This window comes from Halomonas huangheensis (genome assembly GCF_001431725.1).
GTDB classification, from domain to species: Bacteria; Pseudomonadota; Gammaproteobacteria; order Pseudomonadales; family Halomonadaceae; genus Halomonas; species Halomonas huangheensis.
Window position 1 is genome coordinate 1,840,306 of the sequence record NZ_CP013106.1, and the last position, 57,671, is coordinate 1,897,976.

The window sequence follows — 57,671 nt, forward strand, 5'->3', positions numbered from 1 at the left end:
AAGAATGTGCTACTGGTGGACGATTCCATCGTGCGTGGTACCACCTGCAAGCAGATCATTCAGATGGCACGTGATGCCGGTGCCAACAATGTCTATTTTGCCTCTGCAGCGCCCCCCGTGCGCTATCCCAACGTCTACGGTATCGATATGCCGGCTGCCAGCGAGTTGATCGCTCATGGCCGCAGCGAGGCCGAAGTGGGAGAGCTGATCGGTGCCGACCGCATCGTCTATCAGGACCTCGAGGACCTCAAGGCGGCCTGTCGTGAAGTCAATCCGGCGCTTGATGATTTTGACTGTTCGGTGTTCGATGGTCGATATATCACCGGCGATATCGACGACAACTACCTTGCCGATCTTGAAGCATCGCGCAACGATAGTGCCAAGCAGGAGCAGAATGTCGGCGATCACGCGCTGGTGGGGATGCACAATCAGGACGATGACATCGATTGAGGAGAGGCGGCATGCAGGACGACGCATTTGGTAACAGCCAGGGCGACAACAACTGGGCAATCGATACACTGGCTATTCGCGCTGGGCAGATGCGTACCCATGAGCAGGAGCACTCCGAGCCGATCTTTCCTACCTCGAGCTTTGTCTATGGCAGTGCTGCCGAAGCGGCACGCAAGTTTGCGGGTGACGAGCCAGGCAATATCTACTCGCGCTTTACCAACCCCACAGTGCGCACCTTCGAGCGCCGCCTTGCCGCGTTGGAAGGTGGTGAACGTTGTGTCGCGACCAGCTCCGGCATGGCTGCGATACTGTCCACGGCTCTGGCGTTGTTGAAGGCGGGGGACGAGATCGTTGCCTCGCGTTCGCTGTTCGGCTCCACCGTCAGCCTGTTCGACAAGTACCTCGGCAAGTTGGGCATCAAGACACACTATGTCGAGTTGTCCGACCTCAAGGCTTGGGAGGCGGCGATCACCCCCGAGACTCGGCTGCTGTTCGCCGAGACGCCATCCAACCCGCTTTCGGAAGTGGTCGATATTCAAGCGCTGGCCGATATTGCCCATCGCCATGATGCCTTGCTGGCTATCGACAACTGTTTCCTGACCCCGGCATTGCAGCGACCGTTGGAGTGGGGAGCGGATCTGGTGATCCACTCGGCGACCAAGTATCTCGATGGCCAGGGACGCGCTATCGGTGGTGCGGTCGTAGGTCCTGACGCGTTGATCGAGGAAGTGTTCGGCGTGGTGCGTACCTGTGGTCCTTGTCTCAGTCCGTTCAATGCCTGGATATTCACCAAGGGGCTCGAAACCCTCGGGCTGCGGATGAAGGCACATTGCGCCGCGGCGTTGGAATTGGCGCAGTGGCTGGAAGCGCATCCCGCCGTTGAGCGAGTGCACTATAGTGGTCTGGAAAGTCATGCCCAGCATAGCTTGGCCAGCCGCCAACAGCGCGCTTTCGGCGCGGTATTGGGGCTGGAAGTGAAGGGCGGCCGTGAAGCGGCCTGGTCAGTGATCGATGCCACTCGACTGTTGTCGATCACCGGCAATCTGGGCGATACCAAGACCACCATCACCCATCCCGCCACCACCACCCATGGTCGGCTTTCCGATGAGCAGAAGGCGGTCGCCGGGATCAGCGAGAACCTGATCCGGATTGCCGTGGGTCTCGAAGACCTCGACGATATCAAGGCCGATCTGGCACGTGGCCTGGATGCGTTGAGCGTCTGATTGGCTTCCCCTGCGCGGTGTCCTTTGCTGCCCGACTTCGGTCGGGCAGTTTGCGTTTACGAGCAGCGCGAGCGGTAAGCTGTAAGTTTCAGGCTGTAAGTAACCCCGGACCCCAGCCCTTGTCTGTGCGCCATGGAGCAGTGCTCGAAGCTGAACACTGGAAATTACGAACAATTTATTCGATTTTTTCCACGAGAAGGGCTAAGTAAGTTACGTTAAGATCGATTTCATCGACAGGTTGGCTAGTGTCACCACAGCCCGCTCGTTGCAGACTGGTCATCACGAACAGGTCATCACGAACAGGTCATCACTGCTATGTGGCGTAATACGCAAAATGGATGGGGACTGGTCAGCATTGCCCTGCACTGGCTGAGTGCGCTGGCGATCATTGGCCTGTTTGCCCTTGGCTGGTGGATGACCGGGCTCGACTACTACAGTAGCTGGTACCACACTGCGCCATGGTGGCACCGTGGTATTGGCATGCTGGTGTTGCTGGCGACGCTGCTACGCCTGGTATGGCGTTTTTTCCAGCCACATCCGGAGGCTCATGGTTCTGCGTTGGAAAGGCATGCGGCATCATTTGGCCATGTGGCGATCTACCTACTATTGCTGGCGGTGTTGATCAGTGGATATCTGATTTCCACGGCCGATGGCAAGGGAATCTCGGTACTGGACTGGTTCACTGTACCAGCGGTAATCAACGGGTTACCCGAGCAGGCAACCCGTGCTGGTGTAGTGCATTGGTACAGTGCCGTGGCACTGATGGTGCTTTCGGCTGGCCATGCGCTGGCGGCACTGAAACATCATCTGGTGGATCGTCAGGACACGTTGGCAAGAATGGTAAACCCGCGCCTTTCACGACGAGACTGATGGTAAAGCCGCTTCAAAGAGAAAGAGGTCTCTTTGCAGGATCTGTTGCGACAGTCCACAAGAGACATTCCACAAGAGACATTGCAGTTATTCATGACAGCAGCAACAGGGAGTAATGCATGATGTTCAAGAAGACAACCATTGCCGCGTTTGGCGCGCTAGCCATGCTGCCACTGGCCCAGGCTCAGGCGGCGGACTACACCATCGATACCGAAGGCCAGCACGCCTTTGTCCAGTTCCGTATCAATCACGTCGGCTTCTCGTACATCCTCGGCAGCTTCGAGTCTTTCGATGGTACCTTCTCCTACGACGCGGAAGAGCCCGCAGCCTCCAGCGCGGAGCTGGAAGTTGATGTGACCAGTCTCAATACCAACCATGCCGAGCGTGACAAACATATACTCAGCGGGGATTTCCTCAACGCCGATGAATATCCGACGGCCACCTTCACGTCCACCGGGTTCGAATCCACCGGTGAGGGCGAGGGGGTTCTGACGGGGGATCTGACTCTGCACGGCACCACCCAGGCCATCGAGATGCCGGTGGAGCTGATCGGTGAGGGCGAAGATCCCTGGGGTGGCTATCGTGCTGGTTTCGAAGGCAGCACTGACCTGACGCTTGCTGATTATGGTATCGACATGAGCAAGTTCCCGGAAGCCATGCAGACTGTCGAGCTGTATGTCACTTTCGAGGGCGTCCGCCAGTAGGCAATAACCGCCACTGCAGGGTTCGCTCAGCCCCGGGGTCGCCCTCGGGGCTTTTTGTCGCTGGTATGTGGGTTGTTCGTCGCGCCTGTTGGCGTTCCAGTCTCATTACCCAAGGGGTGCTCTTGAAGAGCCACCGAGCAGGATGAAGCATCACACGACGTTGTGATTCGCCTGTGAAGGCAGCTTGTTTGAGGGGCCTTGACCGTTGAGTATCAAACTTCGGAGTAGCTGTGCACTTATCTACCGATTCCCACTCCATGGGGCGTACCCTCTGGCGGCAGACCTGGCCGATGGCCATCGGGGTACTGTCATTGCTCGGGTTCCAGTTGGTGGATTCCGCTTTCGTTGCCCGCCTCGGGACCGAGCCACTGGCTGCACAGTCGTTCACCTTTCCGCTGAGCTTTCTGATCATCGGTGTGCAGGTCGGCATGGGGATTGCGATCGCCGCCTTGATCTCGCGTGCCCTGGGGGCGGGAGAGGAGCAGCGAGCCCGGCGCCTGGGCAGCCTGGTGCTGCTGTTGGGAGCCGGTGTTATCGCCGTGTTGTCGTTGCTGTTGTGGCTGTTCCAGACACCGATCTTTCGTCTGCTGGGAGCCGATGGCGGGGCGTTGGCACAGATCGCCGACTATTGGGGACCGCAATTGCTGGCCGCCTGGTTGGGGGCATTGGTGTATTTCGGCTATAGCCTGTTCCGTGCTCATGGTGATACCGGCTTTCCCGGCAGCATGATGGTGCTGACCAGCCTGGTGAACCTGTGCCTCGATCCTCTGCTGATCTTCGGCATTGGCTCCTGGCCGGGTCTTGGACTGCCGGGAGCCGCCTGGGCAACAGTGCTGGCGTTCGCGACGGGGCTGGTGCTGCTCGGTAGGCGTCTGGTCGCACGCCAGTGGCTGGAGAAGGCAGGGCTCTTGAAGGAGCTTCGTTCGTCGACGGGTGCCTTTGTCGGTGTCGCCGGACCGGCGATGATCAGCCAATTGATGCCGCCGCTGGCGGCGATGCTGGCGATATCCGTGGTTGCCCAGCTTGGCCAGAGCGCAGTGGCGACCTGGGGTCTGGCCAGCCGCCTGGAAACCGTCTCGTTGATGGTGGTGCTGGCGATGACCATGTCGTTGCCTCCCTGGCTGGGGCGTTGTTATGGCGCTGGAGACTGGCGGCAGATTCATCGCCTGATGCGTCTGGCGCTCAAGGTTGTGGTGATCTGGCAGTTGGGCCTGGGGTTGATCCTGGCATTGTTGTCGCCCTGGGTGGCAAGTCTGCTGGCCGGTAACCCCGAGATTCGCGGCGAGCTGGCCACCCTGATGCGCTTTCTGCTGCCAAGTTATGCGGCACTCGGCGTATGCATGCTGGTGGTGTCGGCGGGCAATGCGTTGGGCTGGCCGCTGCGTGCGATGCTGATGTCAGCGGCGCGGTTGTTCATCTGTTACCTGCCGTGCCTGTGGCTCGGCGTGCATCTGATCGGCGGCATGCAAGGATTGGCAATGGGCGCGGCACTGGGCAATGTGCTGGCAGGCCTGGCCGCCTGGTGGCTGTTGCGTAGGGTGCTGGCACGCCCGAAACGCCAACCCGAGCAGGTGTTGGCGGATAGCGAAAAACATAGCTAGTTAAATTCTCTGCATAATGGCTTTATTATTATATTTATTATTGTGTTTATGCAGATAAAAAACATATAAGGCCAGTAAATGCTTTAAATACAGGCTAATTTTCTTCTCTGTATCGATATACTCGCCCCCTCAGCGTCAAGATCGTGACAATCGGCAGCGCAACGACACGCAGCGCAACGACACGCAGCGCAACGACACGCAGCGCAACAACATGCAGCGCAACAACAAGAGGTGGGCGAGATGAAGGTACTGGTTCTGGGGTCAGGGGTTGTCGGGGTGACGTCAGCGTATTATCTGGCGCGCCAGGGGCACGAGGTCACCGTGGTTGATCGTCAGCCGTCTCCGGCAATGGAGACCAGTTACGGCAATGCGGGACAGGTCTCATTCGGTTTCTCCTCGCCCTGGGCGGCCCCCGGTATCCCGCAGAAGGCGGTCAAGTGGATGTTCCAGGAACATGCGCCGCTGAAGATCCAGCCGCGTCTTGATCCGGTCATGGGCCGCTTCATGATGCAGATGCTCGGCAACTGCAACCCCGAGAGCTACGCGGTCAACAAGGAGCGCATGGTCCGGGTGGCCGAGTACAGCCGTGCCTGTATCAATGCCCTGCGTGATGACACCGGGATTCGTTACGAGGACCGCCAGCGCGGTTTGCTGCAGTTGTTCCGTAATGAACAGCAGGTCGAAGCCGTCGCCAAGGACATGAAAGTGCTGGAGCAGTGCAATGTACGCCATCGCCTGTTGAATGCCGAGGAAATCACTGCGGTCGAGCCGGCGCTGTCGCGTGTGCCCGGCAAGTTCGTCGCCGGCCTGCATCTGCCGGATGACCAGACCGGTGACTGCTTCCTGTTCACCAATCGCCTCGCCGACTATTGCCGTGAGCAGCTCGGGGTGACGTTCCTGTTCAACACCAGTATCGAGCGTATCACTCGCGTTTCCGGGCGAATCGAAAACGTCGTGACCAGTGCCGGAGCGCTGACCGCCGATGCCTACGTCATGGCGCTTGGTAGCTACTCGCCGTTCCTCGCCCGTGATCTCGATATTCGTCTGCCGATCTATCCGGTCAAGGGCTACAGCCTGACGCTGCCGGTCATCGATGATGGCGGGGCACCGCAGTCGACGGTGATGGACGAGACCTTCAAGGTGGCGATCTCGCGCTTCGACAACCGGATTCGCGTCGGCGGCACTGCGGAGCTGGCGTCCTATAACCTCAGCCTGGCCGAGAAGCGTCGTGCCACCATCAGCATGGTGGTGCGTGATGTCTTCCCCGAAGGCGGCGATCTGGAAAAGGCCGAATTCTGGACCGGTCTGCGCCCGATGACTCCGGATTCCACGCCGATCATCGGTGCCACCAAATACGATAATCTATGGCTCAACACCGGCCACGGCACTCTGGGCTGGACCATGAGCTGTGGTAGCGGCCAGTTGCTGGCCGATCTGATCGCCGGACGCGATCCGCAGATCAGCGCCGATGGCCTGTCGGTAGCGCGTTACGCGGCCTGAGTCCGGGTTACTCAAGTCAGGGTAGCCTCGCATGACAAGCAGCCCGTCAGCCATTGGCTGACGGGCTGCTTGCGTTTCTGGTTCGCGACTCGGTCAGGCGAGGAACTGGCTGGTGGGCAGATAGCCGTAATGCTCGCCCTGTAGGATGTCCTCACCGGGCTCGACGATCAGATAGCCGTCTGCCGCATGGGCAGCTTGCAACATGTTGGAGCCCTGACTTCCCGACAGTAGCGCGCGGGGTATACCACGTTGGGGCTCGATCCTGACCCGCAGCAGTTCGCGACGGTGGCGGTTGGCTCGCTTGTGGAAGCCGGCTTCCACCGACCATCGCTTGAGTTGAAGCGGTGGGCTCTGGCAATGCATACCCTGACGCCGTTGCAGGCAGAGCTGACCGAGCAATTGCCAGGCAAGCAGTGCAGCAGTGGGATTGCCGGGCAGGGCGACGACCGGGGTGCCGTTGGCCAGGCTATCGCCGACATGGCCAAAGGTGAACGGCTTGCCGGGTTTGATGGCGATGCCATGTAGGTGGACAGCACCTAGCTGCTCGAGGCAGGGACGTACATGGTCCTCTTCACCGACTGAGACGCCGCCGCTGCATACGATCAGGTCCGCCATCTGGCTCGCATCCAGCAGCGCCTGACGCATGTCTTCGGCGCGGTCGGCAACGATGCCAAGGTCGAGCACCTCAGCGTGCTGTTGCTTCAAGGCGGCGGCCAGCAGGGTGGCGTTGCTGTTGTACAACTGCCCAGCAGCCAGTGGTGTGCCTGGCACGACCAGCTCCGATCCGGTGCACAGTAACGCGACTCGGACCCTCCTGCGTACCTTCAACTGATGCATTCCCTGGCTGGCCAGCATGGCGCAGCTGATTGCATTGAGTCTGGTACCGGCGTCAAGCAGAGGATCGCCTGCCTGCACTTCCTCGCCGCGATGTCGAATATGCTGACCTGCACTGGGCATCGCGAGGCAGTGCACATGGCCTTCCTCGTCGATACGCACCTGTTCCTGGGGAATTACGCAGTCGGCGCCTGGTGGAATCGGGGCGCCGGTAAAGATGCGTGCGCAACTGCCGACTGCCAGCGGTTCGGGATCGATGCCTGCCGGTATCCGTACCGAGATCGGTAGCGGCTGGTCGGAGGCGGACAGCTCCGAGAGACGCAGGGCATAACCGTCCATGGCACTGTTGTCGACACCGGGGAGGTCGATGCGTGCCCGGATCGGTTCGGCCAGCACGCGACCGCTGGCCTCGGCGAGGCTAACGCTTTCCGTGCCATGGCTGGGAGTGACCAGTCCAAGCAGTTGCTGACGGGCATCAAACAGATCGGTCAATGGCTTGTCGTGAGGATGGCGGGTGTCACACCCGCACTCGTGGCCCCTGACATCGGCATTCATGACCGCGCCTCTGATGGCTGTTGCGAAGATCGTGGCGAGCGGGTGGCACAGCGCTCGCTGTCCTTGACCACCATGGCGACGAAGTTGCACGGACGAGTCCGCGCATCCAACTGGGCAGCAATGATCTCGTCCCAGGCGGTTGTGCAGGCCTTCGGCGAGCCGGGCATGGCAAATACCAGCGTCTGATCAATAACACCGGCTACCGCTCGTGACTGGATGGTCGAGGTGCCGATCTGCTGGAAGGAAATCTGTCGGAACAGCTCGCCGTAGCCCTCGACGACCTTGTCGAACAGGGGCATCAGCGCTTCAGGCGTACTGTCTCGGGCGGTAAAGCCTGTCCCGCCATCGACCAGCACCACCTGGATATCATCACGAATCACCCAGCCGCTGACCATGGCGCGGATATGGTAGATGTCATCCTTGACGATACTGCGCTCGACGAGTTGATGACCGGCATTCTGCAGCCGTTCGATCAACAATGCGCCGCTGTCGTCCTCGGCGATGGTGCGGGTGTCGGATACTGTCAGTACCGCAATCCCGAGGGGAATGAAGTCGAGTTGGCGAGAATGGTGGGACATGGGAGCCTCCGGGGACGGGTCCCCCACCTCGGGGGTGGGTGAGGCGGGGACAGGGAATTACTGCATGAGGGCGCCATCGGTCTCGGCAAGCGAGAAGCCTTCGACGCCGATTTCGGCTTCCAGCGCCAGCAGGTAATGGCGCAGAGCCATGCGGGTGGCGAGTTCGCGCAGCTCATGCTGAACGCGAGGGATAACCTGGTCGAAGGCCTGGCTCGTGCCTTCTTCCCGGGCGTCGATCTGCACGACATGCCAGCCATAACGCGAGGCCAGCGGTCGTTCGTGCAGCCCCTCCGGCAGGAAAGACAGTGCACGGTCCAGCTCCTCGACCGTCTGGCCTGGGCTCAGCCAGCCCAGTTCACCGCCATCGCTGCTCGAGGGGCAGCGTGAGTGGCGCATGGCCAGTTCGGTGAAGCGCTGAGGGTTCTGCTGCAGGGCTTCGATCAGCTCACCGGCACGGTGATATTCGGCATCGCGAGCCTCGGCATCATCCGGGGCGGCGGCGAGCAGAATATGTCGAACCTGATAGCGCGGAGGGGTGGTGAAGCGCTCGGGGTGAGCGGCGTAGTAACGCCGACAGGCTTCATCATCCGATTCCGGGATCGCGAGTTCCTTTTCAAGCATCGCCGCGATATCGGCTTCACTGATATCCACGACGGGCTGGTCGCCGAGCTCAGCGGCGCGCTGACGCAGCAACTGCTGGATCACGAGTGCACGGGCTGCCGCCTGTGCGGCAGCCTCGTGGTCAACGGCGGGATGAAACTGCATCTCCGCCGCTATGGCACTCGGTTCGACCCAGACGTCTCCGACTCGAATGGACGGCCCATCGGCCGGCACATTTTCCAGAGGGATGGTCTGCATCTGGACTCTCCTTCATACGAGATGTGTATGCGTTATCAGGCGCGACGTCTGACGATCTGATAGCGGCGTCCCAGATAGCCGAGCGGTGCGCTCCATACATGCACCAGACGGGTAAAGGGGAACACCAGCACGATGGTCAGGCCGAGCAGGATATGGATGTGGTAGATGAAGCCGAGGCCTTGCAGATGAGAGGCAGCATTGCCCTGGAAGAACACGATCGCCTGGGCCCATTCCGCCAGCTTGATCATCACGCCGCCATCCAGGTGGTGCAGGGCAGCAGGAATGGTCAGCAGGCCGAGGGTCACCTGGGCGACCAGCAGCACGATGATCAGGTTGTCGGAGAAGCTGGACGATGCCTTGACCCGCGGATCGGTGAAGCGACGATACATCAGCATCGCACCGCCGATCAGGCACATCACACCGGCGATACCGCCGATCAGGATCGCCATGATCTGCTTGTTGCCGGGGCTGATGAAGGGCGCGTAGACCCAGTGCGGCGTCAACAGGCCGACCAGATGGCCGAAGAAGATCACCAGGATGCCGATATGGAACAACGGGCTGGCCAGGCGCATCCGCTTCGATGACAGCATCTGGCTGGAGCCGGTCTTCCAGGTGTACTGGCCGTGGTCGAAGCGCACCAGGCTGGCGATGATGAAGACCGCGCCGGCCAGGTAGGGGTAGAGGCCGAACAGCAGGGTGTGAAGGTAATTCATGATAGACCTCCAATCGAGGTGGACGGCGGAACGTCGGGAAGGCGAATGGTCTCGGGGTGAACCTGTTGACTGCGTTCGGCGAGGCGTTTGCCCTCTGCCGACTGCAGTGCACAGTCCTGATCGGACTCGGCGCTGAAACGCACCGCTTCCTCTTCCCAGACCGCATCGATGGCCGCAGGCGTGTTGTCCGCCGGCTCGCTGCTGACCTGTTCGCGATGGGCATCGACCTCGGCTTCGGCACCGATCATGCACAGCAGCGTCAGCGGAATCAGCGACTGATGGCAGTCATGCTTTTCCAGACGCGCGGTGAGCAGGGCGAGGATATGGCGGATTTCACCGATCCAGCGTGCGATATCTTCCTCAGGCCGCGTCGACAGGAATTCCAGCAGCAGCGGCAGGTGGTCGGGCAGCTCGCGCTCACCGAGCACGAAGCCTGCGGCTTCGTATTCGGCGAGCAGATCGACCATCGCCTGACCACGATCACGGGATTCGCCGTGCACATGCTCGAACAGCAACAGTGACGTGGCGCGACCACGGTCGAACTGGGCGACATAGGCCGCCTGGCTGTCGAGAAGGTCGCTGCTGGCCAGTTGCCGGCACCACGCCAGCAACGGCTGACGGGGTGCGGTGGCGGGCAGTGGCATGGCCTCGATTGCCGCGCCTACCTCGGGCAGCGCTTCGATCAGCGCTGCGTCGGGGTAGTCGAGCAGACGGGCCAGCGCACGCATGCCGCGTGCGAGGGCATCAGCCATGGTTCACCTCCGGATGATTCGGGTCGTACTGCTCAACCTTGACCAGGGTGGTGGTCTGCTTGCGGCCACCGAACAGACTGGTGTCGTCGGAACCGCCCTGACAGCCATTGCCGAACGAGAAGCCGCAGCCGCCACGCTCGGGGAAGGCTTCGCGGGCCAGCTCGCGATGGCTGGTGGGGATCACGAAGCGATCCTCGTAGTTGGCAATGGCCAGGTAGCGATACATCTCTTCCACCTGAGCCTCGCTGAGTCCGACTTCATCAAGTACGTCCTGACGCACTTCACCGTCGACATGCTTGCCACGCATATACTCGCGCATCGCGATCATGCGCTTGAGCGCATGAACGACCGGCGCCTCATCGCCTGCGGTAAGCATATTGGCGAGGTACTTGACCGGGATACGCAGCGACTCGACGTCGGGCAGGATGCCCTTGCGCTCGATGTGTCCGGCATCCACGGCTGACTGGATCGGTGACAGCGGCGGCACGTACCAGACCATCGGCAGGGTGCGGTATTCCGGGTGCAGCGGCAGCGCCAGTTTCCAGTCCATGGCCATCTTGTAGACCGGCGACTGCTGCGCGGCGCTGATCACGTTATCGGTGATACCGTCGCGCTTCGCCTGGGCGATGACTTCCGGATCGAAGGGATCGAGGAAGATATCGCACTGGCGCTGATACAGATCGCGCTCATCGCTGGAGGCAGCCACTTCCTCGATACGGTCGGCATCATAGAGCAGCACGCCGAGGTAACGGATACGACCGACACAGGTCTCGGAGCAGACGGTGGGTTGACCGGATTCGATACGCGGATAGCAGAAGATGCACTTCTCGGACTTGCCGGATTTCCAGTTGTAGTAGATCTTCTTGTACGGGCAGCCGGAGACACACATCCGCCAGCCACGGCACTTGTCCTGGTCGATCAGTACGATGCCGTCTTCTTCGCGTTTGTAGATCGCGCCGCTCGGGCACGAGGCCACGCATGCCGGGTTGAGGCAGTGCTCGCACAGGCGCGGCAGATACATCATGAAGGTGTTCTCGAACTCTCCATAGATGTCGGCCTGGATCTGGTCGAAGTTGGTGTCCTTGCGGCGCTTGGCGAACTCGGTGCCGAGAATCTCCTCCCAGTTCGGGCCCCATTCGACCTTGTTCATGCGCTGGCCGGAGATCAGCGAACGCGGGCGTGCCGTCGGCTGGTGCTGGCCCTGTTTCGCCTGGTGCAGGTGCTGATAGTCGAAGGTAAACGGCTCGTAATAGTCGTCGATCTCCGGCAGATCAGGGTTGGCGAAGATATTCGCCAGTACCCGCCACTTGCCACCGATACGCGGCTCGATGCTGCCATCGGCCTTGCGCATCCAGCCGCCTTTCCAGCGCTGCTGGTTTTCCCACTCTTTCGGGTAACCGACACCGGGCTTGGTCTCGACGTTGTTGAACCAGGCATACTCGACGCCTTCGCGACTGGTCCACACGTTCTTGCAGGTGATGGAGCAGGTGTGACAGCCGATACACTTGTCGAGGTTGAGCACCATGCCAACCTGGGAACGGATCTTCATTTGACGGCCTCCTGTACGCTGTCGTTGCCTTCTCCGTCGAGCCAGTCGATGTTCTTCATGCGCCGCACGATGACGAATTCATCACGGTTCGAGCCTACGGTGCCGTAGTAGTTGAAGCCGTAGGACAACTGGCCGTAGCCGCCGATCATATGGGTCGGCTTGGGACACACGCGAGTCACCGAGTTGTGCATGCCGCCACGGGTGCCGGAGACCTCGGAGCCGGGCATGTTGAGGATTCGCTCCTGGGCGTGATACATCATCGCCATGCCGTTCTTGACGCGCTGGCTGACCACCGCACGCGCGGCAATCGCGCCGTTGGCGTTGTACAGCTCGATCCAGTCGTTGTCCTCGACACCGATGGCGCGGGCATCATCCTCGGACATCCACACGATCGGGCCGCCACGCGACAGGGTCTGCATCAGCAGGTTGTCGGAATAGGTGGAGTGGATACCCCATTTCTGGTGCGGCGTGATCCAGTTCAGGGCGATTTCCGGGTTACCGTTGGGCTTCGGCTCCGCCATGCTGCGGGTGGCGCGAGTATCGATCGGCGGACGGTAGACCAGCAGGCTCTCACCGAAGTCGCGCATCCAGGCGTGATCCTGGTAGAACTGCTGACGACCGGAGACGGTGCGCCACGGAATCAGCTCATGAACGTTGGTGTAGCCCGCGTTGTAGGACACATGCTCGTCTTCCAGGCCGGACCAGGTCGGGCTGGAGATGATCTTGCGCGGCTGGGCCACCACATCGCGGAAGCGGATCTTTTCCTCTTCCTTGGGTATGGCAAGGTGGGTGTGATCGCGACCGGTGATCTTCGACAATGCTTCCCAGGCCTTGACCGCCACTTGACCATTGGTTTCCGGTGCCAGCGACAGAATCATCTCGGCGGCATCGATGGCCGTTTCGATGCACGGCTGACCCTTGGCCGGGCCGTCGAGCTTGACGTGGTTGAGGCCACGCAGCAGCTCGACTTCCTTGTTGGTATTCCAGCTGATGCCCTTGCCGCCGTTACCGGCGCTTTCCAGCAGCGGACCCACGGAAGTGAAGCGCTCGTAGGTCTCGGGGTAGTTGCGTTTGACCTCGATCAGGCTCGGCATGGTCTTGCCGGGAACCGGCTCACACTCGCCTTTCTTCCAGTCGAGGACTTCGGGCTGGGCCAGCTCGGAAGGGGTGTCGTGCTGCAACGGCAGCGTGACCAGATCGGTTTCCTCGCCGAGATGGCCGACACAGACCTCGGAGAACTTCTTCGCAATGCCCTTGTAGATGTCCCAGTCGCTGCGCGCTTCCCAGGCAGGATCGGTGGCCGCGGTCAGCGGGTGGATGAAGGGGTGCATGTCCGAGGTGTTGAGATCGTCCTTCTCGTACCAGGTTGCCGTCGGCAGCACGATATCCGAGTACAGGCAGGTGGTGGACATACGGAAGTCCAGCGTCACCAGCAGATCGACCTTGCCCTCCGGAGCCTCCTCGTGCCAGACCACTTCTTCCGGCAGGGTCGCGCCGGTGTGGCCCAGATCCTTGCCTTGTACGCCGTGGCGAGTTCCCAGCAGGTACTTGAGCATGTACTCGTGGCCCTTGCCGGAGCTGCCCAGCAGGTTGGAACGCCAGATGAACATGTTGCGCGGGAAGTTCTGCGGATTGTCCGGGTCCTCGGCAGCGAAGCCCAGCTTGCCGTTCTTGAGCTGCTCGACGGTGTAATCGGCCGTCGACTTGCCGGCCTCGTTGGCGGCAGCGGCCAGACGCAGCGGGTTGACGCCCAGCTGCGGGGCAGATGGCAACCAGCCCATGCGTTCGGCACGCACGTTGAAGTCGATCAGGCTGCCGGAATAGCGCGAGGTATCGGCCAGCGGCGAGAGGATTTCCTTGATCTCGAGCTTCTCGTAACGCCACTGACTGGAGTGGTTGTAGAAGAACGAGGTGCCGTTCATGTGACGCGGCGGACGCTGCCAGTCGAGGCCGAAGGCCAGCGGAGTCCAGCCGGTCTGCGGACGCAGCTTTTCCTGGCCGACGTAGTGTGACCAACCGCCACCGCTCTGACCGACACAACCGCACAGGATCAACATGTTGATCAGGCCGCGGTAGTTCATGTCCATGTGGTACCAGTGGTTCATACCGGCACCGACGATGATCATGCTGCGACCCTGGGTCTTGTCGGCATTGGTCGCGAATTCACGGGCGATGCGCGTGCACTGCGCGGCGCTGACACCGGTGATCTTCTCCTGCCAGGCCGGCGTATAGGGACGCACCTGGTCGAGGCTGGTGGCGCCATCGTCTTCGCCTTCGGTACCGAAACCACGGTCGATGCCGTAGTTGGCGCACATCAGATCGAAGACCGTGACGGCCAGGGTTTCGCTGCCATCGGCCAGCGTCAGACGCTTGGCGGGCAGGCAATGGTGCAGAACTTCCTTGTCGGCGACATGCGGGAAGTGCTCATGCTCGATACCGCCGAAGTAGGGGAAGGCCACCCTGGCGACGCTATCGTGACTATCGGCAAGGCTCAGACGCAGCTGAATATCGTTGCCGTCGGCATCGCGCTGCTCGAGGTTCCACTTGCCTTTCTCGTCCTTTGCCCCACCTTCTGTCTCCCCCCAACGGAAACCAATGGAGCCCCTGGGGACGACAAGCTGATCGCGGGTCTCGTCCCAGGCAATGGTTTTCCATTCCGGGTTGTTGGACTGACCAAGGTTGGCGTCGAAGTCCGAGGCGCGCAGCTGGCGACCCGGCGCATAGCTGCCGTCTTCGCGCGTTTCCAGTGCCACCAGGCACGGCATGTCGGTGTAACGACGCACATAGTCGCTGAAGTAACTGCTGGGATTCTCGAGGTGGAATTCCTTGAGGATCACATGGCCCATGGCCATCGCCAGTGCCGCATCGGTACCCTGTTTGGCCGACAGCCACTCGTCGGTGAGCTTGGACACCTCGGCATAGTCGGGCGTGATCGAGACGGTCTTGGTGCCCTTGTAGCGAACTTCTGTGAAGAAGTGCGCATCCGGAGTGCGGGTCTGGGGCACGTTGGAACCCCAGGCGATGATATAGCCGGAGTTGTACCAGTCGGCGGATTCCGGCACGTCGGTCTGCTCGCCCCAGGTCTGCGGAGAGGAGGGCGGCAGATCGCAGTACCAGTCGTAGAACGACAGGCAGGCACCACCGATCAGCGACAGGTAACGGGCACCGGCGGCGTAGGACACCATCGACATCGCCGGAATCGGCGAGAAGCCGATCACACGGTCGGGACCGAAGGTCTTGATGGTGTAGACATTGGATGCGGCGATCAACGTCTGCACCTCATCCCAGTCGGCACGCACGAAGCCACCCATACCGCGGGCACGCTTGTATTGGCCAGCGAGGAGTGGGTCCTCGACGATCGACGCCCAGGCATCGACCGGATCGGGATGCACGTCCAGCGCACGACGCCACAGCTTGACCAGCTCCTGACGGATCAGCGGGTACTTGAGGCGGTTGGCGCTGTACAGGTACCAGGAATAACTGGCACCACGCGGGCAGCCACGTGGCTCATGGTTGGGCAGGTCGGCGCGGGTACGTGGATAGTCGGTCTGCTGGGTTTCCCAGGTGACCAGGCCATTCTTGACATAGATCTTCCAGCTGCACGATCCAGTGCAGTTGACCCCGTGGGTCGAGCGCACGATCTTGTCGTGCTGCCAACGCGCTCGATAGCCGTCCTCCCAGTCGCGAGTCTCGTCGCGGGTTTCTCCATGGCCGTTGGCGAATTGAGGGGGGCGTCTGGTGAGGTATCTCAGACGGTCGAGAAAATGACTCATATGGTTTCTCCTCAGTGGCCGTCCCTTCTCGGGACGGCCTGGCTGGATAGTCCTTGGTCTTGATGAGCAGGTGCGTTACAGGCGAATTTCCGCGCCCTTGCGGCTGTAGTAGAACCACGTCAGTGCCGAGCAGGCTGTGTAGAACACGATGAAGCCGATCAGCGCTGCACCTACGCCGCCGGTCATGTCGATGGAGGTGCCGAACGACTTGGGAATGAAGAAGGCGCCATAGGCGGCAATCGCCGAGGTGAAACCGATAGTGGCAGCCGATTCGCGCTCGGCATGTGCCAGTTGCTCGTCGGCAGACAGCTGCGGCATCAGGCGTGCGACTTCGTGACGGAAGATCGACGGGATCATCTGGAAGGTACTGGCATTACCTACGCCGGTAGCGAGGAACAGCAGCATGAAGGCGGCGAAGAAGCCGGTGAATCCCCAACTGGCATCCTTGTTGGCCAGGCTGAACATCACGCCGACGACGCCGACGATCATGACCATGAAGGTCCAGAAGGTAACGCGGGCGCCACCGAAGCGATCCGAGAGGCCGCCGGACCAGGCACGGCTGAGCGCGCCGACCAACGGGCCGAGGAAGGCGAACTTGAGGGCATCAACCGCCGGGAACTGGGTGTTGGTCAGCAGCGGGAAGGCCGCGGAGAAGCCGATGAAGCTACCGAAGGTGCCGGTGTAGAGCACACACATCAGCCAGTTGTGCTTGCGCTTGAAGATAACCGCCTGTTCGGCGAACGATGACTTGGCACTGGCGATATCGTTCATGCCGAACCAGGCGGCCACGGTGGCCAGCGCGATGAACGGCACCCAGACGAAACCAGCATTCTGCAACCACAGTTCGCCACCGGTGGAAGTGGATTGGCCGTCTCCGGTGAAGGCGGCAAAGGTGCCCAGCGAAATCACCAGCGGCACGAGGAACTGCATTACCGAGACGCCGAGGTTGCCGAGACCGGCATTCATTGCCAGCGCCTTGCCTTTCTCGCGCTTGGGATAGAAGAACGAGATGTTGGCCATGCTGGAGGCGAAGTTGCCGCCACCGAAGCCACACAGCAGGGCGAGAATCGCCATCACCAGGTAGGGGGTTTCGGGGTTCTGCACCGCGAAGCCGATCCAGGCGGCGGGCAGCATCAACGACAGGGTGGAGATGGCGGTGAAGCGACGGCCACCGAAGATCGGCACCATGAAACTGTAGAAGACCCGGAAGGTGGCACCGGAGAGACCGGGCAGGGCGGCCAGCCAGAACAGCTGATTGGGCGTGTAATCGAAGCCGACCAGCGGCAGTTTGGCGACGACGACAGACCAGACCATCCATACACTGAAGGCGAGCAGCAGACAGGGAATCGAGATCCACAGGTTACGGCTGGCAATACGCTTGCCGGTGGACTCCCAGAAGCTCTCGTCCTCGGGGTGCCATTCGGTCAGTACAAAACGGGAGGGAGTGGAGAGTTCCGGTAGGTCGGTGGATTCGCAACGGTCACGTGCTTCGATACGCTCGGCCTTGAGGATGGCGTAATGCATCCAGATCAAGGCGGCAGCAACGATCACGAACAGCAGCATGAAGCAGCTTTGCCAGATGCCGATCACATCGTTGAGCATGCCGAAGGTCAAGGGCAGGAAGAAGCCACCAAGACCGCCGACCATGCCGACCATGCCGCCAACGATACCGACATTCTTCGGATAGTAGACCGGGATATGCTTGAACACTGCGGCCTTGCCCAGTGACATGAAGAAGCCCAGTACCATGGTCAGCACAATGAAGCCGGCCAGCGGTATGGTGAAGGAGAAGGACACTGGGCCATGCACGCCCTGGACGATGTAGTCGGTGGGCGGGTAGCTGAGCAGGAAGCAACACAGCGCCGAGACGATGAAGGTCCAGTACATCACCCGGCGCGCGCCATAGCGGTCGGACATCCAGCCGCCGAGAATGCGGAACAGTGACGCCGGGATGGTGTAGAGCGCAGCGACAAACCCGGCCTCGGCGAGACTCAGCCCGTAAACCTCGATCAGAAAGTGGGGCAGCCATAGTGCAAGGGCTACAAAGGCGCCGAAGACGAAAAAGTAGTAAAGCGAGAATCGCCACACTCGAATGTCGGCCAGCGGGGCCATCTGCTCGGCGAAGGAGACGCTGGTCGCGTTGCGTTGATCCGCTAGCGGATCGTCCTTGGCAAGGATCAGGAACAAAACGCCGGTAATCGCGAGGATGGTGGCATAGGCCAGGGCAGTGCCCTGCCAGCCCATTGCCATCAGCAGGAAGGGGGCTCCGAAGTTGGTGACCGCTGCGCCGACATTACCGGCACCGAAGATGCCTAATGCCGTACCCTGATGCTCCTTGTCGAACCAGGCCGAGGTGTAGGCGACTCCGACAATGAACGAGCCACCGGCGAGGCCGACTCCCAGGGCGCCGACCAGCAGCATCGGGTAGCTGTTGGCGAAAGTCAGCAGGTAGACACAGGCGGCGGTGCACAGCATCAGCAGACTGAACACCCAGCGACCGCCGAAGCGGTCAGTGAGGACGCCGAGGAAAAGGCGGGAAATGGAGCCGGTCAGAACTGGAGTGGCCATCAGCAGGCCGAGCTGGGTATCCGAGAGGGCAAAATCATCCTTGATCTCGATGCCGAGTATGGAAAACAACGTCCAGACGGCAAAGCACAAGGTAAAGGACAGTGTAGAAATTCCTAGTGCTCTTTGTTGCTGAGTTCGAGGAACTGGTGCTGACATAGCCATGGGCCTTCCTTAATTGGAAAGTGTGAGGACTCCAACCTGATTTTTCCGGGGTGCAGCTATGAGGAACTTGATGGTGATCAATACCCTCGGAATTAGTTCGTGTCTTGAATATCAGATAGCTCACTGGAGGTATCTGTAGCCAAGGCTTGATGTCGAATCATAGGGGGGTTGTGGGTAGGGTTTAAGATGTACTGAAGGGAGTTGTTGGATTCCATGACGTAAATCAATAAATGGATGTTGGTAGCTCGAAGCCCACATTCCCCGTTCCTGGGGGTGATCTGATCAACTCAGAGCATCCCGCTGGTGTAGGGACGCATCAGGCATTTTCGATGCTTGTATACGACAGCGTTGTTCAGCCCTGACGAGGTAAATCGTCGCCGGCCTCAAAGATGAAAGCTCAATGAATGATGATTATCTGGTGGGAAAAGTCGAAGTTTTCATCAATCGATATGCTTGACTTTTTAGAGATAAGATTTATGGAAAAAGGTGGTTATTTTCGAGGATCTTCAGGGAAAAGGTCGCAGTTGTTATGATGATAATACTGGTGGTTTTCACTACAGATTGTTGCTATAGGTGGGGGTAGACGAGCGACGAGTCGCTCGAACTGGTAAGTCATCAGCGATAAGCTTCGAGTAACAAGAAAACGCACAAAAAACCCCGAAGACGTGGAGTCTCGGGGTTTAATGCTTACAGCTTACATACAGCTTACAGCTGCTTCGCTTGTTCAGGCCTTGCCGTTGACGGTGGCCACAGCCTTGGCAATATATTCCAGATTTTCGCTGGAGAAGCCGGCAACGTTTGCACGTCCAGAACGCACCATATAGATGCCGAATTCATCACGCAGGCGGTCGACCTGTTCCGGCGTCAGGCCAGTGTAGGAGAACATGCCGCGTTGCTCGGCAACATGGGCGTATTTCTCATCGAGGCCATAGGGCTTGAGGGCATCAACGAAGTCGCGACGCAGGGTGTTGATGCGGTCGCGCATTTCGGTGAGCTCTTCGCGCCAGACCTTCTCCAGCTCAGGCGAGTGCAGGATCTCGCTGACGATGGAGCCGCCATGAGCCGGCGGGTTGGAGTAGTTCTCACGGGCGACGATGGCGATCTGAGAACGAACGTTTTCCATCTCCTCGTTGTTCTTCGCCACTACGATCAGCGCACCAGTACGCTCGTTGTAGATACCGAAGTTCTTCGAGCAGGAGCTGGTGACCAGCACATTGTCGAGGTTTTCAGCCAGCAGGCGGACGGCGTAGGCGTCTTCGTCGAGGCCTTCGGCGAAGCCCTGATAGGCAAAGTCGACCAGCGGCAGCAGATCACGTTCCTGAAGCACCTTGAGGACTTCCTGCCATTGCTGCTGGTTGAGGTCGAAGCCGGTCGGGTTGTGGCAGCAAGCGTGCAGTACAACCACGTCACCCTGAGGAATCTGTTTGAGGGCGCTCAGCATGCCATCGAAGTCGAGGCGATTGTCGGCGTCGACATAGGGATACTTGTGCAGCTCGATACCGGCGGCAGTGAAGATGCCGTGATGGTTCGGCCAGGTCGGGTCGCTGACCCAGATACCCTTGCCGGGCAGCTGGTGGGCCACGAAGTCGGCGGCCAGGCGCAGTGCGCCAGTACCACCAGGAGACTGCGTGACACTTGCCCGACCGGCCTCGAGAACAGGAGAACCCTCGCCAAGGACCATCGGCAGCACGACTTCGCCGTAGCTTGGCGCGCCATGAGAGCCAATGTAGGTCTTGGTGGTCTCATTCTTGAGCAGCAGGGCTTCGGCCTCCTTGACCGCACGCATCACCGGAGTGGTGCCCTTTGCATCGCGGTAGACGCCGACGCCTAGATCGACCTTCTGGGGGTTGGTGTCCTTCTTGAAGGCTTCGATGAGCCCGAGGATCGCATCCCCGGGGACCCGCTCAATCTTCTCGAACATTTTACTTGGCTACCTCGTCAGTACTGGCTACCTCATCGGTTCTGGCTGCCAGGATGAAATCATTCTTGTGCAGGCCCTTCATTTCGTGAGACCACCAGGTGACCGTTACCTTGCCCCACTCAGTGAGCAGAGCAGGGTGATGGCCTACTTCCTCAGCGATCTCGCCGACCTTGTTGGTGAACTCGAGGGCCTGACGAAAGTTGCGGAACTTGAAGCTGCGTTCCAACTGCATGATGCCATCACGCTCGATGATCTGCCACTCAGGGATGCTGGCGCGCCACTGTTCGATTTCGCTGTCAGTGGCACGGGGAGCGTCCCAGCTGCAGGCTTCACACTGTTGTTCAGATAGTTGGCTCATGTTGACTCCGTATGGCTGTTGTCGAGAACGAATGAAGGTTCGATACCACCGATCGAGATACGTGACACGCTGTTGCCTGGCATTTGGGGCAAGGCTGGCCCGGCTTGACCAGGCAGTCAGTGATTGCTGGGTTTGGGAGGAAAGCGAGGCTCGAACAGTCCCAGTTCACGTGCCTGCTCAACCAGTGCCATGATGTCGCGTTGTGCAAGATCGTGTAGTGAGTCGAGGCTGTCGAGAACGTAGTAGAGCGGTTGCAGAATGTCGATGCGGTACGGTGTACGCAGGGCATCCACAGCATCGAAAGGTGAGTGCTCCGGGCTATCCGAAAGGGCGTGAAGCGTTTCCTTCGGTGAAGAGATGATGCCTCCGCCATAGATACGCCGTCCTTCCGGCGTATCGACCAGCCCGAATTCGACGGTCAGCCAGTACAGGCGTGCCAGAAAAACTCGGTCCCTGGGTTCGGCCTTGAGTCCGAGTTGGCCATAGATGGCGGTGAATTCGGCAAAGGCCGGATTGGTCAGCATTGGGCAGTGGCCGAATATCTCATGAAAGATATCCGGTTCCTTGAGGTAGTCCATTTCCTGAGGTGTACGAATGAAGGTCGCCACCGGAAAGCGTCGATTGGCCAGCAACTCAAAGAAGGTGTCGAAGGGGATCAGAGCCGGTACCTGGGCGGTTTCCCAGCCGGTTGCCTCGCGCAGCACCCGGTCGACATCAGCGAGTTGTGGAATATGCTCGCTGGGTAGCGCGAGTCGCTCAAGCCCATCCAGGTATTGCTGACATACGCGCCCCTCGATCAGCGCCAGTTGACGCTCCATCAGTTGCTGCCAGGTATGATTTTCCTCGTCACTCCAGTGAATAATGCCGTTTTCGTCGGGCATGCGTGCCTGATAGGCAGTGCCTTTGGAGGCAATCTCGGTCGTCGCTCGGCCGGCCATCGACTGCGGTGCATTCATGACATCTCCCCCTGACCTTGTGGTCATCTTGTAGTGTTGTTCGCCAGGTCGGTGACTGATCGAAGGGTATTCCATCCATCGCTCGGGTTTGCCGGCCTGTCCGGTAGGTGTCTGTTGGCAGTCTATCCCTCGGATTGGCGCTGGGTGGTCGGCAGAACCTGTTGGGTGGAGGGCATGGAGAGCGGTTGTCGTAAGAAATTCGTTACAGGGGGCGGCAGCAAGGGGATTACTACGACCAAAGCATCGCGACGTGGGGATATAGGAGGCGTATTCTGTCACGTATTCTTTACAATAGAGTCAGTCAGGGCTTACAGAAATCTGTCCCTGCTGTCTGTGTTGCCGTGTTTCAAGATCCAGGCAAGGACCCCTGACATGCGTTTGAGATTTCACTGCCAGAATCGCATCGGCATTCTGCGCGATATCGTGGCTCATTTTGCCGACTACGGGCTGAATGTGGCACGTGGTGAAGTCGGTGGTGAACATGGCAATGCCATCTATCTGCTGGTGCCCAATCTGCTCAATGCACAGCTGGCGACCCTCAAGCCAGAATTGGAAGCAGTGGCCGGAGTGTTCGGTGTACGCCGGGTGAGTCTGATGCCGAGTGAGCGCCGACACCTGGAGCTGGATGCGTTGCTGTCATCGCTCACCGACCCGGTAATGTCGATTGATATGGAAGGACATCTGGTCGCCGCCAACCGCGCTGCCAGTCAGTTATTGGGCGTGCGGGTTGATGAGGTTCCGGGATTATCGCTGGATCGCTATCTGCCGGACCTTGACCTGCCCGAACTGATTCGTCGCAATAATGCGCGAGTCAACGGGCTGCGTATTCACCTGCGTGAGGCAACGTTCCTTGCGGATATCGCGCCGTTGCACCGGGAGAATCATGACGATGTGGCCTCGCTGGCAGGAGCGGTAGTCACCCTGCACAGCGTCGATCGTATCGGCGAACGCATCTACCAGGTTCAGCGTCAGGAGTTTCGTGGTTTCGAGACCATGTTCTCTGCCAGTCCGCGCCTTTCGATATTGATCCATGAGGCACGACGCATGGCGCCGCTCGATGCCCCATTACTGATCAGCGGGGAGACGGGAACCGGCAAGGAACTGTTGGCACGTGCCTGCCATCTCGCCAGTCGTCGCGGTCAGTCGCCGTTCATGGCCCTGAATTGTGCGGGACTCCCAGAGTCGATGGCCGAAACCGAGCTGTTCGGATATGCCCCCGGTGCCTTCGATGGTGCTCGCCCTGAAGGCAAGCTGGGTCTGTTGGAATTGACGGCGGGTGGCACCATCTTCCTCGACGAAGTCGGTGAGATGAGCCCGCGCATGCAGGCCAAGCTGCTGCGCTTTCTTCAGGACGGAGGTTTTCGCAGGGTCGGCAGTGACGAGGAGACTTTCCTCGACGTCAGAGTGATCTGTGCCACTCAGCAGGATCTGTTGGCGCTGAGTCAGAATGGTGAGTTTCGCCAGGACCTTTACCACCGCCTCAATGTGCTGTCTCTGGCAGTGCCGTCGCTGCGTGAATGTCTGGATGGTATCGAGCCGCTGGCGAACCATTTCGTTGATCGGGCGTCGCGCCAGATCGGTTGCCGCTTACCAACGTTGTCACCCGCAGCGGTGTCGAGAATGCTCAACTACCACTGGCCGGGCAATATTCGTCAGCTGGAAAACGTGCTGTTTCAAGCAGTATCGCTGTGCGAAACGGGAGTGATCGAGTCATCGCATTTGAGGTTGCCGGATGCCGGGATGGCGGCAGGGTTGTCGGGAATCGATCTCGAGGGCAGTCTGGGTGATATCGTCGCAGACGTGGAACGCCGAGTGCTCAGTGCACTCTATCCGCAGCATCCGTCCAGTCGACAATTGGCCAAACGGCTCGGGGTGTCGCATACCACCATCGCCAACAAGCTCAATCGCTATGGTATTGGCCAACCGGACGGTGATTCCTGAACTGGCACCCTCTCATGACCGCAAGAGCTGAACCTGGCATAATAGCCGCCATGCCTGCGCGAGGGCGCAGGACCGATGAACCCTCAGTGGCGGTTGGTCAGGACCGTTAATCACCAGGACCATTCATGACTGCATGGAGCAAGCTGCTGGTCGCGACCACGCGACTGATCGATCTGCATGACAGTGGACACGAGCCGGGCTCGCCCTTTGTTCAGGTCAGCCAGGAGAGCCGGCGCGGTTTGCGTGACGGTTATTGGCTCGACCTCGGTTGCCTGCTGCTCGACTATCTGCTGGATGTGGACTTCGCCACCAATAGTGCTTTTGTCTCGCAGACTCGTTGTCTGGAGGCCTTGCGGGAGCAATACCCCGAGTTGTGTCACGACGACTTGAGCTTTGTCATCAACTTGCTGGCCACGCCGAGCGAGCTGCATCTACGTGATGAGGGTGAGCAGGGTGAACGCCTGCGGCGCAGCACCAAGCGTACGGCTCTGGTCGAGAAACAGGGGCAGACCGGCCAGGTGCGCCTGACGCCCAGCGGTCGCCAGGCGGTTACCCTGGCCAGCTCCGTCGAGGACCTGCTGTATTCGGAATATGACGCCGCCAAGGTTCTGGCGGCGCTGGCGCGTGGTGATTTCGCGCGGGTACCGGATATCACCAATCAGATTCTGCTGGCGATTCGCGGATTGACCCAGGAGCTGCGCCGGGTGCGAGAGAACCCGACTCGGGAAGGCAAACTGTCGATTCTGCTCGATAACGAACGCCACTATCACAATGCCTTGTCGAGTATTCAGCGCACGTTGCTCGACGCGCGTAGCCAGTTGACCACACCGGTTCTGATGGAGCGCTTTGACGATTGGCAGCAGCATCAGGACGATGATTGGGACCTGCGCATACTGTCGAGTGCCATTGGGCGGGTATTGACCGCGATCGAAAATCTGTCGCGACGCCTATCCGAGCTGATTGCTGACATCGCGGAAGGGCGTGTTCAGTCGATGGGCGTGGTCGACTTCAGTGAGCTTGCCGCACGCTTGATTGCTGCCCCTCCGCGCCCGCGTCTTGCGGAGCCACTGGTCAAACGCATGACGCCGTTCTTCCAGGCGCTGGCCTTTCCGCAGCCGACGCCGCTGGTACCGCTGCTCGAAACGCGTCGCGCCGAGTCCAGCTCGGTGGCATTGGTGTATGACGAGTCGCTCGATGCGAGCCCCGAGGAAACTCGGCTGGCCCGTTTCCTGGCGGCACGCGGCCCGGCTTTGCGCGAACGGGTGGCTGAAGCGCCGTTATCGCTGGCTGAGGCGCTGGCTGAGGGCTGGCATCTGGATGGCAGCGAAGATTGCCTGCCACAACTGATCAACACCTTCGTCGATACTGGATTGCTGTCTGAGTCACTGGTGGTCGGTGTCGAATATCGTCCTTTCCGTCTGACGCTCGACGACGGCCGAGTCATCGATGGCCCCGTCACCCCAACGCTGCGTCAGGCTGAGCTGGACCACGAGCCGCTGACACATGGTTGATCGATCCACATTGGTCCCGCAACAGCGCCGAGAGCCAAAACGCCGAGGGCCAATGGATATGCGAATTTTCAGGGAATATGCCTCATGAACATGACCGAGATGGGCGAGGTCGTCGCCTACCTGCTGCGCTACCGTGCCGCCGAGCGTCTGCCGGCCGGTGGCCGCAAGAGGCGCGCTGCGCGTGATGGCCAGCTATCCGAACGCGATGTCTGTGCGTTGATCGATGATGCCAGCGATATCGAACGCGAGGCGCTGCGCGATTTTCTCGCCGGTCAGGGGCTACGTCTGCGTGTCTACGAAGCGGGTGACTATCCCGGTATTGCACCGGGATCGCGCTATTACGCCCTGCTGCCGGACCCGGATATGGATCAGCCGCCGCTGTATACCCGAGAACCGGTGTTCAATGCCTTGCGTCTGCGTCAGGAAAGCCGTGCCGAGTTGGCGACCTGGTATCTGCAACTCTGGCTGTTGATGCACACCTTGCTTTACACCCGTTACAACCGGGCGCTGTCCGATGTCAGCCGCTATCAGGAAGCCACCTTTGCGGGTGCGGAACTGGTCGATTTGCTGCGCGATCAGGTTGAGACCCTGCGGGGGCTGGGGGACGAGGCCAGCGAGGCACAGCGTAGCCTGCTCGATGAGCGTGGTGAGGATCTCAGTCGGCGTGTCCGCGCCTTTATCGAGTTGCATGTCGGCGCGGGTATGCTGGAGCCGGTGCGTGATGATGATACGTCCGGGGAGGTCTGGCAGCAGACGCTGCTGGGCGCACTGGAGAGTGAACAGATCGGCATTCACCAGTTGGGCCACCTGCAGGCGCTGATCGAAGGGCGTGGGGAGCAGGGTGGCAGTCTGGATGACGTCGCCGATGAAGACATTGAGGAAGCGGAGTCCCGGGATCGAGACTCCCTGAACGATGACACGGAGGTGCAGGCATGAGTGTCATTCACCGCATCGAAGTGGCCAACCTGCTCAACAAGCATGGTGACGTTACCTCTCCCTGGGACGCCAAGATGCGTCACCTGCTGCTTGATCTGCGTGGGCAGTCGAGTGCCATCAGCATGGAGAATGGTTTCGGCAAGACCACCCTGGCTGAAGCGCTGATTGGACTGCTGTCGCGCGATCGAACACTGCTGTCGCGTACGCGACGCAAATGCACGCCGTCCACGGTATCCGGCCAGGGACGAAGCTGGTCGCACCTGCGTGTCGAGTTTCGCACCCGCTCGGATCAGGCCGGGCAAGGTGACATGCTGGCAGCGGCGGGAGAGGAGGTCGCGGGCGAAACCTTTGTTTTCGGCTTCTATGGCTACAGCGATGGCAGCGGCTTGTCGTTCTACCATTACTCCGGCCGCCTCGAGGACATTCCGGTCCATCACCTGACCCAGGATGGCAAGCTGGCGCTATACGCCAATAGTGACGTCAAGCAGGCCATGAATCGTCATGGCGTGCGTCTGACGCTCAATCGTGACGAGTGGCTGGATGCGGTCAACACGCATGTCTCTCGTCGAGAGCTGGCGCAACTGGCTTCCTTTCAGAAGGAAGGTGGTGCCGACAAGAGTCAGATCTTCAATGCCATTCGGCCACGTGCCGGTGAAAAGCCCGACCAGGCGTTCTTCTTTGAAGTATTGGCACCGGAGATCCTCGCCGGGGCAACACGCGGGGAAACCGACGAGAGTGAGGAGCTGATCGAGGAGGTCATCCTCAATTCCGGCACCAATATCACCGAGTTGCGCCAGCGACTCGAGGATGCTGAAACCGATCAGCGCCGCGCCGAGGCCAAGGTCGAACGACTTTCTGAACTGACCGAGCATGGCACTTCGCTGTTGGAAGCCCGAGCCACGCTCGGCCGCCTCGACGACGGTCTGATGCTCAGCGAGAGGTTGCTGGCTGGTCAGGCACTGGCGGCGCTTCCGGGACTGCCGAAGGTCGTGGAATCCGATGATGACAACGACGTGGTCGCGGGGTTTGCCTGGGGGCGTGGAGATACCGGCAAACCCCGGGTGTCCGTATGGCTGCTGGCGAAGCTCAGTCGGCTCTCGGAGCGTCAGGTGCGTGAAGCACTCAATGAACGCGAGGTGCGTGTCGATGGTCATCGCCAACTGGTTCATCTTATCGATGCCAGTTGGCCCGGTGGACGTGAGGCCCAGCATGTGGCCTTCGATGCTGCGCGCCAGTGGCTGAGCGACAGTCACGCCTTTGCCGATGATGCTGCGCGATATCGAGCCCTCAACCGCCTCGACGAAGGCGCAGAGGCATTCGAGGTGCTGGATGGCAACTGCTGGCGCGATGAGGTGGTTGCCGATGGCCTTTATCGCGGTGAACTGAAGCTGGATATCGAGCGCCTCGAAGCTCAGGCCGAGAGCCTGGAGCAGGAGCGCGAAAACCTGGCTTCACGACAGCGCGAGTTCGTCGACAATCAGAGTTTCTATACCCAGGCGCTGGCGGAAGGAGTTTTCACCGAAGCCGAGCTGGAAACACCTGAAGCGACTCGCGAAGCCGCGTTGGAAGATTCCCAGGCAGCGCGTCGAGCGCTTTCCGAGCACCTGGCGCGCGTCGGGGAGTTCAAGCAGGTTACCGAGCAGCATCGCCAGTTTCAGGCTGAGCACCCGGGAGAGCTTCCGGATGACGTGCTGGGCGAAAAGATCGAACTTCGCGAACAGCTTGATACTCGCCTCGAAGAACTGAATGAGCAGTGCGATGCGTCGCGCGAGTCGCTTGACCAGGCGCGCCAGACTCACGAACAGCTCGCCTCCGAGCGAGCGCGACTGGAGGGTGAGCTGGCGCCGCTCCAGAGCGGACAGCAAGCCTGGCAGAGTTTCCGCGAGCAATGGCCGGATGCCGAGGTCGAGGGCTGGTGGGCTGGTCGTCAGGCCCAGTTGCGTGAGTGGGAAGGCAATGAGCAACAGCTTGGGCAGCGACAGCAGGAGGCGCAGCGCTTGCGTCAGCGCCTCACGCCGTTGGCGGAGTCGGTTGCACACTATCGCCGGATTCACGGTGATGATGAACCAGTTCATCTGCGCGACCGGCTCTATACCGGCATGCGCGAGCTCGACGATGAGCGCCATCGTCTGGGGCGTGAAGAAGGGCGCCTGCGTGAGTTGCACCGCGCACTGATTACCTTCCGTGAACGTGGCTGGGGCGAGCCTCAGCAATGGCTGGAGCAGGCGCGTGATGCGCTGCCGCGCTTGATCGGTGAGCGCGAGCGCCTGGATGAGCGGATTGCGGCCCGCGAAAGTTACCTTGAGCACTTGAGCGGCGACCCATTGGCGCGTCAGGTAGCCGAAAGTGAGGCACAGCAGCTGCTCGAGCGTCAGGGTATCGCCTTCCGCCCCCTGCACCAGGTACTTGGTGAGCTGGCCGAGGATGATGCCAGCCGTCGGGAGTGGTTGGTGCAGGCCGCAGGCCAGCTGTTCGCCCCGGTAGTCGAGGGCGATGTCTCCGCAGACGCGGCTCAATTGCTGATCGACCAGGGGCTCAATGTGCCGGTGTTGGAGCGAGGTCGTCTACAGCAGTTGCTCAGCGAGAGCCATCCACCTCTGGGTGCGGTTTGTGGCTGCGAGACGCTGGCGGTCAAGGCGGCGCTTGACCCCGAGCACCTGGTGGAGCTGCGCAGGCAAACCCAGGCACGCCTCGAACAGGATCAGCAACGGCGTCGTCAACTCGACACCGAAATCAACCGCTTCGACCCGCATGGTGAAGTGTTCGTAGAGGCGCTGTCGGCGCGCCAGGCGGTGGCCGATGGCGTCGAGGAAGAGCTGGAGCGCATCGCGGAGCGCCTGGCACAACTGGATCAGGACCGAGAAGAGCTGGCGCCACGCCTGGACGAAGCCGCGCTGCAGAGCATTGATGACTTTCAGCGCTATCTGCAGGAAGGCGGAGACAAGGCCCTGCAGGAAGCGGGCGAGAGCCTCGCCGAGATCGAACTGGAACTCGCAGAGCTGGCCCCACGGTTGGCTGCGGCGCGTGAAGAGTTTGCCCAACATGCCGAACTATGGCTGGCGGCTGAGGCCTTCAAGTCCGCGGGTGGTGTTGAGCGCCTCGCAGCAATTGATCATCGGCTGCTCGAACTGGAGGAGCGTGAGGCCACGGCGGCAGACGAAAGGCATCGCGAAGGTGAGCGCTGGGAAGCATTGAGCCGCGAGCGCGATGAATTGAATGCCCAGCGCAGCGCTATCTTCATCGATGGTGAGCGAGATCGCCTCGCGGGTCTGGCGCGTTTTGTCGAACAAGGTGGGCCGGAGTTCATGGCCGCAGCCGAGCAGCGGCAGGCCGAGCTGGAGGAGACGCTGAGTGTCGCCCAACGACGTGCCAGCCTCGATGTCCAACGCATCCGTGCCTATCTCGAAGTGCGAGATGACAGCACCGCTGGAGCGGCGCTCGAGTCACGCATTGCGAAGCTCAAGCGTGAACGCAGCGATGCTCTGGCCGAACGCCGGCAACGCAGTAACGAACTGGCAGGGCTGGAAGTGCGCCTTGAGCGGCAGCGTGAGGCGTTGGTGGTCGCCGATGAATTGGCAATTGCGTGGTTGACGGCATTGCGCGAGTTGTCAGCGGGCTGGCAGCAGCGCTGGCAGGCTGTTGATGGGCGCGAGACAGTGTGGCCCGCAGATCATCCTGATGCCGACGCGCTGGATAGTGCGCTGGAGTTGTGGTGGTCGTTGGCTGCTGCACAGGAAGATCAGCCTGACGTGGACATTGATCGTCTGGCAGCCTGTGCCCAGCAATTGCAGGAAGGGCTGACGCGCCTTGGCCTGGGAGAGCGTTCTCGAGTACGGGACAGACAAGCGCGCCAGTTGGCCGAGATCGAACAGCGCTTGAGTGCAGCGCTTGAAGATGCTGCCCAGAGCCGCATGTTCAATGATACCGAACGCGGTCGTCTGGCCAGCCTCGGCCAGGTCAGCAATGAGGCACTGGATGACCTCGCGGCGTTGCACCAGCAACTCGGCAGCCAGCTCGAAACCCATCGTGAAAGAGTGGCGCATCTACAGACCTCGCGTCAGCACATCGAGGGCACACTGGTGGAGCGTCTCGGGTCGATCATCAGTGATGCCGCCGGCAATCTGGACATCCTGAAGCGTGTTGCGCGACGTGGCAGTGAAGGTAACGGTGAAGGCGGGGCCTGGTTCGAGGTCAAGGCCAGCCTGATCGATGCTGATGCTCTGCGTGAGTTGATCACCACGCTGCTGGCAGATATCGATGAACACCAGGCGGCGCTCAAACGACGCGCCGAGCGCGATGGCAAAACGTTGCAGGAAGGTGATCAGTCGCGACGTGATGACGATCTGCTGGGACGCATTCGTCGGCGTATCTATCGCGGCCTGTTCAAGGATGTGGCGATTCGTCTGCGCCATGTTGCGATCCGTCCGCATGGGCGACTGTTTTCGCTCAACGAAGCGATGTCCGAGGGGCAGCGCGAAGCAGTGTCGTTGATGTGGCTGGTCAAACTATCGGAGTTTGCCATCGAGCGCGAACTGCATGAGCTGCCGGGCCACCATCGCCGCCGTACGCGGGCTGGCCGGGAGAGTGTCATCCTGCTTGATGGTCTGTTCTCCAAGTTGTCGCACCGCAAACTGATTCAGGATTCACTCGACTCCCTGCGCAACACGCGCGGTCGCTTTCAGATGATCGGCCTGATTCACAATCCCAACTACGAGAACGATCCGGATATCTTTCCAACCTATCTGATCGGCAGCGTGATTGGAGCCGGCCAGGGGCAGGGTGGACACGTGATCGTGCGTGAAGGGCAGTCACAGACACCGGAAGATCTTGGGCGTAGCGCCGGTGAAGCCAGTGTCTTCGGCATTCACGTATCGGAGCCGGAAACGGTGTGATGCTCCCGAGCAGCACTGAACAGATCAGATCGCTGCTCGGAGTTTCTGGTTTGACGACCTAGCGCGGCGCGTCGTAGCGATTGGGCAAGCCGCGTGAGAACACGGCTTGCCACAGTTGTATATTACGTGCTCGGAAGGCGCCTGCGCACACCGATAGGTAGTAGCGGAACATTCGGTAGGTGCGCTCATCGTAATGATGGGCGATCTGGTACCAATGGGTATCGAGGTTATCCAGCCACGCCAGCAGAGTCCGGTCATAGTCTGGGCCGAAGTTCTGCCAGTCCTCGGTGATCAGTCGTTCTTCGCTTGCTTCGGCGATCTGGCGCATCGAGGGCAGCACACCATTGGGGAAGATATAGCGATTGATCCATGGGTCGGCAGAGATATGAGAGCTGTTGGCGCCGATGGTATGCAACAGGAAGGTGCCGTCATCGGCCAGCAGTCGATCGATGGTGGCGAAATAGCTGTCATAGTTACGCTGTCCGACATGCTCGAACATACCGATCGACACGATGCGGTCATAACAGCCTTCCAGATCGCGATAGTCGGTCAGTTGGATATCCACTGGCAAACCCTGACAGCGCTCCTGAGCCAGCTTTGCCTGCTCCTTCGAGATCGTGATACCCGTGACCTTGACGCCGTGATGGCGTGCCGCGTGTTCCGCCATGCTACCCCAGCCACAACCGATGTCGAGTAGCGTCATACCGGGGCGAAGCTGTAGCTTGCGGCAGGCCAGCTCGAGCTTGGCCAGTTGAGCTTCATGCAGGTTGCTGGCTTCTTTCCAGTAACCGCAGGAGTAGCACATGGTTGGATCGAGCATGCGTTCGAAGAGATCGTTGCCCATGTCGTAATGGGCCTCTCCGACAATCCAGGCGCGGGCCTTGCTCTGCAGATTGAACAAGCCGGCCTGTAGACGATACATGAGGCGTTCCGAGTTGGTATGGGCGCGCTCACCAAGGCCATGAATCAGCAGGCGGTGGGCGAGCTTGTCGATGCGCTCGGCTTCCCACCAGCCATCCATATAGGCTTCGCCCAACCCGAGAGTGCCCTGGCGCAATATTCGTGAAAACAGGTCCGGATGATAGACCTTGATATCCTCAGGGGAAGAGCCGTTGAGCCCGACGCCAGAACCTTCAAGCAGGCGCTCCACAACTCGACGAGCACGGGTGTCGGGCAGCGCGATAGGGTGGGGGCGGGAGTCGCTGGTCATGGAGCCTCCGGTGTCCGTACACGGCGACAATATCTGCAGCGCCACTGGTGGGCGAAGTGCCTCGGTAGCGCTATCCTCTGCATATACCAGCTATCAGCTTAGATCAGTAATCCTGAATCGGCATAGTTCAGACTGAATAATTTGGAGGCTTATCGTTATGCAGGTAATCGTTGACCTTTGTGTTGTTCCTCTTGGGGTCGGGGTTTCGGTATCCGAGCATGTCACGGCCTGCCAGCATGAGATCGAGGCATCCGGCTTGCAACACCAGATGCATGCCTATGGCACTAACATCGAAGGCCCATGGGATGAGGTGATGGCGGTGGTCAAACGCTGTCATGAGCGGGTTCATGAAATGGGCGCTCCACGGATTACCACCACGCTCAAGCTCGGTACGCGGACCGATCGCCATCAGTCCATGCAGGACAAGGTTGATAGTGTTCGACAGCGGATGCAGCAGACCTGATACAGAACATCTGATGGCAGGGCCCGAGGGCTTCAGACGTCGTCTTGAACCAGCACGCGACGGGCTTCGCGTTCCAGGTGGCGAGCGAGGGCGTCGAGGGACTCGCCGCCCAGTCGCCAGTAGTGCCAGTAAAGAGGCACATCGAGGTAATAGCCTGGTACCAGGTCGACGAGTTCTCCCGTTTCAATCAGGTTGGCGACCTGTAGCTCGGGCATCATGCCCCAGCCGATACCGGCTCGAACCAGTTGGATGAACCCTTCGGTTGAAGCACAAAAGTGATGCGGGAAGGGCCCAGCGATGCCGAATTCTGCCAGGCAGCGGTGCTGAAGTTGGTCGTTGAGATCGAAAACGATGGCTGGTGAGCGTGCCAGGTCCTTCGCAGTCGGGCCATCGGGGAGGTACCGTTTCACGAACTCGGGGTGGGCCAGCGAGCGGTAACGCATCTTTCCCAGTGCTACCACACGAGTGCCTTGCACGGGTTGCTGGCTGGCACATAAACAGGCAGCGACTTCGCCATGACGCATGCGCTGTAGACCAACATCCTGGTCCTCTATCACAAGGTCAAGAGTCATCGGGTGGTCGCGCATGAAGGTGCCCATCGCCTCTGGCCACCAGGTAGAGATGCTGTCGGCGTTGATGGCCACGCGCAGGTGACGCTCCGTCCCCGCGAATTGCGGCAGAGATGTCGTCAGTTCTTCCTCGAGCAGTTGCACCTGCTGGACATGATTGAGCAGTCGTCGTCCAAGGTCGGTGGCCTCAGGAACGTTGCCGCGAACCAGAACCGGTTGCCCCAGCCGAGCTTCGAGTAACTTGATACGTTGCGATACCGCTGACTGGGTCAGGCCCAGGTGGCGAGCGGCACGCTCGAATCCTTGGTGATGCATTACCGCACCCAAGGCTTCCAGCAGTTTGTAATCCAGCATAAGAATTCCTGATGTATCAGTTTGAATATTTGTTTTTCTTATTTAAGCGCATCCCTCAGTCTGCGTCATCAGTAGCGTGTGGCTTGCTGAAGCGCGCTCTGTTGTTGAAGGCGGTCAGCCGTTCAAGCTTGGGCTTGAGTGTTCAAGCCTGAGATTAATCGTTTGGATCACGGGGGAAGACTGCATGTGGATGTCGGTAATGCAGGGTATGGGAACCGGAGGAGCGCTGATTGTGGCAATTGGCGCGCAGAATGCCTTCGTACTCGATCGAGGGCTGCGGGGCGAGCATGCCTGGCACGTGGCCTGGGTTTGCGCACTCTGTGATGCCTTGTTGATCGGGCTGGGCGTGCTGGGGCTTGGAGCGTTGATTTCGCGCAGCGAGCTGGCAATGCAACTGGCCAGCTATGGAGGGGCTGCGTTCCTGTTGTGGCAGGCATGGCTGGCAGTGCAACGTATGCGCCAACCGGATGGGTTGAAGGCGGAGGTTTCTCGGCGGCGTCCTGCACGTGGGCAGGTCATCGTGGCCACGCTGGCGGTCACGCTGCTGAACCCCCAGGTCTATCTGGATACGTTGGTGATGCTGGGATCGATCGGTTCTCTTCAGCAGGATCCGCTGGGCTTCTATCTCGGCGCGACCTTCGCCTCGTTCTGCTGGTTCTTCGCACTGGTCGGCGCCGCGGGGTTTCTCGCGCCGCGCCTGGCAAGTCCACGTGCCTGGCAGGTTATCGATGGTGTGATTGCGGTGATAATGGTGGTTGTCGCGGTTCAGTTGTTGCGGATGGAGCTTGGTTGAGTGCCTGGGTTGTCGTGCAAGTGTCAGGTTAACGTGACGCGTTGTAAGGAAAACATTACGCGCCGGGCCCGCATCGGCAGCAAGTGTAAGGAAAACACTACATGGGCAGCGCGAACAGCGGGCGGTGGATAGGGGCCTCCCGGCTTTGTGGTGATTCCTGCGTCAAGGGAATCGCCCTAGGCTGAAAGCACTTGAGGGGATCACGGAGGTGCTGTGTGTGCGCTTCCGTGGAGAATCTTCAACCCTATCCGATAAGCACAATATGGAGTAACACCATGACCGCGGCTGCCCCCATCAATACTCACAATCCGATTGGTACCAATGGCTTCGAGTTTGTCGAGTACAGTGCGCCGACAGCGGAGGGCATCGAAGCACTGCGCCAGCTGTTCATTGCCATGGGCTTCACCGAGACTCGTCGTCACCGCAGCAAGCAGGTGAGTTTGTTCCAGCAGGAAGATGTCAACTTTGTGCTCAACGCCGAGCCGGGTAGCCATGCGACGGAGTTCGCACGCGTGCACGGTCCTGGCGCCTGTGCGATGGCCTGGAAGGTGGCAGATGCTCGACAGGCACTGGATCATGCCATTGCCAACGGTGCTACTGAGGTGGCGAACCCTGTTGCCGAAGGAGAGGTCGGTATTCCTGCGGTTCAGGGTATCGGTGGTTCCTTGCTGTACTTTGTCGATCACAAGGTCGATGGCGATGGCCGTACCATCTACGATATCGACTTCGAGCCGATTCCGGGCACCAGCGCGCAGGACAACAGTGTCGGCCTGCAGATACTGGATCACCTGACCCACAATGTTGAGCGTGGTCAGATGGATCCATGGGCGAATTTTTATACGCGCATTGCCAACTTCCGCGAGAACCGTTACTTCGACATCGAAGGCAAGAAGACTGGCTTGCATTCCCGCGCCATGACCGCTCCCTGCGGCAAGATGCATATCCCGATCAATGAATCCGCCGATGACAATTCGCAGATCGCTGAATTCATTCGTGAATATAATGGTGAGGGCATCCAGCACCTGGCAATGGCGACGGACGATATCTACGCCACTGTGCGCGCGCTGAGAGCCAATGGCATTACCTTCCTGTCGACTCCGGATACCTATTACGAGCGCGTCGATGCTCGGGTACCCAACCATGAAGAGAACGTAGAGGATCTACGCGAGCTCAGTCTGCTGGTTGACGGCGGGCCTGATCAGGGCGTGCTGCTGCAGATATTTACCGAAACCGTGATTGGCCCGATCTTCTTCGAGATCATTCAGCGCAAGGGCAATGATGGCTTTGGAGAAGGTAACTTCAAGGCATTGTTCGAATCCATCGAGGAAGACCAGATTCGTCGCGGTGTGCTCAAGGACGATTGATCCGCACAGCATTCACCAGGCGCCCTGAGGTGGTGCCACGGCAGGCCGCTGGCCCCTGAAATACAACAATTTGTCAGTGGTCTGCCCATTTCCAATAAAATCCGTCACAATAGCGCCCTTTATCGCGCCGCTGGCGACCAAAACAAGCGAAAGCGACCTCTCACATGACGAACAATGATCCTTCCCGTACCCAATGGCTTGGGCGCTGGGGCTTTGTAATGGCTGCGACCGGCTCTGCGGTCGGGCTAGGTAATATCTGGAAATTCCCGTACATGACTGGCGAATACGGAGGCGGTGCCTTCGTGCTGGTCTATCTCGTCTGCATTCTCTCGGTCGGGGTACCGGTGATGATGAGCGAGATTGCCTTCGGTCGTCGCGGTCGGGGCAGCCCTGTCGATGCCTTCAGGCGTCTCGTCAAGGAATCTGGACGTACCTCGCTATGGTCTGCTCTGGGCTGGATGGCGATGCTGTGCGGCTTCATGATCCTGTGCTTCTATGTGGTTGTCGCCGGTTGGTCATTCTCCTATCTGTGGAAGATGCTCTCTGGTGGCCTGGCAGGCACCAGCGTTGATGATATGGCGGCGATCTTTGGTGCCAACAACGCCAACCCCTGGAACCTCGGTGGTTGGAGTACGCTGGTCACCGTGCTGACCATGGTCATCGTTGGCAAGGGCGTGCAAGGCGGGATCGAGCGCAGCACCAGCTGGATGATGCCAGGCATGGTGGTGATGTTGCTGATCATGATCATCTACGGCATGTTCTCGGGTGGTTTCTCCGCTGCGGTGAACTTCCTGTTTGCCTTCAATGCCTCGAATCTGAGTAGCGAAGGGATGCTGGCAGCGATGGGCCATGCATTCTTTACGCTATCGCTGGCATCGGGGGCCATCCTCACCTACGGTAGCTATCTTCCGCGTCGTGCATCCATTGCGCGTACAACCCTTACCGTAGCAGTGGCCGATACGTTAGTGGCGTTGATGGCGGGCCTGGCTATCTTCCCGGCTATCTTTGCCAATGGCATGGAACCCAATAGTGGTCCGGGACTGATTTTCATGAGTCTACCGTTGGCCTTCCAGGCGATGCCATTTGGCCAACTGTTCGGCACATTGTTCTTCGTCATGCTGGCGATGGCCGCGCTGACGTCGTCGATCTCGATGGTGGAAGCCACCATTTCGTGGCTGACCGATAATGCCGGCATCAGCCGCCGTGCGGCATCCTGGGGAACAGGCGTCGTATTGTGGCTGATCAGTACTCTGGCAATGCTGTCTTTCAACGTCGGTGCCGAATGGACCCTGCTGGGTATGCACTTCTTCGATTGGCTGGATTACCTGACCTCGAGGCTGATGATGCCGCTGGGTGGCCTGGGCATGGTGGTGTTGGCCGGGTTTGTGCTCAACAAGCATGTCATGCGTGATGAGCTGGCCGTCTCGCCGCGCGTCTATGCACTGTGGCTGTTCATGGTGCGTTATGTCAGCCCGTTGGGCATTCTGGTGATCTTCATCAATGCTCTGGGCGTCGCGAGTGTCAACTTCTCGACGCATTGGCCGATTCTGCTCGCGGTGCTGGTGGTGATCATGGTGCTGGGGGAGTTGGCTAGTCCGCGCCTGCGTCACCTGTGTCAATCAGGAGCTGGAACGGACCGCTGAAACTGAAGTGGTTCTGAGCTGCCATCAAGAGCGCCGCGATCTCCTGGAGACGCGGCGCTCTTGTCTTCATGGATATCTATCGGCGAGGGATATACGGTTTGAGTCATAAGCGCTACTGGTTTTAATGCCTTTATGGCATAATTCGGCTTTTCCGAGTCAGTCAGTTGCATAGGTGCTGATTGACCCACCTCAACGATTGATCGATTGTCGCGAGCCGCCCGGAATGCGGCCGTTGCTGGAGTTACCGATGGTCCCTCATCAGGCGTCTCTGCCGACTTCTTCTGGCTTTCCCGCTGGTCTGGTGTGCCTGGTCGGTGCTGGCCCCGGCGACCCGGAGTTGCTGACACTCAAGGCCTGGCGCCGTTTGCGTGAGGCCGATGTGGTCTTGCATGACCGCCTGGTCAGTCAGGAAATTCTTGATCTGGTGCCGGATCATGCGGAACTGCTGTATGTCGGCAAGGCGAGTGCCAATCACAGCGTGCCACAAGAGGATATCAACCAGGCGTTGGTCGACTGGGCTCGGCAGGGCAAGCGGGTTGTTCGTCTCAAGGGCGGTGACCCGTTCATTTTTGGCCGCGGCGGTGAGGAACTCGAGACCCTGGCTGAAGTCGGAGTCATGGTTGAAGTGGTTCCCGGGATTACGGCGGCATCAGGTTGTGGTGCCTACGCTGGTATTCCGCTGACCCATCGTGATCATGCTCAATCGGTGCGCTTCATCACCGGACACCTCAAACAGGGGAGTTGTGATCTCGACTGGCCGACCCTCGCAACTCCCGGGCAGACACTGGTTTTCTATATGGGGCTGGGCACGATTGATATCATCGGGCAACGATTGATCCAGCACGGCCTTTCGCCACAAACTCCGGCAGCATTGGTTGAGCAGGGCACCACCAGGCGACAGAAGGTGCATATTTCCACAATTGCTGATTTGCCGCTTCTCAAGGAGCAGGATAATATTCAGCCGCCCACGTTGATAATTGTCGGCAGTGTAGTTGCACTGCACAAGAAACTGGCCTGGTTTGATAATGAGCGCGCAGGGAGCAGTGGGTGGATGCAAGGCAAGCATCCTTCGCCATCCGAGTAGAGACTCGGGATAACGCTGGTGGTCTTTACCAGTGGATAAGCGCCAGGCCCCCATGACACGACGTCAAGTCGACATGAGGTGAGTGAATGAAGAACGTTTTTCGGTGCGTATATGCACCGCGTGGCACTGTTGCCGTCGCCATTGTGACCCTTGGTTTGCTATTGACGGCTCCTCTCTCTTCTGCAATGGCGCAGGCTAGCGGAGAAGAAGTGGATGTGATGAAAATCGAGACCCAGGACGGGCGTGCGTCTTTCTACGCCGACCGCTTCCAGGGGCGCACCACCGCGAGCGGGGATTCCTTCGATCAACGGGCCTTGACTGCAGCGCATCGTAGTCTGCCTTTCGGTACCAAGGTACTGGTCACCCGTGAGGATACCGGTCAGTCGGTGGAAGTCGAGATCAACGACCGCGGGCCCTTCGTCAAGGGGCGTATCATTGATCTGTCCAAGAGTGCCGCCCGAGAGCTGGGCATGGTGAGCCGAGGCACCGCGCCAGTGCGCCTGACCTATCTGCCCTGAAGCCGTTCGGCGAGCAGGGACTACAGTAGTCAGACCCACAGGTACGATGAGGATCCGTCCTCTACCACACCTCCGACCCCTTTCGGGGCTCGGAGGTGTTTCTGTATCCATTTTCCGGAATTATGCATTTTCCGGAATTGAGTCGATCCGTATCTATAGTGATCCCGAGCCGGTGTCGATTCTCAGTCATCCATACTCCCGGACCAGTGCTCCACCCAGCTTATGGGCTATCCGGCTCGCCGATCAAATCGCCAGAGAATTCCCGTTGCCAGCGACTCAACATGGCGCGGCGCTTTAGGTCGTCGAGAGTGGCCAATAGTGCTGGGCTCAGAGGCATGGGTCTGAGGCCCTCAGCATATCGGCGCTGCAGCGCGGTGGCGGTGCCCGGCCCGTTCAACTGTGGATGCAGGGCGGCGATATCACCTTCATCGGCAAGGACTCCTTGTCCCTCCAGGCTGAGCAGGTAGTCGATGAAGCGTCGTGCCGCGCCAGGATTCGGCGCGAGTTGTGGTACGAATGCCAGCCGCTGGATGACCAGCGCATAGTCGTCGGGAATGACCCAGCGCAATCCCGGGGCGGCTTCGACGCTCTTGCGGACATAGCTCCCCAGCAGGTTGTATCCGATCAGAAAACGGCCGTCATGTAACCCGTCGAGCATTTCTCCAGTGGTTCCGACCAGCTGAGTATCAGCGCTTCCCAACGCCGCGATCAGGTCCCAGTAACGAGGCGAGAGCCGTGACTCCTCGATGGCATAGGTATAGCCCGCACCGCTGGCGACGGGATCGTAGGTCACGATACGTCCGCGTAGGGCATCACTATGCCGGGAAACCATGTTCAACAGGTCTGCATGGCTGTTGATGGTCCCAAAGCGTTCCTCTGCCTCTCGATTGACGACCATGACGATTGGCTCGAAGGTGAAGGCAAACAGCTCCTGACGCCACTTGGCCCAGCTCGGCCAGCTCCTGGCATTTGGGGTGATGATGGATTGGGCGTTGCCGTCATTGACCAGTCGGTATTGCCACGGCATTGCCGAAGACATCACAACATCTGGTTCGTCTGGACTGGCAAGGAATCGTTCATGGAGCGCTAGAGTCGTCAGGTTGCGATAGGTGACGTCGTACTGAGGATAGCGGCGGTGGAAATCCTCCAGCAGAGGGCGTGCGTAGGGCAGGTCGAAGGCAGCATGGATGACCAGCGGAGACGAAGGCTCGACGGTTGCCTCAAGGTGGAACTCTTCCACGGCAGCGACCATCAGCGACTGTCCCCAGATCAACAGCGCCAACAGGCAGCGTATCATTATCGATCCTCCGTGGAGCTTGCGACTGGAGGGGCGGGAAACTCCAGACAGACCATCAGGCCCGGTGTGGGCTGTTGCCGGGCGGCCAGCAGTCTGAGCCGCGCGCCGTGGCTCCGGCTGATGCCATCAACGATGGCCAATCCAAGGCCGGAACCATCGCCGTGCTGTTGTCCACGATGGAAGGGGCGTAGCGCCAGCAAACGTTGCTGTGGTGGGATGCCGGGACCATCATCCTCGACACACAGGCGGGGGGGCGAGGCATTGACCCGGATGGTGACCTGGTCGGCGCCGTATGTGCAGGCGTTATCAATCAGGTTGGCGAGCGCCTCGGCCAATTGCCAATCGAGGCCTTGCACCCAGACATCCTCGTCACATGCTTCGAGTCCCAGGTCGACATTGCGGCGGTGGCACCGCTGCCAGTGTTCTCGTACCGCTTCACGGGCGATGGCGTTGAGATCAGTCGGTACCAGTTCGGGCTGGTACTCCGGGTTATCCAGGCGCGTCAGTGACAATAGCTGTATTGCCAGCCGCGAGGCTTTGGTGCTGGTGGCCTGCATGGCAACCAGCGCTTCACGCCATACCTCGGGGTTATCCTGTCGCAGGGCCAGCTCGGCACGAGCCGATAGGCCTGTCATTGGAGTGCGCAACTGGTGGGAAGCATCGCCGATAAAACGTTCCTGGTTGGCTTTTACTCGACGCATACGGGCCAGTAATTCATTGAGGGTATCGCGTAGTTCAGCAAGCTCGCGAGGGAGCTTCAGTTCCAGGGGTTGTAAGGTGCGTGGGTCGCGGGCCCGGATCTGCCGGCGTAGCCGAGTGAGCGGAGCCAGGGCAAAGCGAACTGCGATCATGAGAGCGGCGAGGGTCAGGACTGCCAATGCCAGCATATAGGCGACACTTTGCCGAAACAGTGCCCAGCTGAGGGCGTCGCGGCCTTCTCGGGTATGAGCTACGCGAACTTCGAAGGTTTCGCGGACCCTCCAGTCCTCGAGTCGTGAACGGCGTACGCCCTGACGCAGCGCCATGCCCTGCAGCTGGATATCGCGATACAGCAGCGTATCGCCATCACGTTGATCGGGACGAGGATCGCCGGGCAGTGGCGCGTTGCCGGTCACCTGGTGCCCCTGAGCGTCAACCAGGGTGTAGAACACGCGTTCGTCATTCTGGGTCGCGATCATTTCCAGTGCCGCTGGTGGCAGATCCAGCCACAGACGATCATCCTGCCACTGCACTTCCTCGGAAATCGCCAGTGAAGCGGCTTCAAGCAGACGATCAAAAGCGGTGTCAGCGGTGCGTCGGGCATCTATCCAGGCCTGCCAGAGTACCAGTGAGCCAACCGCGAGCATTGGCAACAACATCCAGATCAACAGGCGGCGATGCAGGGAGTCGCGGACCGTCATGACGCTTCCAGCAGGTAGCCAAGACCACGTACCGTACGCAGTTGAACGTCGTGGGTGCTGAGCCGTTTACGCAGGCGGTGGATGTAGACCTCGATGGCGTTGTCTCCGAACTCCTCCTCGGCAAAGGCTTCCCTGGCCAGAGTGGCCTTGTCGACAGGCTGTCCGGCGTGGCGCATCAGGCATGCCAGTAATCGTTGTTCTCTGGGTGGTAAGGCCAGTGGTTGGCCATCGAGACTGAAGCGTTGAGCCATGCTGTCGAAGATCAGCGGCCCGACGCTCAGCAAGTTGCTGGGAGTATGGCGACGCAGCAGGGCACGCACTCGCGCTTCGAGTTCCTCCAGCGAAAACGGTTTGGCAAGATAGTCGTCAGCGCCGAGGTCGAGCCCGCGCACGCGATCCTCGATGGCTCCGCGTGCAGTCAGTATCAATACAGGGGTGGCACGATCGTGGCGGCGTAGGGCCTCGAGAATTTCCAGGCCTCCACGTCCCGGAAGGTTGAGGTCCAGCAGTACCAACTCATGCCCATGTGCGTTACGGAGAGCGTCGTAGGCCCGGTCTCCGTGGTCCAGGTGTTCGATATCATGGCCGCCGTGACGCAAGGCATCGACCAGAGTGTCCGCCAATAGACGATCGTCCTCGACCAGCAGTATGGTCATAGGTCATCTCCCGGGGACGCCCCCTGATGCAATTGGTGAGTGGCTGTCTTCAGTAGCCTGACACAGTCGGTACTCTCCAGACGCCCGGCAGGACCCGATAGGGCCAGCCACAGGTCCGGGGCAAGGGCATCACCTCCGTCCAGCTGTTGGCAGAGCATCTCGCCTCCTGCCATCCTGAGCTGCGGGTCATGGACAGACTGGCAGGACCATTGCGTGCCCGGTGTCAGGTCGTGGCGCAGCGCCTGGTCGGGTGGTAACGCCACTAGACTGCACAGCACTCCACCATCGCTCACTTCCAGCAGGCTTGCGGTTTCACCCGATTGCCTGGCCAGTTTATCGAGCACGGGTTGTACACGCAGCGCCAGATCACGGCTGGGAGGGTGGCGACGTGCCAAACGTAACGGCGTGCCCCCCATGCGCCAGCGGCCATCCTCACCACGGCGGGTATAGTCAAAACGCTCCAGCGATCCGAGCAATCGCAGCAGGGTACTCTTGTAGTACCCGGTGGCTTGAGCGAGCTCGGCAAGACTGAAACTTTCTTTTCTCGAATCAAAGGTTTCGAGCACAGTCAATGCCCGCTCGACGGCTTCCACTCTGTCCTGTGCCACGCGCCTTCTCCCATCGGCAATGACCTGGCGGCCTGCATACAACTTTGGTCTTGATTATGTATATCCGCGTTGACCAACAGCGAACAGCGGATTAGCTTTCTGTTCTAAGGAATGATGTTCTGCCTTACAGAATTGTAAGGTGAGCGTAAGGATTCCGCAAGTGGTGTGGTGATGATCCACCGCCAACATTGGGCCGCTACGCCACAAGGCCATCAACAGCACACAAGGCCATCAACAACATCATCAACGATACGATCAACAACAGTCGGCCGTTCCAGAAATGGCTGTTGCTCTGACAACATTCGCTCTGGCAACACTCGCTTTGGCAACACTCGCTTTGGCAACATTTGCTTTGACAACAAGAGGGGACTCATCCATGTCCAACAATACGCCACTCAAATTGCTTGCTGTCGTCGCTCTGACGGCAGGAACTTCAACGGCTTTTGCCTTCGAGCCTTCTGGTAAGGTCGAATGTCTTGCCCCGGCTGATCCGGGTGGCGGCTGGGACTTCACCTGCCGCAGTGTCGGCACCGTACTCGAAGATCTGGATCTGGTGCCGCGTAGTGTGCAGACCGTCAACATGGCAGGTGCTGGCGGTGGTGTGGCCTATGCCCACGTGGTGAGCAAGCGCGCTGGTGATGAACAGCTGCTGGTTGCTGCTTCCACTGCCACTACCACACGCCTTGCCCAGGGGCAGTTCCCGGGCATGGATGCTGACATGGTCAACTGGGTGGGTGCTCTAGGTGCCGATTATGGGGTTATCGCTGTGAGCGCCGACTCTGAGTATCAGAACCTCAATGACCTGATGGATGCCATCAAGGAAGACCCGCGTGCGGTGAAGTTTGCCGGTGGTAGTGCCAAAGGTGGCTGGGATCATCTCAAGGTGCTGATTGCCGCCCAGGCCGCTGGCGTCGATAACCTGCCGCGCATTCCTTACCTGTCGTACAACAACGGCGGTGAGGCCATGACTCAGGTAGTCGGTGGTCATGTCGATGCCTTCACTGGCGATATCACTGAAGCACAAGGTTTCTGGGAATCCGGTGATCTGCGCATTATTGCAGTGCTGTCCGATGAGCGCCTGCCGGGTGATTTCAGCGAAATTCCTACTGCTAAAGAGCAGGGTATCGATGCAGTCGGTCCCAACTGGCGCGGCTTCTATATGCCTACGGATATTTCCGATGAGGCCAGGCAGTATTGGGTTGATGCCATGGATACCATCTATGAGAGCGAAGAATGGCAAGCCGTCATGCAGAACAATGGTTTGATGCCGTTCCATATGAGCGCGGGTGAATTCGAGACCTTCGTCAAGGATCAGATTGAAGACATCAATCAGCTGTCCAAAGACATCGGGCTGATCCAGCAATGAGTTATTTCAACGACCGCTTTTTCGGCATCCTGTTGATCGTCCTGGCCGTCGCGTACGGCTGGGCCGCTTCCCAGTTTCCGGTGCCCTTCGGTGGCAGTGAGGTCGTTGGGCCTGAGACTTTCCCGCATCTACTTGCCGTAGTGCTGGGAGTTTCGAGTCTGTACCTGTTGGTACGCCCTGACCCGGATCACTCCTGGCCATGGAGCCGCACCGGTATTGAGTTGATCATTGCACTGGTGGTGCTGGCCCTTTACGCCGCGGCCCTTGAGCCGTTGGGCTTCATCATCAGTACCACGCTGGCGGTGGGCACGCTGTGCTGGCGCATGGGAGCTCGTCCGGTCAAGGCCTATGTGACTGGTGCCGTCGCGGGTGTGGTGGTGTTCCTGATCTTCGACTTTGCGCTTGACCTACCTCTGCCGCTGGGTCTGCTGTCGTTCCTGGAGGTGGGTTGATGGAAACGCTTGGCTTTCTGATTGACGGTTTCGGTGTCGCTCTGGCGCCGGAAAACCTGATGTTCGCGCTATTGGGGGCCTTCCTCGGCACCCTGATTGGCGCCTTGCCCGGCCTCGGCCCGGCAAACGGTGTGGCGATCCTGATTCCACTGGCCTTCACTCTGGGCCTGCGCGCAGATACTTCGCTGATCATGCTGACCTCGGTTTACGCCGGTGCCATGTACGGCGGACGCATTTCGTCGATCCTGCTCAATATTCCCGGTGATGAACCGGCGATGATGACCTGCCTCGACGGCTACCCGATGGCCCAGAAGGGCAAGGCCGCCGAGGCGCTGGCGATTTCGGCGATTGCTTCCTTTATCGGCAGCCTGATCGCGACGATTGGTCTGATTCTGCTGGCGCCGATCCTGGCTGACTTTGCCTTGACCTTTGGTCCTGCCGAGTACTTCGCGCTCTTCCTGCTGGCCTTCGCCACTCTCGGCGGGATTACCGGCAAGAATCCGGTGAAAACCGTGATTGCAGCCTGTCTTGGCCTGATGATTGCCACCGTGGGCATCGACAATACCGGTGTGCAGCGCTACACCTTCGGCGTGCTCGAGCTCTACGAGGGTGTGGACTTCATTATCGTGATCGTTGGTCTGTTCGCTATTTCCGAGCTGCTGACCTTCATCGAAGAGCGTGCCGGCAAAGGCCACAAGACCATCAAGGTCAATGGTCTCAAGCTGAGCTTCAAGGACATCGTGGCGATTCTGCCGACCAGTCTGCGCGGCAGTGTGCTGGGCTTCATTGCCGGTGTATTGCCAGGGGCTGGCGCATCACTGGGCAGTTTCATCAGCTATACGCTGGAAAAGAAGATTCTCGGTGACAAGGGACAATTCGGCACCGGTGACCCGCGCGGCGTGGCAGCCCCGGAGGCGGGCAACAATGGCGCGTCCAGTGGTGCATTGGTACCGATGCTGACGCTGGGTGTACCAGGTAGTGGCACCACGGCAGTACTACTGGCGCTGTTGATCTCCCAGAACATCACGCCGGGTCCGTTGATGTTCACCCAGCATGCCGACATCGTGTGGGGCGTCATTGCTGCGCTGCTGATTGGTAACTTCCTGCTGCTGGTACTCAACATCCCGCTGGTTGGGTTGTTTGTCCGGTTGCTGTCGGTGCCGCCGATGTTTCTGTTGCCGATCGTGACCATGGTGGCATTCGTCGGGATCTACTCGATCAGCAATACCACCTTCGATCTGTACTTCATGGTCGCCTTCGGCTTCGCCGGTTACATCCTGCGCAAGCTGGAAATCCCGCTGGTTCCGGTGATTCTTGGGCTGCTGTTGGGCCCGGAGATGGAGAAGAACCTGCGTCACGCCATGGATATTTCCGACGGCGACTGGACGATCCTGTGGAGCAGCGGCCTGGCAATTGGCCTGTGGGCCTTCGCCATTCTGGGACTGGTGCTGCCTTATATCATCGGGCCGATCCTGCGCAAGCGCATGCAGATCAAGACGGGAGCGACGGGCGACTGATCCGATCGCGCACCACATTCAAGCCCGTCATTCCATATAGACAGGGCTGGTATAAACAGGGCTGCGGCTCAGCAACCCATCTCCTTTCGGGGCACCATCATGGTGCCCTTTTTCGTGTTGCACCGGTTTCGCTCACTGCGCTGGTGCAGGTCTTGCGGTTGTTTGTCCTTCATCCTGCCATGTATTGGTGCGACTCCTCGTCAGCTCGGCTGAAGCGGGCCGCGGGGTGTCGGTGATGCACTGTCGGGGCAGGCGTTCTGCGCTTATATGGCACGGGTATTGCAACCGGGTATTGCAGAAGAGTTGATGGACGGTAGTGGGTTGCGTCCTTACATACCTGTACGCCAGCGCGTTATCCGTATTCGCTCTTTATCCGTACGTGCCCTTTATTCGTACGCACGCTGCTTGAACCGTAACCGTGAACATCGCGCGCTTCGCGCGATGCATGACAACAATGATCGCAGAAGCCGATACCTGCTGGAGGTCTTCATGAGCCGCACTCTTGAACCTGATTCCTGCCGTCCTTTCGTTCACCGCCTGGTCGGCAGCCTTGCGCTGTCGACGTTGGCACTGAGTCTTTCCGCTACGGCAATTGCCCAGCAGCAGGACGAGCCGATCAAGGTCGGTATCCTGCATTCGCTGACCGGTACGATGGCGATCAGTGAGTCGACCCTCAAGGACACCATGCTGATGTTGATCGAACAGCAGAATGCTGAAGGTGGTCTGCTCGGTCGGCAGCTCGAGCCCGTGGTGGTCGATCCGGCTTCCAACTGGCCGCTGTTTGCCGAGAAGGCTCGCGAGCTGCTGGCTCAGGATGAGGTGGATGTGATCTTCGGCAACTGGACATCGGTATCGCGCAAGTCGGTATTGCCCGTCGTCGAGGAGCTGAATGGACTGCTGTTCTACCCAGTGCAGTATGAAGGCGAGGAGTCTTCCGAGAATGTCTTTTATACCGGGGCAGCGCCCAATCAGCAGGCGATACCTGCGGTCGACTATCTAATGAACGAAGTTGGCGTCGAGCGTTGGGTACTGGCGGGTACTGACTATGTCTATCCACGTACTACCAACCGTATTCTCGAAGCCTATCTGAGTGCCAATGGTGTCAGCGACGACGACATCATGGTCAATTACACGCCATTCGGGCATTCCGATTGGCAGAACATCGTCTCCGAGATCAAGGAGTTTGGCTCGGCGGGCAAGAAGACCGCAGTGGTCTCTACCATCAACGGCGATGCCAATGTGCCGTTCTACCGGGAACTGGCCAATCAGGGGGTGGATGCTGCCGACATTCCGGTGGTCGCGTTCTCGGTGGGCGAACAGGAACTGTCAGGTATTGATACGGCACCGTTGGTAGGCCACCTGGCGGCATGGAATTACTTCATGAGCGTCGACGATGACGCCAACTACGATTTCATCGACGCCTGGTATGACTATACCGGCGATGATGAGGCAGTCACCAACGACCCGATGGAAGCGCACTACATCGGCTTCAACATGTGGCTCGAAGCGGTCCGTAAGGCGGGGACCACCGAAGTCGATGCGGTCAAGGATGCCATCATCGGTGTCAGCGTACCCAACTTGACCGGCGGCTACGCCACCATGATGCCCAACCATCACATCACCAAGCCGGTATTGATCGGTGAGATTCAGGATAACGGTCAGTTCTCGGTGGTCTGGGAGACACCTTCCACCGTGGCTGGAGATGCGTGGTCGGATTTCCTGCCGGGCTCGCGGGACTTGATCAGTGACTGGCGTGCCCCGATGCGCTGCGGAAACTACAACGTCGTCGACGGTCGTTGTGGAGCTGGCTCATCAGAAGCCGTTGCCAGCCAGTAATCCGGCCACTGCCACTCCGGTGCCCTGCAGGGCACCGGCTCACGTTTCCCGCCAGCTGTCGGCATCGATTTTTCGTTTGATTCAGTCGGCAGATTGGCTGCAACAGGAACTGACCATGCGCATGTTATCCGCTCGAAGCGGGCTCACCGGCCTGGTGCTGGCCGGACTGATGTGGCTGAGCGTCGGTATCGCAGCGGCGCAGACCAATGATTCCTCCGTCGAGAGTCCGGACGCGGGGACGGTTCTGCTCACGGAATTGAGCGAGGCCGACTATCGCGACAAGCAGAATGTTATCGACAGGATCGTCGCCAGTGGCGATGACCGCAGTCGTCGGTGGTTGGAGAGTCTCGCCGACGGTAAATTGCAGCGTCTCAAGGATGGCAGTGGCTTCGTCATTGTGTTGGAGAATCGTGGACGCGAATGGCCAGTCGCTGATGCTCTGACCTTCGAGGCGGCCGGCGAAGTGTCGCGTCGTGAGCTTGACCGTCTCCGCATCAATAATGCGTTGCGCGGTTACCTGGCCAGCACCCTGGCGCTGTTCGACTTACGCGTCGAGGACCCTCGTGCGCGCCTGGCCGCAGCGCGAAACCTGGTGGGGGAGGTGGATGCCGCTAGTCTGGAACCCATCGAGCGGCTGCTCGCTGAGGAAACCGATAAACGGATTGCTGAAACACTGGCGCAGGCTGTTGCAATCCAGCGCCTTGGCCAGGGTGATGTCAACGCCATCGAAGTGCTTTCCGGAAGTCTGGATGCGCGAGTGCGCGCCGCTCTGAGTCAGGCTGCTCGCAGTAACGATTCGCAGTTGGCTGCAGCCGCATCGGACGCATTGGCGGGGATAGATCAGCGGCTCAAGCTCAATAGCGCTGCGGAAACGCTGTACTTCGGCTTGTCGCTGGGGTCGGTGCTGGTGCTGGCGGCGATTGGCCTCGCTATCACTTTCGGCGTGATGGGCGTGATCAACATGGCACACGGTGAACTGATCATGCTGGGAGCCTACACCACCTGGGCCATGCAACAGCTGATGCCGGGGCAGCCGGGCCTCGCGCTGTTGCTATCGATTCCCGCAGGCTTCCTGGTGGCGGCATTGGTCGGTGTGGCTATCGAGCGTAGCGTGATTCAGTTCCTCAAGGGACGACCGTTGGAAACCCTGCTGGCGACGTTCGGTGTCAGCCTGATTCTTCAGCAGCTGGTACGTACCGTCATCTCTCCTCTCAACCGCAGTGTCACCACACCAGAGTGGATGAGCGGTTCGCTGATGATCAATGAGGGCCTGTCGCTGACCCTCAACCGTCTCTATGTGCTGGGCTTTGCATTGCTGGTATTCGCGGCTCTGATGCTGGTCATGAGGCGCACTCGTCTGGGCCTGGAGGTGCGTGCGGTGACTCAGAATCGCGCTATGGCTCGTGCCATGGGCATCCGCGCCACGCGGGTCGATATCCTGACCTTTGCGCTTGGCTCCGGGGTAGCAGGCCTGGCCGGAGTGGCGCTTTCCCAATTGACCAATGTTGGCCCCAATCTGGGCCAGAACTACATCATCGACTCTTTCATGGTGGTGGTCTTCGGTGGCGTCGGCAACCTGTGGGGCACGCTGGTGGCTGGGCTGTCACTCGGCGTCATCAATCAGATCCTTGAGCCCTGGGCTGGTGCGGTGCTGGCCAAGATCCTGGTGCTGATCTTCATCATCCTGTTTATCCAGAAACGCCCGCGCGGACTCTTTCCGCAGAAGGGCCGTGCCGCGGAGGGTTGAGCATGTGGCTGACCAGACCTTTCAATGAACGCTCGACCCTGATCTTTGTTGCTGTATTGGTTGCAGTGACGGCGCTGGTAGTGGCCAGCAACCTTTGGCTGCCCTCTGGGCATGCACTGCATGTCTCGACTTATACCGTTACCTTGCTTGGTAAGTATCTGTGCTATGCGCTACTGGCGGTGGCGGTAGATCTGGTTTGGGGGTATCTGGGCATTCTAAGTCTCGGACATGGCGCCTTCTTTGCGCTGGGCGGTTACGCCATGGGCATGTACCTGATGCGCCAGATAGGTGATCGTGGCGTCTATGGCGATCCGGTGATGCCGGATTTCATGGTGTTTCTCGATTGGGAGTCATTGCCGTGGTACTGGCAGGGCTTCGATATGGCATGGTTTGCCTTCGTCCTGGTGCTGTTGGCGCCAGGGATATTGGCGTTGGTGTTCGGTTTCCTGGCATTCCGCTCACGGGTTACCGGCGTGTATCTGTCGATCATCACCCAGGCGCTGACCTTTGCGTTGATGCTGGCGTTCTTTCGCAATGAAATGGGGTTCGGTGGCAACAATGGCCTGACGGACTTCAAGGATCTGTTGGGCTTCAACCTCACCTCGACATCGACCCGCCTAGGTCTGTTCATTGCCTCGGGCGTTGCACTGGCGCTGGGGTATGTTCTGTGTCGAGCCATTGTTGCCAGCAAGCTGGGGCGGGTCTGTGTTGCGGTACGTGATGCCGAGTCTCGCACGCGTTTTCTCGGCTACCGGGTGGAGCGCTACCAGCTGTTTGTATTTGTCGTTTCGGCAATGCTCGCCGGGGTCGCCGGCGCGCTTTATGTGCCACAGGTCGGGATCATCAACCCCAGTGAATTTTCACCGCTGTTCTCTATCGAGATCGTGGTCTGGGTTGCCTTGGGCGGTCGCGCCACCCTGTATGGCGCAGTGATCGGCGCGCTGGCGGTCAATTATGCCAAGAGTGTGTTCACCGGCGTAATGCCAGAGGCCTGGCTGTTTGCGCTGGGGGCGCTCTTTGTCCTCGTGACGGTGATGTTGCCCAACGGCATCGCTGGTCTCTTTCGACGTCGTCTTCGCCCATCTCGGGATAAACCGTCAGTCGCAGGGGAGGCCCACGCATGAACTTGCTGAACAGTCCGTTGTTGCAGAATTTGACCGCCCGCGACCGAGTCTTTGACTTTCTGGTGCCCGAGGAGTCTCCGGTCGATGTCCGTCATGGCCCCATTCTCTACCTGGAGGACGTCTCGGTCAGCTTTGATGGCTTCAAGGCGATCAATAACCTCAACCTGACCATCGATGATGGTGAGCTGCGCTGCATCATCGGCCCCAATGGGGCCGGCAAGACCACCATGATGGACATCATTACCGGCAAGACACGTCCGGATACCGGCAGTGTGTGGTTTGGCAGCCGACACAACCTTCTCAACATGAATGAGCCCGAAATCGCCCGCCTGGGCATCGGGCGCAAGTTCCAGAAACCGACGGTGTTCGAGGCACTGAGTGTATTCGAGAATCTTGAACTGGCGATGGCTATGGATAAGGGGTTATGGCCGACGCTGCGCGCACGGCTGACCACGGAGGTGCGCGAGCGAATCGATGAGGTGTTGGCAACCATTGGTCTGGTCGAGCTGCGGCAGCGCCAGGCGGGCATTCTGTCTCATGGTCAGAAACAGTGGCTGGAGATTGGCATGTTGTTGATGCAACGACCGCGCCTGTTGCTGGTCGACGAGCCCGTCGCCGGGATGACTGAGCAGGAGATGGAACGCACCGCTGAGCTGTTGACCGGACTTGCGGGGCGTCACTCGGTGGTCGTGGTGGAACATGACATGGGATTTGTGCGCTCCATTGCGCGCACCGTAACGGTGCTACATCAGGGGCAAGTGCTGGCCGAAGGCAGTATGGATAGCGTCTCCAGTGATCCCCGGGTCATCGACGTCTATCTGGGTGGTGAAGAGGAGGTTGCCTGATGCTCAGTATCAAGGGGCTGGACCAATTCCATGGCGAGAGCCATACGCTTTGGGATCTCGATCTGGAGGTGCCCAGGGGGAGGTGTACCTGCGTCCTCGGCCGCAATGGTGTCGGCAAGACCACACTGATGAAAGCGATCATGGGTGAGGTCGCGATACAGAAAGGCCAGATACGCTTCGATGGCGGGATTGCCCTCGAACGCGAGCGTCTTGAAGCGCGCTCTCGGCTGGGCATCGGCTATGTCCCGCAAGGAAGGCAGATATTTCCGATGCTGACGGTGGAGGAGAACCTTCGCACCGGACTGGCTGCACGTCGCGACAAGGTTCGCCATGTGCCTGAGCGCATCTTCGAACTGTTTCCGGTGCTCAAGGAGATGCGTCATCGCCGTGGCGGCGACCTTTCCGGTGGCCAGCAGCAACAATTGGCCATTGGCCGTGCTCTGGTGCTGGAGCCGCGGTTACTGATTCTTGACGAGCCAGGAGAGGGGATTCAGCCCAATATCGTGACTCGTATCGGCGAGGTGATTCGCCAACTGATTGCCGAAGACGGGCTGACGGTGCTGTTGGTCGAGCAGAAACTGCCTTTTGCGCGACGCTACGCTGACCATTTCGTGATTCTTGATCGCGGGCGACGCGTCGCCGGGAGTCGGATAGCCGAGTTGGATGATGAGGTGGTCAAGCAGTATCTGACGGTCTAGGAGCGGTCTGAACAACTGCTTGAGCAGGCGAATCACGGCATCCCGTGGTGCTGGTGTGCCAGCCCGGTATCAATCCTCATATATCACTCAGATGCTGCGGCTGCGCGCTCCAGTCTCGTTGTGTTTCATCCTGCTCGGCGACTTCGTCACATCGCCCCCAGTAGCCTCAAGGGGCAGGAGCGCGGTGCTCTATGTTGGTGCGGCATGTGCCGTCTCGCACCTTGCTGGTGCTGTTGTGGCAATTCTCTGTGCAGGAAATGTTGTCTGGTATAACTATATATAATTGATATTAAACAATAAAATTGTTTGTTTTCCAATCTGGTACGGGCGTTGCACCGCAACTGGGCATGGAGTCACACCTCTCGGCTGCGTACAAGCAGGCAGGTGTCGGGACTCCGGTCATGAATCAGGAGTCATATGACTGCGCAGCAACGACCGCCACAGCCCGTGTCATCAAAGCCCATGACATCAAGGCCCGTGCCATCAGCATCCATGCTGTCACAGCCTTGGTCACGCCAGTCGTTGGATGTTTCAGGACACCGTTTCGATGACCTGAGGCGCTGGGACGCTTCTCTGCAATTGGGATTTGTTGCCAGAGATGGCGTGACGCGCATGCGTGATATGCGCCACCACGGGCCGCTACGTGTCCAGCGTCCATTCTATCCAGAGGGTCCGAACGGATCCTGTCACGTCTATCTATTGCACCCACCCGGAGGCCTGGTCAGTGGTGATGCCCTGCGTATCGAAGCCCGTGTGGAATCGGGGGGGCGCACGTTACTGACCACGCCTGCAGCCAATAAGCTCTATCGTGCCGACCGCAATGGAGTGGCATGGCAGCAGGACACTCTGCTCCAGGTCGACGACGACGGACTGCTCGAGTGGCTACCCCAGGAAACGATTGCTTTCGATGGCTCGCGAGGATGTCAGCGGACGCGAATCGAGCTGTCCGGCAGCGCACGTTGCCTGGGTTGGGAACTGTTGGCGTTGGGGCGACCGGCCAGCCAACTGCCGTTTGTCTCTGGTCGCCTGGAGCAGCATTTCACGATTGTCCGTGACGGGATGCCGTTATGGATTGAAAGGCAGCCACTGGACCCGACTCATCGGCGTTTTCGGGGTAGCTGGGGTCAGCGAGGTCATGGCGTTCAGGCAACGCTCTGGGCCGTTGGGCTGGAGGATGGCCAGGCGGCAGTCGAATGGTTGCGAGAGCGGCTCGAGGCACACCAATGCTGGGCGGTTACCTGGCGGCACGATGTGCTGTTGTTGCGTTATCTCGGTGACTCGCGCGGCGACGCCTGGCAGCTGCTGGAAGAGGCCTGGCACCTGTTGCGCCCGAAACTCGCTCAACAGCCTGCTTGTATTCCGCGTATCTGGCGAACCTGAGTATGTGGAAGGCAGTGCACGTTGGAGGAAAAACCGGTTGCAGGAAAGGAGTGGGTCAGGAAGCGATGAATAACGTATTCGAACACAGGGGATATACGCGATGGAGCTGACGCCCAGAGACAAGGACAAGCTGCTGCTGTTTACCGCGGGATTGCTGGCTGAGCGCCGGCGGGCCCGGGGACTCAAGCTCAACTATCCCGAAGCGGTGGCCTTGATCAGTTGCGAGATCATGGAAGGTGCCCGTGATGGCCGCTCGGTGGCCGAGATGATGAGCGAAGGACGGCGCATCCTGACCCGCGATGATGTCATGGACGGTGTGGCCGAGATGGTCGACGAGGTGCAGGTTGAGGCGACGTTTCCGGACGGTACCAAGTTGGTGACCGTACATAACCCCATCACCTGAACAGCCGCATCCAGAATTCTGGCTACGCGTCGTGAAACACGCTTCCTGAGTCAGGGCTCTTGAATCATGCATAGTCCTGCCACTTCGCGTGGGAGCCAGTAGCTTCAGGAACCAGTACCTGACGAATGGGGAAACACTGATGATACCCGGTGAATACCAACTGCAACCCGATGATATTCAGCTATGTGAAGGGCGTCCACGCCTGACGTTAGAGGTCGCCAATCGCGGAGATCGGCCGATCCAGGTTGGCTCTCACTACCACTTTGCCGAGGCCAATCCAGCGCTCCGGTTCGATCGAGAGGCAGCGCGCGGGCAGCGTCTTGATATCGCCGCAGGTACGGCGATTCGCTTCGAACCAGGGCAGACGCGCGTGGTTACGCTGATACCGTTCGTTGGCCGTCGGCATATCTACGGCTTTCGTGGCGATGTCATGGGTAGCCTGGAAGATGGACGAGGAGACGACCAATGAAGATCTCTCGTCAAGCTTACGCCGATATGTATGGACCCACAGTCGGCGATCGGGTGCGGTTGGGCGATACCGAACTGTGGATCGAGGTCGAGCGTGATTCGACGTTGTATGGCGAAGAGGTCAAGTTCGGTGGTGGCAAGGTAATACGTGATGGCATGGGCCAGAGCCAGCGCCATGATGCCGAGGTCATGGACACGGTGATCACCAACGCCCTGATCCTCGATTGGTGGGGCATCGTCAAGGCAGATGTGGGCGTGAAGGCTGGTCGCATCGCGGCTATTGGCAAGGCTGGTAACCCGGACACCCAGCCCGGTGTCGAGATCGTGATTGGCCCGGGTACCGAGGTCATCGCCGGTGAGGGCCATATCCTGACCGCCGGCGCCATCGATGCCCATGTGCATTTTATTTGCCCGCAGTTGGTTGAAGAGGCGCTGGCCAGTGGTATCACTACCATGCTGGGGGGCGGTACGGGGCCAGCCACTGGATCGAAGGCCACTACCTGTACACCGGGGGCCTGGCATATTCACCAGATGCTCAAGGCCTGTGACGCACTACCGATGAATATCGGCCTGCTGGGCAAGGGCAATGCCAGTCTTCCTCAAGGCCTGGAGAGCCAGCTCGAGGCAGGTGCCATGGGCCTCAAACTGCATGAGGACTGGGGTACCACGCCGGCTTCCATCGATAACTGTCTGTCGGTGGCGGAGCGCTACGATGTTCAGATTGCGATCCACACCGACACCCTCAATGAATCCGGCTTCGTCGAGGATACGCTGGCGGCGTTCAAGGAACGCGGCATCCATACCTATCACACCGAGGGCGCTGGTGGTGGACATGCTCCCGATATCATCACCGCCTGTGCGAAAGACTATGTGCTGCCGTCCTCGACCAACCCGACTCGCCCGTACACGGTGAACACCATCGATGAGCATCTCGATATGCTGATGGTCTGCCACCACCTCGATCCCAACATCCCCGAGGATGTTGCCTTTGCCGATTCTAGAATTCGTCGAGAGACCATTGCCGCAGAGGATATTCTCCAGGACCTCGGCGTGATCTCGATGATCTCCTCTGATTCCCAGGCCATGGGGCGGATAGGAGAGGTGATCTGCCGGACCTGGCAGACCGCACACAAGATGAAGATCCAGCGTGGTCTGCTGGCCGAGGATGAAGCACTGGGTGCCGATAATCTGCGCGCCCGACGTTATATCGCCAAGTACACCATCAATCCCGCCATTACCCATGGGATTGCCGATGAGGTGGGGTCGGTTGAGGTCGGGAAACTGGCCGATCTGGTGTTGTGGAACCCGGCCTTCTTCGGCGTCAAGCCGGCGCTTGTGATCAAGGGTGGCATGATTGCCATGGCGCCGATGGGCGACGCCAATGCCTCGATTCCCACCCCACAGCCGGTGCACTACCGGCCCATGTTCGGAGCACTGGGCAAGGCAGCCAGTGCCACTCGGGTGAGCTTTGTCAGCCAGGCAGCGTTGGCTGCCGGCATCAAGGAGCGGCTGGGTCTGGAGAGTCGTCTGGTGGCTTGTCGAGGGGTGCGTGGCGTACGCAAGCAGGACATGAAACTCAATGATCGCTGTCCGCAGCTCAGCGTCGACCCGCAGACATACGAAGTGATCTGCGATGGCGAACTGTTGAGTTGCGAACCACTGGATACGCTGCCGCTGGCGCAGCGTTATCACCTCTTCTAGCCGTGGTTCCCGAAGAAAGGAAAGCTGCCATGACAAGCCTGTTGAATCTCACCGAACGGCTCGGCCCTATTGCCGCAGAGGCGGCCGAGGACACGCTGACCCTCAGCTATGACGACCGTATCAAAGGGCGCCTGCGCGTCCAGCTCGACAGTGGACGTGCTGCGGGTCTGTTTCTCGATCGTGGCCCGGTGCTACGTGATGGCGACGGTTTGCAGGGCGAGGGGGTCCGGGTCCGAGTGACTGCCGCGCCTGAGCCTGTAGTGACCGCACGAGTCGAACCGGGACTGCCGTTGGCGCGACTCTGTTACCACCTGGGCAATCGCCACGTCACCCTCGGCATCGGTGAGGATGAGCAGGGCGCCTGGGTACGGTTCTCTCCAGACCATGTGTTGGAAGATCTGGCGGTACGCCTCGGCGCCGAGCTGACTCACCATCAGGCCCCTTTTGATCCAGAGCCGGGCGCCTACAGCATGGCTGGTCACTCCCATGGCCATGCCAATGGACACCATCACGAGTACAGCCACGATGATGGGCACGAGCATCACCATGCCCACTGAAGCCCATCCCGACCTGGCGCTGCTCGGGCTGCTGCAGTTGGTCAGCCCGGCCTTGCCGATTGGTGGCTTTGCCTGGTCCCAGGGGCTGGAAAGTGCGCTGGAGCTTGGCTGGGTCTGCGATGAACAGAGCCTTGGCGATTGGCTGGAGGGGGTGCTCGAGGATGGCCCCGGGCACGCCGAGCTGCCGGTCATGGCCAGGCTGATGGAGGCGTGGCAGCGGGGCGATGAGGTGGCGCTGGTGCACTGGGACCGCTGGCTGGCCGCCTGTCGTGAGTCCCGTGAGTTGGCCGAGGAAGAGCGGCAGTTGGGCGCATCTCTGAAGCGTCTGATCAATAGCCTCGGCCTGTGGCCGGAACAGCCGACACTACCACCGGGAGCGGGCTATACCACGGCCTTTTCCGCGGTAGCGGTGA

The 57,671-nt window shown here is 59.7% G+C and carries 46 protein-coding genes and 1 pseudogene (2 of these 47 only partly in view); 30 read left to right on the forward strand and 17 right to left on the reverse strand.

The window, feature by feature from the left end; all coding sequences use genetic code 11:
* From purF to AR456_RS08295, 6 genes and pseudogenes are all read left to right on the forward strand, one after another.
* Positions 1 to 450, forward strand: the 3' portion of a protein-coding gene (gene purF / locus AR456_RS08270; protein WP_021820926.1) for an amidophosphoribosyltransferase. It extends 1,071 nt beyond the left edge of the window; only the last 450 of its 1,521 coding nucleotides appear in the window; its start codon lies off the left edge, out of view; the stop codon is at positions 448 to 450.
* A gap of 11 nt (positions 451 to 461) precedes the next feature.
* Positions 462 to 1,673, forward strand: a complete 1,212-nt coding sequence (locus AR456_RS08275) for an O-succinylhomoserine sulfhydrylase (protein WP_021820927.1) — start codon at positions 462 to 464, stop codon at positions 1,671 to 1,673.
* Positions 1,674 to 1,988: 315 nt separating this feature from the next.
* Positions 1,989 to 2,543 carry a cytochrome b gene (locus AR456_RS08280; protein ID WP_021820928.1) on the forward strand — a complete coding sequence of 185 codons (555 nt, stop codon included), beginning with the start codon at positions 1,989 to 1,991 and terminating at the stop codon, positions 2,541 to 2,543.
* Positions 2,544 to 2,665: 122 nt separating this feature from the next.
* Positions 2,666 to 3,247, forward strand: coding sequence for a YceI family protein (locus tag AR456_RS08285; RefSeq protein ID WP_031208824.1), 582 nt, complete (start codon positions 2,666 to 2,668; stop codon positions 3,245 to 3,247).
* Positions 3,248 to 3,504: 257 nt separating this feature from the next.
* Positions 3,505 to 4,848 carry an MATE family efflux transporter gene (locus AR456_RS08290; RefSeq protein ID WP_021820930.1) on the forward strand — a complete coding sequence of 448 codons (1,344 nt, stop codon included), beginning with the start codon at positions 3,505 to 3,507 and terminating at the stop codon, positions 4,846 to 4,848.
* A gap of 180 nt (positions 4,849 to 5,028) precedes the next feature.
* Positions 5,029 to 6,348, forward strand: a pseudogene (locus tag AR456_RS08295) (D-amino acid dehydrogenase); the annotation flags it as partial.
* 93 nt (positions 6,349 to 6,441) lie between these two features.
* Here AR456_RS08295 and AR456_RS08300 read toward each other — a convergent pair.
* From AR456_RS08300 to phhA, 11 genes are all read right to left on the reverse strand, one after another.
* Positions 6,442 to 7,737 (reverse strand): molybdopterin molybdotransferase MoeA, encoded by a 1,296-nt coding sequence (locus AR456_RS08300; RefSeq protein WP_021820932.1) that lies wholly within the window; start codon positions 7,735 to 7,737, stop codon positions 6,442 to 6,444.
* Positions 7,734 to 8,315, reverse strand: coding sequence for a molybdenum cofactor biosynthesis protein B (gene moaB / locus AR456_RS08305; protein ID WP_021820933.1), 582 nt, complete (start codon positions 8,313 to 8,315; stop codon positions 7,734 to 7,736). Before moaB ends, AR456_RS08300 begins: the two co-directional genes overlap by 4 nt.
* Positions 8,316 to 8,372: 57 nt before the next feature.
* The gene (locus AR456_RS08310) at positions 8,373 to 9,173 is read right to left on the reverse strand and encodes a peptidylprolyl isomerase (protein ID WP_021820934.1); all 801 of its coding nucleotides are present in this window, start codon (positions 9,171 to 9,173) and stop codon (positions 8,373 to 8,375) included.
* Positions 9,174 to 9,208: 35 nt separating this feature from the next.
* On the reverse strand, positions 9,209 to 9,886 hold the full coding sequence (gene narI / locus AR456_RS08315; RefSeq protein WP_021820935.1) for a respiratory nitrate reductase subunit gamma: 678 nt from the start codon (positions 9,884 to 9,886) through the stop codon (positions 9,209 to 9,211).
* Complete coding sequence (gene narJ / locus AR456_RS08320; RefSeq protein ID WP_021820936.1) at positions 9,883 to 10,638, reverse strand: nitrate reductase molybdenum cofactor assembly chaperone; 756 nt, start codon at positions 10,636 to 10,638, stop codon at positions 9,883 to 9,885. The genes narI and narJ overlap by 4 nt, the downstream gene beginning before the upstream one ends.
* A complete protein-coding gene (narH, locus tag AR456_RS08325; protein WP_056932996.1) occupies positions 10,631 to 12,187 on the reverse strand; it encodes a nitrate reductase subunit beta in 1,557 nt (518 codons plus the stop codon). Before narH ends, narJ begins: the two co-directional genes overlap by 8 nt.
* Entirely contained in the window at positions 12,184 to 15,960 is a 3,777-nt protein-coding gene (locus AR456_RS08330) for a nitrate reductase subunit alpha (RefSeq protein ID WP_021820965.1), read from the reverse strand. The genes narH and AR456_RS08330 overlap by 4 nt, the downstream gene beginning before the upstream one ends.
* A gap of 75 nt (positions 15,961 to 16,035) precedes the next feature.
* Positions 16,036 to 18,690 (reverse strand): nitrate/nitrite transporter, encoded by a 2,655-nt coding sequence (locus AR456_RS08335; protein ID WP_035589246.1) that lies wholly within the window; start codon positions 18,688 to 18,690, stop codon positions 16,036 to 16,038.
* Between the two features lie 724 nt (positions 18,691 to 19,414).
* The gene (locus AR456_RS08340; RefSeq protein ID WP_021820967.1) at positions 19,415 to 20,611 is read right to left on the reverse strand and encodes an amino acid aminotransferase; all 1,197 of its coding nucleotides are present in this window, start codon (positions 20,609 to 20,611) and stop codon (positions 19,415 to 19,417) included.
* A 1-nt stretch (position 20,612) separates the two neighbouring features.
* Positions 20,613 to 20,969 carry a 4a-hydroxytetrahydrobiopterin dehydratase gene (locus AR456_RS08345; protein ID WP_021820968.1) on the reverse strand — a complete coding sequence of 119 codons (357 nt, stop codon included), beginning with the start codon at positions 20,967 to 20,969 and terminating at the stop codon, positions 20,613 to 20,615.
* Between the two features lie 116 nt (positions 20,970 to 21,085).
* Positions 21,086 to 21,925 carry a phenylalanine 4-monooxygenase gene (gene phhA, locus AR456_RS08350; protein ID WP_021820969.1) on the reverse strand — a complete coding sequence of 280 codons (840 nt, stop codon included), beginning with the start codon at positions 21,923 to 21,925 and terminating at the stop codon, positions 21,086 to 21,088.
* 372 nt (positions 21,926 to 22,297) lie between these two features.
* Here phhA and AR456_RS08355 point away from each other — a divergent pair, with 372 nt between their 5' ends.
* The 4 genes from AR456_RS08355 to AR456_RS08370 all read left to right on the forward strand — a co-directional run bounded on the left by AR456_RS08355 (position 22,298) and on the right by AR456_RS08370 (position 31,205).
* Positions 22,298 to 23,866, forward strand: coding sequence for a sigma-54-dependent transcriptional regulator (locus AR456_RS08355; RefSeq protein ID WP_021820970.1), 1,569 nt, complete (start codon positions 22,298 to 22,300; stop codon positions 23,864 to 23,866).
* A gap of 125 nt (positions 23,867 to 23,991) precedes the next feature.
* Positions 23,992 to 25,377, forward strand: a complete 1,386-nt coding sequence (locus tag AR456_RS08360) for a hypothetical protein (RefSeq protein ID WP_021820971.1) — start codon at positions 23,992 to 23,994, stop codon at positions 25,375 to 25,377.
* Between the two features lie 84 nt (positions 25,378 to 25,461).
* A complete protein-coding gene (locus tag AR456_RS08365) occupies positions 25,462 to 26,313 on the forward strand; it encodes a hypothetical protein (RefSeq protein ID WP_021820972.1) in 852 nt (283 codons plus the stop codon).
* A complete protein-coding gene (locus AR456_RS08370; protein WP_021820973.1) occupies positions 26,310 to 31,205 on the forward strand; it encodes a coiled-coil domain-containing protein in 4,896 nt (1,631 codons plus the stop codon). Before AR456_RS08365 ends, AR456_RS08370 begins: the two co-directional genes overlap by 4 nt.
* A gap of 58 nt (positions 31,206 to 31,263) precedes the next feature.
* Here the strand turns inward: AR456_RS08370 and cfa are convergent, their stop codons facing one another.
* Positions 31,264 to 32,415 carry a cyclopropane fatty acyl phospholipid synthase gene (gene cfa / locus AR456_RS08375; RefSeq protein WP_021820974.1) on the reverse strand — a complete coding sequence of 384 codons (1,152 nt, stop codon included), beginning with the start codon at positions 32,413 to 32,415 and terminating at the stop codon, positions 31,264 to 31,266.
* A 157-nt stretch (positions 32,416 to 32,572) separates the two neighbouring features.
* Between cfa and AR456_RS08380 the strand changes: the two genes are divergently transcribed.
* Complete coding sequence (locus AR456_RS08380) at positions 32,573 to 32,878, forward strand: MTH1187 family thiamine-binding protein (RefSeq protein WP_021820975.1); 306 nt, start codon at positions 32,573 to 32,575, stop codon at positions 32,876 to 32,878.
* Between the two features lie 32 nt (positions 32,879 to 32,910).
* Here the strand turns inward: AR456_RS08380 and AR456_RS08385 are convergent, their stop codons facing one another.
* A complete protein-coding gene (locus tag AR456_RS08385; RefSeq protein ID WP_021820976.1) occupies positions 32,911 to 33,801 on the reverse strand; it encodes a LysR family transcriptional regulator ArgP in 891 nt (296 codons plus the stop codon).
* Between the two features lie 184 nt (positions 33,802 to 33,985).
* Here AR456_RS08385 and AR456_RS08390 point away from each other — a divergent pair, with 184 nt between their 5' ends.
* The 5 genes from AR456_RS08390 to AR456_RS08410 all read left to right on the forward strand — a co-directional run bounded on the left by AR456_RS08390 (position 33,986) and on the right by AR456_RS08410 (position 39,203).
* Positions 33,986 to 34,594: a LysE/ArgO family amino acid transporter gene (locus AR456_RS08390; RefSeq protein WP_031208856.1), complete on the forward strand. Its 609-nt coding sequence runs from the start codon at positions 33,986 to 33,988 to the stop codon at positions 34,592 to 34,594.
* Positions 34,595 to 34,869: 275 nt separating this feature from the next.
* A complete protein-coding gene (gene hppD / locus AR456_RS08395) occupies positions 34,870 to 35,958 on the forward strand; it encodes a 4-hydroxyphenylpyruvate dioxygenase (RefSeq protein WP_021820978.1) in 1,089 nt (362 codons plus the stop codon).
* Between the two features lie 164 nt (positions 35,959 to 36,122).
* Entirely contained in the window at positions 36,123 to 37,601 is a 1,479-nt protein-coding gene (locus tag AR456_RS08400) for a sodium-dependent transporter (RefSeq protein ID WP_031208858.1), read from the forward strand.
* 247 nt (positions 37,602 to 37,848) lie between these two features.
* On the forward strand, positions 37,849 to 38,685 hold the full coding sequence (gene cobA / locus AR456_RS08405) for a uroporphyrinogen-III C-methyltransferase (RefSeq protein ID WP_021820980.1): 837 nt from the start codon (positions 37,849 to 37,851) through the stop codon (positions 38,683 to 38,685).
* A 185-nt stretch (positions 38,686 to 38,870) separates the two neighbouring features.
* Positions 38,871 to 39,203, forward strand: a complete 333-nt coding sequence (locus AR456_RS08410) for a septal ring lytic transglycosylase RlpA family protein (RefSeq protein ID WP_051995807.1) — start codon at positions 38,871 to 38,873, stop codon at positions 39,201 to 39,203.
* A gap of 220 nt (positions 39,204 to 39,423) precedes the next feature.
* Here the strand turns inward: AR456_RS08410 and AR456_RS08415 are convergent, their stop codons facing one another.
* From AR456_RS08415 to AR456_RS08430, 4 genes are read right to left on the reverse strand one after another with little or no spacing between them, the layout of a single operon-like run.
* On the reverse strand, positions 39,424 to 40,500 hold the full coding sequence (locus tag AR456_RS08415; protein WP_021820982.1) for an ABC transporter substrate-binding protein: 1,077 nt from the start codon (positions 40,498 to 40,500) through the stop codon (positions 39,424 to 39,426).
* Positions 40,500 to 41,900 (reverse strand): sensor histidine kinase, encoded by a 1,401-nt coding sequence (locus AR456_RS08420; protein WP_021820983.1) that lies wholly within the window; start codon positions 41,898 to 41,900, stop codon positions 40,500 to 40,502. The genes AR456_RS08415 and AR456_RS08420 overlap by 1 nt, the downstream gene beginning before the upstream one ends.
* The gene (locus AR456_RS08425; protein WP_021820984.1) at positions 41,897 to 42,556 is read right to left on the reverse strand and encodes a response regulator transcription factor; all 660 of its coding nucleotides are present in this window, start codon (positions 42,554 to 42,556) and stop codon (positions 41,897 to 41,899) included. The genes AR456_RS08420 and AR456_RS08425 overlap by 4 nt, the downstream gene beginning before the upstream one ends.
* Entirely contained in the window at positions 42,553 to 43,164 is a 612-nt protein-coding gene (locus AR456_RS08430) for a helix-turn-helix domain-containing protein (RefSeq protein WP_031208859.1), read from the reverse strand. Before AR456_RS08430 ends, AR456_RS08425 begins: the two co-directional genes overlap by 4 nt.
* A gap of 376 nt (positions 43,165 to 43,540) precedes the next feature.
* Between AR456_RS08430 and AR456_RS08435 the strand changes: the two genes are divergently transcribed.
* The 14 genes from AR456_RS08435 to AR456_RS08500 form a co-directional block, all read left to right on the forward strand.
* A complete protein-coding gene (locus AR456_RS08435) occupies positions 43,541 to 44,530 on the forward strand; it encodes a Bug family tripartite tricarboxylate transporter substrate binding protein (protein WP_021820986.1) in 990 nt (329 codons plus the stop codon).
* Positions 44,527 to 44,982 carry a tripartite tricarboxylate transporter TctB family protein gene (locus AR456_RS08440; RefSeq protein ID WP_021820987.1) on the forward strand — a complete coding sequence of 152 codons (456 nt, stop codon included), beginning with the start codon at positions 44,527 to 44,529 and terminating at the stop codon, positions 44,980 to 44,982. Before AR456_RS08435 ends, AR456_RS08440 begins: the two co-directional genes overlap by 4 nt.
* On the forward strand, positions 44,982 to 46,499 hold the full coding sequence (locus AR456_RS08445; RefSeq protein ID WP_021820988.1) for a tripartite tricarboxylate transporter permease: 1,518 nt from the start codon (positions 44,982 to 44,984) through the stop codon (positions 46,497 to 46,499). The genes AR456_RS08440 and AR456_RS08445 overlap by 1 nt, the downstream gene beginning before the upstream one ends.
* A 489-nt stretch (positions 46,500 to 46,988) precedes the next feature.
* Entirely contained in the window at positions 46,989 to 48,335 is a 1,347-nt protein-coding gene (gene urtA, locus AR456_RS08450) for an urea ABC transporter substrate-binding protein (protein ID WP_051995809.1), read from the forward strand.
* 115 nt (positions 48,336 to 48,450) lie between these two features.
* Positions 48,451 to 50,082, forward strand: coding sequence for an urea ABC transporter permease subunit UrtB (urtB, locus tag AR456_RS08455; RefSeq protein ID WP_021820990.1), 1,632 nt, complete (start codon positions 48,451 to 48,453; stop codon positions 50,080 to 50,082).
* A gap of 2 nt (positions 50,083 to 50,084) precedes the next feature.
* Positions 50,085 to 51,206, forward strand: coding sequence for an urea ABC transporter permease subunit UrtC (gene urtC / locus AR456_RS08460; RefSeq protein ID WP_021820991.1), 1,122 nt, complete (start codon positions 50,085 to 50,087; stop codon positions 51,204 to 51,206).
* A complete protein-coding gene (gene urtD, locus AR456_RS08465) occupies positions 51,203 to 52,051 on the forward strand; it encodes an urea ABC transporter ATP-binding protein UrtD (RefSeq protein WP_021820992.1) in 849 nt (282 codons plus the stop codon). Before urtC ends, urtD begins: the two co-directional genes overlap by 4 nt.
* Complete coding sequence (urtE, locus tag AR456_RS08470; protein ID WP_021820993.1) at positions 52,051 to 52,749, forward strand: urea ABC transporter ATP-binding subunit UrtE; 699 nt, start codon at positions 52,051 to 52,053, stop codon at positions 52,747 to 52,749. The genes urtD and urtE overlap by 1 nt, the downstream gene beginning before the upstream one ends.
* A gap of 492 nt (positions 52,750 to 53,241) precedes the next feature.
* Positions 53,242 to 54,129: an urease accessory protein UreD gene (locus AR456_RS08475; protein ID WP_021820994.1), complete on the forward strand. Its 888-nt coding sequence runs from the start codon at positions 53,242 to 53,244 to the stop codon at positions 54,127 to 54,129.
* A gap of 100 nt (positions 54,130 to 54,229) precedes the next feature.
* Positions 54,230 to 54,532: an urease subunit gamma gene (ureA, locus tag AR456_RS08480; RefSeq protein WP_021820995.1), complete on the forward strand. Its 303-nt coding sequence runs from the start codon at positions 54,230 to 54,232 to the stop codon at positions 54,530 to 54,532.
* A 139-nt stretch (positions 54,533 to 54,671) separates the two neighbouring features.
* Positions 54,672 to 55,001, forward strand: coding sequence for an urease subunit beta (locus AR456_RS08485; RefSeq protein WP_021820996.1), 330 nt, complete (start codon positions 54,672 to 54,674; stop codon positions 54,999 to 55,001).
* On the forward strand, positions 54,998 to 56,701 hold the full coding sequence (gene ureC / locus AR456_RS08490; protein ID WP_021820997.1) for an urease subunit alpha: 1,704 nt from the start codon (positions 54,998 to 55,000) through the stop codon (positions 56,699 to 56,701). The genes AR456_RS08485 and ureC overlap by 4 nt, the downstream gene beginning before the upstream one ends.
* A 38-nt stretch (positions 56,702 to 56,739) precedes the next feature.
* A complete protein-coding gene (gene ureE / locus AR456_RS08495; protein WP_031208863.1) occupies positions 56,740 to 57,258 on the forward strand; it encodes an urease accessory protein UreE in 519 nt (172 codons plus the stop codon).
* A protein-coding gene (locus AR456_RS08500) for an urease accessory protein UreF (RefSeq protein ID WP_021820999.1) crosses the window boundary here: on the forward strand, positions 57,248 to 57,671 show its 5' portion. The gene runs 260 nt beyond the window's last position; the window shows 424 of its 684 coding nt (coding positions 1-424); it begins with the start codon at positions 57,248 to 57,250; its stop codon lies off the right edge, out of view. The genes ureE and AR456_RS08500 overlap by 11 nt, the downstream gene beginning before the upstream one ends.

Bases quoted from the DNA above. Each gene is read 5' to 3' on its own strand.
- AR456_RS08475 (WP_021820994.1), top strand. From the start codon at position 53,242: ATGCTGTCACAGCCTTGGTCACGCCAGTCGTTGGATGTTTCAGGACAC.
- AR456_RS08385 (WP_021820976.1), bottom strand. From the start codon at position 33,801: ATGCTGGATTACAAACTGCTGGAAGCCTTGGGTGCGGTAATGCATCAC.
- AR456_RS08380 (WP_021820975.1), top strand. From the start codon at position 32,573: ATGCAGGTAATCGTTGACCTTTGTGTTGTTCCTCTTGGGGTCGGGGTT.
- AR456_RS08425 (WP_021820984.1), bottom strand. From the start codon at position 42,556: ATGACCATACTGCTGGTCGAGGACGATCGTCTATTGGCGGACACTCTG.
- AR456_RS08330 (WP_021820965.1), bottom strand. From the start codon at position 15,960: ATGAGTCATTTTCTCGACCGTCTGAGATACCTCACCAGACGCCCCCCT.
- urtE (WP_021820993.1), top strand. From the start codon at position 52,051: ATGCTCAGTATCAAGGGGCTGGACCAATTCCATGGCGAGAGCCATACG.
- AR456_RS08310 (WP_021820934.1), bottom strand. From the start codon at position 9,173: ATGCAGACCATCCCTCTGGAAAATGTGCCGGCCGATGGGCCGTCCATT.
- AR456_RS08415 (WP_021820982.1), bottom strand. From the start codon at position 40,500: ATGATACGCTGCCTGTTGGCGCTGTTGATCTGGGGACAGTCGCTGATG.
- AR456_RS08435 (WP_021820986.1), top strand. From the start codon at position 43,541: ATGTCCAACAATACGCCACTCAAATTGCTTGCTGTCGTCGCTCTGACG.
- AR456_RS08345 (WP_021820968.1), bottom strand. From the start codon at position 20,969: ATGAGCCAACTATCTGAACAACAGTGTGAAGCCTGCAGCTGGGACGCT.
- AR456_RS08485 (WP_021820996.1), top strand. From the start codon at position 54,672: ATGATACCCGGTGAATACCAACTGCAACCCGATGATATTCAGCTATGT.
- cfa (WP_021820974.1), bottom strand. From the start codon at position 32,415: ATGACCAGCGACTCCCGCCCCCACCCTATCGCGCTGCCCGACACCCGT.
- AR456_RS08370 (WP_021820973.1), top strand. From the start codon at position 26,310: ATGAGTGTCATTCACCGCATCGAAGTGGCCAACCTGCTCAACAAGCAT.
- moaB (WP_021820933.1), bottom strand. From the start codon at position 8,315: ATGTCCCACCATTCTCGCCAACTCGACTTCATTCCCCTCGGGATTGCG.
- ureC (WP_021820997.1), top strand. From the start codon at position 54,998: ATGAAGATCTCTCGTCAAGCTTACGCCGATATGTATGGACCCACAGTC.
- urtB (WP_021820990.1), top strand. From the start codon at position 48,451: ATGCGCATGTTATCCGCTCGAAGCGGGCTCACCGGCCTGGTGCTGGCC.
- AR456_RS08440 (WP_021820987.1), top strand. From the start codon at position 44,527: ATGAGTTATTTCAACGACCGCTTTTTCGGCATCCTGTTGATCGTCCTG.
- ureA (WP_021820995.1), top strand. From the start codon at position 54,230: ATGGAGCTGACGCCCAGAGACAAGGACAAGCTGCTGCTGTTTACCGCG.
- AR456_RS08390 (WP_031208856.1), top strand. From the start codon at position 33,986: ATGTGGATGTCGGTAATGCAGGGTATGGGAACCGGAGGAGCGCTGATT.
- narH (WP_056932996.1), bottom strand. From the start codon at position 12,187: ATGAAGATCCGTTCCCAGGTTGGCATGGTGCTCAACCTCGACAAGTGT.
- urtC (WP_021820991.1), top strand. From the start codon at position 50,085: ATGTGGCTGACCAGACCTTTCAATGAACGCTCGACCCTGATCTTTGTT.
- urtA (WP_051995809.1), top strand. From the start codon at position 46,989: ATGAGCCGCACTCTTGAACCTGATTCCTGCCGTCCTTTCGTTCACCGC.
- narI (WP_021820935.1), bottom strand. From the start codon at position 9,886: ATGAATTACCTTCACACCCTGCTGTTCGGCCTCTACCCCTACCTGGCC.
- AR456_RS08410 (WP_051995807.1), top strand. From the start codon at position 38,871: ATGGCGCAGGCTAGCGGAGAAGAAGTGGATGTGATGAAAATCGAGACC.
- urtD (WP_021820992.1), top strand. From the start codon at position 51,203: ATGAACTTGCTGAACAGTCCGTTGTTGCAGAATTTGACCGCCCGCGAC.
- AR456_RS08360 (WP_021820971.1), top strand. From the start codon at position 23,992: ATGACTGCATGGAGCAAGCTGCTGGTCGCGACCACGCGACTGATCGAT.
- hppD (WP_021820978.1), top strand. From the start codon at position 34,870: ATGACCGCGGCTGCCCCCATCAATACTCACAATCCGATTGGTACCAAT.
- cobA (WP_021820980.1), top strand. From the start codon at position 37,849: ATGGTCCCTCATCAGGCGTCTCTGCCGACTTCTTCTGGCTTTCCCGCT.
- AR456_RS08355 (WP_021820970.1), top strand. From the start codon at position 22,298: ATGCGTTTGAGATTTCACTGCCAGAATCGCATCGGCATTCTGCGCGAT.
- phhA (WP_021820969.1), bottom strand. From the start codon at position 21,925: ATGAATGCACCGCAGTCGATGGCCGGCCGAGCGACGACCGAGATTGCC.
- AR456_RS08300 (WP_021820932.1), bottom strand. From the start codon at position 7,737: ATGAATGCCGATGTCAGGGGCCACGAGTGCGGGTGTGACACCCGCCAT.
- AR456_RS08340 (WP_021820967.1), bottom strand. From the start codon at position 20,611: ATGTTCGAGAAGATTGAGCGGGTCCCCGGGGATGCGATCCTCGGGCTC.
- AR456_RS08275 (WP_021820927.1), top strand. From the start codon at position 462: ATGCAGGACGACGCATTTGGTAACAGCCAGGGCGACAACAACTGGGCA.
- AR456_RS08280 (WP_021820928.1), top strand. From the start codon at position 1,989: ATGTGGCGTAATACGCAAAATGGATGGGGACTGGTCAGCATTGCCCTG.
- AR456_RS08285 (WP_031208824.1), top strand. From the start codon at position 2,666: ATGTTCAAGAAGACAACCATTGCCGCGTTTGGCGCGCTAGCCATGCTG.
- AR456_RS08335 (WP_035589246.1), bottom strand. From the start codon at position 18,690: ATGGCTATGTCAGCACCAGTTCCTCGAACTCAGCAACAAAGAGCACTA.
- AR456_RS08365 (WP_021820972.1), top strand. From the start codon at position 25,462: ATGAACATGACCGAGATGGGCGAGGTCGTCGCCTACCTGCTGCGCTAC.
- AR456_RS08400 (WP_031208858.1), top strand. From the start codon at position 36,123: ATGACGAACAATGATCCTTCCCGTACCCAATGGCTTGGGCGCTGGGGC.
- narJ (WP_021820936.1), bottom strand. From the start codon at position 10,638: ATGGCTGATGCCCTCGCACGCGGCATGCGTGCGCTGGCCCGTCTGCTC.
- AR456_RS08445 (WP_021820988.1), top strand. From the start codon at position 44,982: ATGGAAACGCTTGGCTTTCTGATTGACGGTTTCGGTGTCGCTCTGGCG.
- AR456_RS08290 (WP_021820930.1), top strand. From the start codon at position 3,505: ATGGGGCGTACCCTCTGGCGGCAGACCTGGCCGATGGCCATCGGGGTA.
- AR456_RS08420 (WP_021820983.1), bottom strand. From the start codon at position 41,900: ATGACGGTCCGCGACTCCCTGCATCGCCGCCTGTTGATCTGGATGTTG.